General features: G+C 64.8%; 59 protein-coding genes and 1 pseudogene (1 of these 60 cut by a window edge). 37 read left to right on the top strand and 23 right to left on the bottom strand.

Annotated elements, in window-relative coordinates:
- The 7 genes from iolG to AC2EAL_RS14955 all read right to left on the bottom strand — a co-directional run.
- On the bottom strand, window positions 1–600 hold the 5' portion of the coding sequence (gene iolG / locus AC2EAL_RS14985; RefSeq protein WP_484725043.1) for an inositol 2-dehydrogenase. 402 nt of this gene lie to the left of the window's left edge; only the first 600 of its 1,002 coding nucleotides appear in the window; its start codon is at window positions 598–600; the stop codon falls past the left edge of the window.
- A 9-nt stretch (window positions 601–609) separates the two neighbouring features.
- Window positions 610–1,392, bottom strand: a complete 783-nt coding sequence (locus AC2EAL_RS14980; RefSeq protein WP_484725042.1) for an SDR family oxidoreductase — start codon at window positions 1,390–1,392, stop codon at window positions 610–612.
- Window positions 1,385–2,152 carry an ATP-binding cassette domain-containing protein gene (locus AC2EAL_RS14975; protein WP_484725041.1) on the bottom strand — a complete coding sequence of 256 codons (768 nt, stop codon included), beginning with the start codon at window positions 2,150–2,152 and terminating at the stop codon, window positions 1,385–1,387. The genes AC2EAL_RS14980 and AC2EAL_RS14975 overlap by 8 nt, the downstream gene beginning before the upstream one ends.
- Before the next feature lie 5 nt (window positions 2,153–2,157).
- Window positions 2,158–3,270, bottom strand: coding sequence for an ABC transporter permease (locus AC2EAL_RS14970; RefSeq protein ID WP_484725040.1), 1,113 nt, complete (start codon window positions 3,268–3,270; stop codon window positions 2,158–2,160).
- A gap of 111 nt (window positions 3,271–3,381) precedes the next feature.
- Window positions 3,382–4,323, bottom strand: coding sequence for a substrate-binding domain-containing protein (locus tag AC2EAL_RS14965; RefSeq protein ID WP_484725039.1), 942 nt, complete (start codon window positions 4,321–4,323; stop codon window positions 3,382–3,384).
- Window positions 4,324–4,399: 76 nt separating this feature from the next.
- Complete coding sequence (locus AC2EAL_RS14960; RefSeq protein ID WP_484725038.1) at window positions 4,400–5,218, bottom strand: TIM barrel protein; 819 nt, start codon at window positions 5,216–5,218, stop codon at window positions 4,400–4,402.
- 129 nt (window positions 5,219–5,347) lie between these two features.
- On the bottom strand, window positions 5,348–6,379 hold the full coding sequence (locus tag AC2EAL_RS14955; protein ID WP_484725037.1) for a LacI family DNA-binding transcriptional regulator: 1,032 nt from the start codon (window positions 6,377–6,379) through the stop codon (window positions 5,348–5,350).
- A gap of 151 nt (window positions 6,380–6,530) precedes the next feature.
- Here AC2EAL_RS14955 and AC2EAL_RS14950 point away from each other — a divergent pair, with 151 nt between their 5' ends.
- From AC2EAL_RS14950 to AC2EAL_RS14930, 5 genes are all read left to right on the top strand, one after another.
- The gene (locus AC2EAL_RS14950; protein WP_484725036.1) at window positions 6,531–7,622 is read left to right on the top strand and encodes a fatty acid desaturase family protein; all 1,092 of its coding nucleotides are present in this window, start codon (window positions 6,531–6,533) and stop codon (window positions 7,620–7,622) included.
- A 9-nt stretch (window positions 7,623–7,631) separates the two neighbouring features.
- The gene (locus AC2EAL_RS14945) at window positions 7,632–7,943 is read left to right on the top strand and encodes a MocE family 2Fe-2S type ferredoxin (protein ID WP_484725035.1); all 312 of its coding nucleotides are present in this window, start codon (window positions 7,632–7,634) and stop codon (window positions 7,941–7,943) included.
- The gene (locus tag AC2EAL_RS14940; protein WP_484725034.1) at window positions 7,943–8,740 is read left to right on the top strand and encodes a 3-methyl-2-oxobutanoate hydroxymethyltransferase; all 798 of its coding nucleotides are present in this window, start codon (window positions 7,943–7,945) and stop codon (window positions 8,738–8,740) included. Before AC2EAL_RS14945 ends, AC2EAL_RS14940 begins: the two co-directional genes overlap by 1 nt.
- A gap of 138 nt (window positions 8,741–8,878) precedes the next feature.
- A complete protein-coding gene (locus AC2EAL_RS14935; protein WP_484725033.1) occupies window positions 8,879–10,645 on the top strand; it encodes a sigma-54-dependent Fis family transcriptional regulator in 1,767 nt (588 codons plus the stop codon).
- Between the two features lie 137 nt (window positions 10,646–10,782).
- Window positions 10,783–12,582 (top strand): NAD(P)-binding domain-containing protein, encoded by a 1,800-nt coding sequence (locus AC2EAL_RS14930; protein WP_484725032.1) that lies wholly within the window; start codon window positions 10,783–10,785, stop codon window positions 12,580–12,582.
- 133 nt (window positions 12,583–12,715) lie between these two features.
- On the opposite strand, the gene AC2EAL_RS14925 is transcribed toward AC2EAL_RS14930, so the two are convergent.
- Genes AC2EAL_RS14925 through AC2EAL_RS14900 form a run of 6 tightly spaced genes read right to left on the bottom strand, consistent with a single transcriptional unit; the run spans window position 12,716 to window position 16,353 of the window.
- Window positions 12,716–13,378, bottom strand: a complete 663-nt coding sequence (locus AC2EAL_RS14925; protein ID WP_484725031.1) for an alpha/beta hydrolase — start codon at window positions 13,376–13,378, stop codon at window positions 12,716–12,718.
- An 8-nt stretch (window positions 13,379–13,386) separates the two neighbouring features.
- Window positions 13,387–13,794: a DoxX family protein gene (locus tag AC2EAL_RS14920; protein ID WP_484725030.1), complete on the bottom strand. Its 408-nt coding sequence runs from the start codon at window positions 13,792–13,794 to the stop codon at window positions 13,387–13,389.
- A 3-nt stretch (window positions 13,795–13,797) separates the two neighbouring features.
- Entirely contained in the window at window positions 13,798–14,301 is a 504-nt protein-coding gene (locus AC2EAL_RS14915; protein ID WP_484725029.1) for a cytochrome b, read from the bottom strand.
- Window positions 14,302–14,328: 27 nt separating this feature from the next.
- Window positions 14,329–14,973 carry a protein-methionine-sulfoxide reductase heme-binding subunit MsrQ gene (locus AC2EAL_RS14910; protein WP_484725028.1) on the bottom strand — a complete coding sequence of 215 codons (645 nt, stop codon included), beginning with the start codon at window positions 14,971–14,973 and terminating at the stop codon, window positions 14,329–14,331.
- Window positions 14,970–15,905, bottom strand: a complete 936-nt coding sequence (locus AC2EAL_RS14905; protein WP_484725027.1) for a VOC family protein — start codon at window positions 15,903–15,905, stop codon at window positions 14,970–14,972. The genes AC2EAL_RS14910 and AC2EAL_RS14905 overlap by 4 nt, the downstream gene beginning before the upstream one ends.
- Before the next feature lie 22 nt (window positions 15,906–15,927).
- On the bottom strand, window positions 15,928–16,353 hold the full coding sequence (locus AC2EAL_RS14900; RefSeq protein WP_484725026.1) for a DoxX family protein: 426 nt from the start codon (window positions 16,351–16,353) through the stop codon (window positions 15,928–15,930).
- Between the two features lie 234 nt (window positions 16,354–16,587).
- Here AC2EAL_RS14900 and AC2EAL_RS14895 point away from each other — a divergent pair, with 234 nt between their 5' ends.
- The 13 genes from AC2EAL_RS14895 to AC2EAL_RS14835 all read left to right on the top strand — a co-directional run bounded on the left by AC2EAL_RS14895 (window position 16,588) and on the right by AC2EAL_RS14835 (window position 28,524).
- A complete protein-coding gene (locus AC2EAL_RS14895; protein WP_484725025.1) occupies window positions 16,588–17,493 on the top strand; it encodes a LysR family transcriptional regulator in 906 nt (301 codons plus the stop codon).
- A gap of 253 nt (window positions 17,494–17,746) precedes the next feature.
- The gene (locus tag AC2EAL_RS14890; RefSeq protein ID WP_484725024.1) at window positions 17,747–18,268 is read left to right on the top strand and encodes a hypothetical protein; all 522 of its coding nucleotides are present in this window, start codon (window positions 17,747–17,749) and stop codon (window positions 18,266–18,268) included.
- 250 nt (window positions 18,269–18,518) lie between these two features.
- Window positions 18,519–19,373, top strand: coding sequence for a PhnD/SsuA/transferrin family substrate-binding protein (locus AC2EAL_RS14885; protein ID WP_484725023.1), 855 nt, complete (start codon window positions 18,519–18,521; stop codon window positions 19,371–19,373).
- A 7-nt stretch (window positions 19,374–19,380) separates the two neighbouring features.
- Window positions 19,381–20,181, top strand: coding sequence for a phosphonate ABC transporter ATP-binding protein (locus tag AC2EAL_RS14880; RefSeq protein WP_484725022.1), 801 nt, complete (start codon window positions 19,381–19,383; stop codon window positions 20,179–20,181).
- Entirely contained in the window at window positions 20,178–20,972 is a 795-nt protein-coding gene (gene phnE / locus AC2EAL_RS14875; RefSeq protein WP_484725021.1) for a phosphonate ABC transporter, permease protein PhnE, read from the top strand. Before AC2EAL_RS14880 ends, phnE (AC2EAL_RS14875) begins: the two co-directional genes overlap by 4 nt.
- Window positions 20,969–21,637, top strand: coding sequence for a class I SAM-dependent methyltransferase (locus tag AC2EAL_RS14870; RefSeq protein WP_484725020.1), 669 nt, complete (start codon window positions 20,969–20,971; stop codon window positions 21,635–21,637). Before phnE (AC2EAL_RS14875) ends, AC2EAL_RS14870 begins: the two co-directional genes overlap by 4 nt.
- Window positions 21,634–22,869, top strand: a complete 1,236-nt coding sequence (locus AC2EAL_RS14865; RefSeq protein ID WP_484725019.1) for an alpha-D-ribose 1-methylphosphonate 5-triphosphate diphosphatase — start codon at window positions 21,634–21,636, stop codon at window positions 22,867–22,869. Before AC2EAL_RS14870 ends, AC2EAL_RS14865 begins: the two co-directional genes overlap by 4 nt.
- A gap of 10 nt (window positions 22,870–22,879) precedes the next feature.
- The gene (locus AC2EAL_RS14860; RefSeq protein ID WP_484725018.1) at window positions 22,880–23,788 is read left to right on the top strand and encodes a lysophospholipid acyltransferase family protein; all 909 of its coding nucleotides are present in this window, start codon (window positions 22,880–22,882) and stop codon (window positions 23,786–23,788) included.
- 84 nt (window positions 23,789–23,872) lie between these two features.
- On the top strand, window positions 23,873–24,691 hold the full coding sequence (gene phnC / locus AC2EAL_RS14855; protein WP_484725017.1) for a phosphonate ABC transporter ATP-binding protein: 819 nt from the start codon (window positions 23,873–23,875) through the stop codon (window positions 24,689–24,691).
- A 52-nt stretch (window positions 24,692–24,743) separates the two neighbouring features.
- On the top strand, window positions 24,744–25,640 hold the full coding sequence (gene phnD, locus AC2EAL_RS14850; protein WP_484725016.1) for a phosphonate ABC transporter substrate-binding protein: 897 nt from the start codon (window positions 24,744–24,746) through the stop codon (window positions 25,638–25,640).
- A gap of 61 nt (window positions 25,641–25,701) precedes the next feature.
- A complete protein-coding gene (gene phnE, locus AC2EAL_RS14845) occupies window positions 25,702–26,580 on the top strand; it encodes a phosphonate ABC transporter, permease protein PhnE (protein ID WP_484725015.1) in 879 nt (292 codons plus the stop codon).
- 1 nt (window position 26,581) lies between these two features.
- On the top strand, window positions 26,582–27,907 hold the full coding sequence (gene phnE, locus AC2EAL_RS14840; protein ID WP_484725014.1) for a phosphonate ABC transporter, permease protein PhnE: 1,326 nt from the start codon (window positions 26,582–26,584) through the stop codon (window positions 27,905–27,907).
- Window positions 27,907–28,524 (top strand): LbetaH domain-containing protein, encoded by a 618-nt coding sequence (locus AC2EAL_RS14835; RefSeq protein WP_484725013.1) that lies wholly within the window; start codon window positions 27,907–27,909, stop codon window positions 28,522–28,524. The genes phnE (AC2EAL_RS14840) and AC2EAL_RS14835 overlap by 1 nt, the downstream gene beginning before the upstream one ends.
- Here the strand turns inward: AC2EAL_RS14835 and phnF are convergent.
- Window positions 28,515–29,225 (bottom strand): phosphonate metabolism transcriptional regulator PhnF, encoded by a 711-nt coding sequence (gene phnF, locus AC2EAL_RS14830; protein WP_484725012.1) that lies wholly within the window; start codon window positions 29,223–29,225, stop codon window positions 28,515–28,517. The genes AC2EAL_RS14835 and phnF overlap by 10 nt on opposite strands.
- A gap of 112 nt (window positions 29,226–29,337) precedes the next feature.
- On the opposite strand from phnF, the gene phnG reads away from it, so the two are divergent.
- Genes phnG through AC2EAL_RS14815 form a run of 3 tightly spaced genes read left to right on the top strand, consistent with a single transcriptional unit; the run spans window position 29,338 to window position 31,453 of the window.
- On the top strand, window positions 29,338–29,787 hold the full coding sequence (gene phnG, locus AC2EAL_RS14825) for a phosphonate C-P lyase system protein PhnG (RefSeq protein WP_484725011.1): 450 nt from the start codon (window positions 29,338–29,340) through the stop codon (window positions 29,785–29,787).
- Entirely contained in the window at window positions 29,784–30,365 is a 582-nt protein-coding gene (gene phnH, locus AC2EAL_RS14820; protein WP_484725010.1) for a phosphonate C-P lyase system protein PhnH, read from the top strand. Before phnG ends, phnH begins: the two co-directional genes overlap by 4 nt.
- Window positions 30,365–31,453, top strand: a complete 1,089-nt coding sequence (locus AC2EAL_RS14815) for a carbon-phosphorus lyase complex subunit (RefSeq protein WP_484725009.1) — start codon at window positions 30,365–30,367, stop codon at window positions 31,451–31,453. Before phnH ends, AC2EAL_RS14815 begins: the two co-directional genes overlap by 1 nt.
- 2 nt (window positions 31,454–31,455) lie before the next feature.
- On the opposite strand, the gene AC2EAL_RS14810 is transcribed toward AC2EAL_RS14815, so the two are convergent.
- Entirely contained in the window at window positions 31,456–31,683 is a 228-nt protein-coding gene (locus AC2EAL_RS14810; protein WP_484725008.1) for a hypothetical protein, read from the bottom strand.
- Between the two features lie 47 nt (window positions 31,684–31,730).
- Here AC2EAL_RS14810 and AC2EAL_RS14805 point away from each other — a divergent pair, with 47 nt between their 5' ends.
- The 4 genes from AC2EAL_RS14805 to phnN are packed head-to-tail and all read left to right on the top strand — an operon-like array spanning window position 31,731 to window position 34,600.
- Window positions 31,731–32,609, top strand: a complete 879-nt coding sequence (locus tag AC2EAL_RS14805) for an alpha-D-ribose 1-methylphosphonate 5-phosphate C-P-lyase PhnJ (RefSeq protein ID WP_484725007.1) — start codon at window positions 31,731–31,733, stop codon at window positions 32,607–32,609.
- Window positions 32,606–33,391 (top strand): phosphonate C-P lyase system protein PhnK, encoded by a 786-nt coding sequence (gene phnK / locus AC2EAL_RS14800; protein WP_484725006.1) that lies wholly within the window; start codon window positions 32,606–32,608, stop codon window positions 33,389–33,391. The genes AC2EAL_RS14805 and phnK overlap by 4 nt, the downstream gene beginning before the upstream one ends.
- Before the next feature lie 4 nt (window positions 33,392–33,395).
- Window positions 33,396–34,079, top strand: coding sequence for a phosphonate C-P lyase system protein PhnL (gene phnL, locus AC2EAL_RS14795; RefSeq protein ID WP_484725005.1), 684 nt, complete (start codon window positions 33,396–33,398; stop codon window positions 34,077–34,079).
- Entirely contained in the window at window positions 34,076–34,600 is a 525-nt protein-coding gene (gene phnN, locus AC2EAL_RS14790; RefSeq protein WP_484725004.1) for a phosphonate metabolism protein/1,5-bisphosphokinase (PRPP-forming) PhnN, read from the top strand. The genes phnL and phnN overlap by 4 nt, the downstream gene beginning before the upstream one ends.
- Here the strand turns inward: phnN and AC2EAL_RS14785 are convergent.
- The gene (locus AC2EAL_RS14785) at window positions 34,582–35,253 is read right to left on the bottom strand and encodes a DUF1045 domain-containing protein (RefSeq protein WP_484725003.1); all 672 of its coding nucleotides are present in this window, start codon (window positions 35,251–35,253) and stop codon (window positions 34,582–34,584) included. The two genes, phnN and AC2EAL_RS14785, sit on opposite strands and share 19 nt — an antisense overlap.
- 104 nt (window positions 35,254–35,357) lie before the next feature.
- Between AC2EAL_RS14785 and AC2EAL_RS14780 the strand changes: the two genes are divergently transcribed.
- The 7 genes from AC2EAL_RS14780 (at window position 35,358) to AC2EAL_RS14750 (ending at window position 43,118) form a co-directional block, all read left to right on the top strand.
- A complete protein-coding gene (locus AC2EAL_RS14780) occupies window positions 35,358–36,503 on the top strand; it encodes an alpha-D-ribose 1-methylphosphonate 5-triphosphate diphosphatase (RefSeq protein WP_484725002.1) in 1,146 nt (381 codons plus the stop codon).
- Between the two features lie 468 nt (window positions 36,504–36,971).
- Window positions 36,972–37,787, top strand: a complete 816-nt coding sequence (locus AC2EAL_RS14775) for a sugar phosphate isomerase/epimerase family protein (RefSeq protein WP_484725001.1) — start codon at window positions 36,972–36,974, stop codon at window positions 37,785–37,787.
- On the top strand, window positions 37,784–38,587 hold the full coding sequence (locus tag AC2EAL_RS14770) for a phosphodiesterase (RefSeq protein ID WP_484725000.1): 804 nt from the start codon (window positions 37,784–37,786) through the stop codon (window positions 38,585–38,587). Before AC2EAL_RS14775 ends, AC2EAL_RS14770 begins: the two co-directional genes overlap by 4 nt.
- A 188-nt stretch (window positions 38,588–38,775) precedes the next feature.
- On the top strand, window positions 38,776–40,101 hold the full coding sequence (locus AC2EAL_RS14765) for an extracellular solute-binding protein (protein ID WP_484724999.1): 1,326 nt from the start codon (window positions 38,776–38,778) through the stop codon (window positions 40,099–40,101).
- A 57-nt stretch (window positions 40,102–40,158) separates the two neighbouring features.
- Window positions 40,159–41,040 (top strand): ABC transporter permease subunit, encoded by an 882-nt coding sequence (locus AC2EAL_RS14760; protein ID WP_484724998.1) that lies wholly within the window; start codon window positions 40,159–40,161, stop codon window positions 41,038–41,040.
- Window positions 41,041–41,050: 10 nt separating this feature from the next.
- On the top strand, window positions 41,051–41,980 hold the full coding sequence (locus AC2EAL_RS14755; protein WP_484724997.1) for an ABC transporter permease subunit: 930 nt from the start codon (window positions 41,051–41,053) through the stop codon (window positions 41,978–41,980).
- A 7-nt stretch (window positions 41,981–41,987) separates the two neighbouring features.
- On the top strand, window positions 41,988–43,118 hold the full coding sequence (locus AC2EAL_RS14750) for an ABC transporter ATP-binding protein (protein ID WP_484724996.1): 1,131 nt from the start codon (window positions 41,988–41,990) through the stop codon (window positions 43,116–43,118).
- 117 nt (window positions 43,119–43,235) lie between these two features.
- On the opposite strand, the gene AC2EAL_RS14745 is transcribed toward AC2EAL_RS14750, so the two are convergent.
- Complete coding sequence (locus tag AC2EAL_RS14745; RefSeq protein WP_484724995.1) at window positions 43,236–44,600, bottom strand: LytTR family DNA-binding domain-containing protein; 1,365 nt, start codon at window positions 44,598–44,600, stop codon at window positions 43,236–43,238.
- Between AC2EAL_RS14745 and AC2EAL_RS14740 the strand changes: the two genes are divergently transcribed.
- Window positions 44,592–44,936 carry a phosphatase PAP2 family protein gene (locus AC2EAL_RS14740; RefSeq protein WP_484724994.1) on the top strand — a complete coding sequence of 115 codons (345 nt, stop codon included), beginning with the start codon at window positions 44,592–44,594 and terminating at the stop codon, window positions 44,934–44,936. The genes AC2EAL_RS14745 and AC2EAL_RS14740 overlap by 9 nt on opposite strands.
- A gap of 46 nt (window positions 44,937–44,982) precedes the next feature.
- Complete coding sequence (locus tag AC2EAL_RS14735) at window positions 44,983–45,753, top strand: phosphatase PAP2 family protein (RefSeq protein WP_484724993.1); 771 nt, start codon at window positions 44,983–44,985, stop codon at window positions 45,751–45,753.
- A 430-nt stretch (window positions 45,754–46,183) separates the two neighbouring features.
- On the opposite strand, the gene AC2EAL_RS14730 is transcribed toward AC2EAL_RS14735, so the two are convergent.
- The 5 genes from AC2EAL_RS14730 to AC2EAL_RS14710 all read right to left on the bottom strand — a co-directional run bounded on the left by AC2EAL_RS14730 (window position 46,184) and on the right by AC2EAL_RS14710 (window position 51,583).
- Window positions 46,184–47,014 (bottom strand): carbohydrate ABC transporter permease, encoded by an 831-nt coding sequence (locus tag AC2EAL_RS14730; RefSeq protein ID WP_484724992.1) that lies wholly within the window; start codon window positions 47,012–47,014, stop codon window positions 46,184–46,186.
- A complete protein-coding gene (locus AC2EAL_RS14725; protein ID WP_484724991.1) occupies window positions 47,011–47,877 on the bottom strand; it encodes a carbohydrate ABC transporter permease in 867 nt (288 codons plus the stop codon). Before AC2EAL_RS14725 ends, AC2EAL_RS14730 begins: the two co-directional genes overlap by 4 nt.
- A 52-nt stretch (window positions 47,878–47,929) precedes the next feature.
- A complete protein-coding gene (locus AC2EAL_RS14720; RefSeq protein ID WP_484724990.1) occupies window positions 47,930–49,234 on the bottom strand; it encodes an ABC transporter substrate-binding protein in 1,305 nt (434 codons plus the stop codon).
- Window positions 49,231–50,799 (bottom strand): putative N-acetylmannosamine-6-phosphate 2-epimerase, encoded by a 1,569-nt coding sequence (locus AC2EAL_RS14715; RefSeq protein ID WP_484724989.1) that lies wholly within the window; start codon window positions 50,797–50,799, stop codon window positions 49,231–49,233. Before AC2EAL_RS14715 ends, AC2EAL_RS14720 begins: the two co-directional genes overlap by 4 nt.
- Before the next feature lie 73 nt (window positions 50,800–50,872).
- Window positions 50,873–51,583 carry a GntR family transcriptional regulator gene (locus tag AC2EAL_RS14710; RefSeq protein ID WP_484724988.1) on the bottom strand — a complete coding sequence of 237 codons (711 nt, stop codon included), beginning with the start codon at window positions 51,581–51,583 and terminating at the stop codon, window positions 50,873–50,875.
- Between the two features lie 516 nt (window positions 51,584–52,099).
- On the opposite strand from AC2EAL_RS14710, the gene AC2EAL_RS14705 reads away from it, so the two are divergent.
- The 3 genes from AC2EAL_RS14705 (at window position 52,100) to AC2EAL_RS14695 (ending at window position 54,541) form a co-directional block, all read left to right on the top strand.
- Entirely contained in the window at window positions 52,100–53,179 is a 1,080-nt protein-coding gene (locus AC2EAL_RS14705; protein ID WP_484724987.1) for a tyrosine-type recombinase/integrase, read from the top strand.
- An 18-nt stretch (window positions 53,180–53,197) separates the two neighbouring features.
- The gene (locus AC2EAL_RS14700) at window positions 53,198–54,241 is read left to right on the top strand and encodes a hypothetical protein (RefSeq protein WP_484724986.1); all 1,044 of its coding nucleotides are present in this window, start codon (window positions 53,198–53,200) and stop codon (window positions 54,239–54,241) included.
- Window positions 54,242–54,343: 102 nt separating this feature from the next.
- Window positions 54,344–54,541, top strand: a complete 198-nt coding sequence (locus AC2EAL_RS14695; RefSeq protein WP_484724985.1) for a helix-turn-helix transcriptional regulator — start codon at window positions 54,344–54,346, stop codon at window positions 54,539–54,541.
- A gap of 159 nt (window positions 54,542–54,700) precedes the next feature.
- Here AC2EAL_RS14695 and AC2EAL_RS14690 read toward each other — a convergent pair.
- A pseudogene (locus AC2EAL_RS14690) lies at window positions 54,701–54,799 on the bottom strand (IS5/IS1182 family transposase); the annotation flags it as partial.

Here is a 54,799-nt window from a genome sequence, read left to right as displayed (position 1 = left end):
CGGGTCCACCAGAACCGCCGCCATTGCCGAGACCTCTGCCACTTCCTCTCCCAACAGGAACCGCGCCATGTCGAAGTCGTGGATCGTCATGTCCCGGAAGATCCCGCCCGACCGCTTGATATAGTCGACCGGAGGCGCGCCCGGGTCGCGGCTGGTGATGACCACCATCTCCACCGCGCCGATGGTGCCCTTGTCGATCTCGCCCCGCACCGCCTGGAAATGCGGGTCGAAGCGGCGGTTGAAGCCGACCATCAGCGTGCCCTTGTGGGCGCGGACGACCTCGAGGCACTGCTTCACGCGCGCCAGCGACAGGTCGATGGGCTTTTCGCAGAACACGGCCTTCCCGGCCTTCACGAACTGCTCGATCAGGTCGGCATGGGTATCCGTTGGCGTGCAGATCACCACCGCGTCGATGTCCTTTGCGCCCGCAATCGCGTCGATGGTGCGCACGTCGCAGCCATATTGGTCGGCAATCGCCTGCGCTGCCGCGGGCATCGCGTCGCTGACCGCCACGAGCTTCGCGGCCGGGTTGCCCGTCACCGCCTTCGCATGAACCTTCCCGATGCGCCCCGCACCCAGAAGCCCGAACCTGATCGTCATCTTCTCTCCTTACTCCGGGTAGGCCCCGGCGACGTTCTGATCGAAATCCACCAATGCGCCGGTCATCACGCCGGACGCGTCGGAAAGCAAGTAGCTGGCCAGCTCTGCCACATGGCCGGGCTTGACCAGCATCCCCATCGGCTGCCGCGCCTCGGCGGCCTGCAGCCAGCCATCCTGCGCGCCATGGAAGCGCCGCTGCGTCTCATCCTCGCCCGGGGTGTCCATCCAGCCGCAGTTGATGCCGTTGACCCGGATGCGATGCCCCCGCAGCGCCTGGGCAGCGTTCTTGGTGATGTTCGCCAGCGCCGCCTTCGAGGCCGAATAGGGCGCAAGGTAGGACTGCCCGCAATGCACCACCATCGACAGGATGTTCACGGCGCTGGCGGGATACTTCCCGGCGACTGCCAGCTGGGCGAACCGCTGCAGGGCAAAGAACGGCCCCCGGGTGTTCACCGCGATATGCTTGTCGAAGTCGGCGGGCGAGCAGTCGAGGATCGAGCCCCTCTCGGTCGTCGCCGCCGCGTTGACCAGCGCCGTGACCCGTCCGAAGCGCGACGCCGCGTCGTCGATCAGCGCCACAGCATCCTCGACGACCCCCATGTCGGCCCGCCGGAAATGCGCATCGGCCCCGAGGCTGCGCAGCCGGTGCACCGCTGCCTCGCCCTCGGCTACCCGGCGGCCGGCGACGACCAGGCGGGTGCAGCCATGCGCCACCAGAGCCTCGGCAATCGCCAGACCCAAGCCTTGCGTGCCGCCCGCGATGACGGCGACGGTGTCCTTGTGGTCAGGCATAGGCCACGTCCGATCCGCCTTTGACACCAGTGATGTAGCTGACGATGTCATTCCCGTCCGTCTCGTCCTTCCGCAGGCTCGCGACGATGCGACCCCGACGGAAGACGACGATCCGGTCCACCAGATCGAAGACCTGCCGCAGGTTGTGGCTGATCAGGATCATCGGGATGCCCCGGTCCTTCAGGCCCCGGATGATGTTCTCGACCTGAGCTGTCTCTTGCACCCCCAGCGCCGCTGTGGGTTCGTCCATGATGACGAGCTTGGACGCAAAGGCCGCCGTCCGCGCGATGGACACGCACTGGCGCTGCCCGCCCGACATGTTGCGGATCGGGTTGTCGACGTTGGGAATCTTCACGGCTGTGGTCTTCAGCGCCTCCAGCGTCCGGTCACGCATCGTCTTGCGGTCGAGCCACGAGAATGGCCCCAGCTTGAACTTCACCAGTTCTCGCCCAAGGAACAGGTTCGACGGCACGTCCAGATCGTCGGCGAGGGCCAGCGTCTGGAACACGGTTTCAATCCCTGCTTGCCGGGCCTCCAGCGGACCCGAGAAACTGACGGGCTGACCGTCAAAGATGATCTCTCCGCTCGTCCGCTGCTCCACCGCTGTAACCTGGCGCACGAAGGTGGATTTCCCTGCTCCGTTGTCGCCCACGACGGCCACATGTTCGCCGTCGTGCAGGATGAAATTCGCATCGTCCAAGGCGTGGACACCGCCGTAGTGCTTGGTCAGGCCGCGGGTTTCCAGAATGATCTTTGCCATTGCCCTTACCCCCGCGTCCGCTGACGTTGCCGCCACTGGTCCAGCACTACGGCGCCGACGATGATCGCGCCCTTGACCATCTCCTGGTAGTAGGCGTCGAGCTTGATCGACGTGAAGCCCGAGATGATGACGGAGAAGATCGCTGCGCCCAGGACCGTACCGATGATCGACCCGCGACCCCCGGCCAGCGAAACGCCCCCGATCACCGCCATCGCAATGGCGTCGAGTTCGTACATCACCCCCATCCCGGCCTGGGCCGTCAGGTTCTTCGAGGTCAGCAGCACCGCCGCCACCGCCGCCAGAAGGCCTGCAATGGCATAGACCAGCACCTTGTGGCGGTCGACGTTGATGCCGGACATCCGCGCGGCAGCCTCGTTCGACCCAATGGCATAGCAGCGCTTGCCGTAGAGCGTGTAGGTCATGATGACGTGGAACAGGATCGCCAGCAGGACGAAGACCACGGCGGGGTTCTGGCCTTGCCAGGACAGAAGCCCGAAGGTCATGCCGCCCAAAAGGTCGCCATTGGCGAGGCTGCCGTAGGTCTCGGTCGGAAAGCTGACCGGCTGGCCGTTCGACCACCAACGTGCGACGCCACGGGCGCTGACCATGACGCCAAGGGTCGCAATGAATGGCGGAATCTTGGTGTAGGCCACCAGCAAGCCGTTGATAAGCCCCGCGACCAACCCGCAGGCCAGGCCCACGACAATCGGCACGATCACCGGCAGGTCCATCGCCCATTCGCCGAAGATCGCCTTCGGGTTCGGGTTGCCGTTGACCATCGCGGTCTGCGCGAAACTCATCACGATCATTGCCGTCGCACCGACGACCGAGCCCGACGACAGGTCGATCCCGCCGATGATGATGACCTGCGTCACCCCCAGCGCGATGATCCCGATGATCGCGACCTGCAGGATCATGATGTCCAGCCGCTGCTGGTTGAAGATCGCGTCGACATTGTCGCGCATGTTGAACAGGAAGGACCCGCCCTGCAGGCGGTTCAGGATCTCGAAGATCAGGACGATCAGGACGAGGGCGCCGAACACGTTCCACTCCGGCGCGCGGGTGCGCTTTGCCGGATCATATTTCAGGCCGCCCAAACCATGCGTTGCTTCTGCCACGTCGCCCCTCCCCCAGTGCGCGATAACGGATTCCGGCCGATGTTATCTCATCCGCGCCAGAAAAGCGGGGCGACTGTTGCCAGCCGCCCCCCAAGGTGCCCGGAAGGGGCCTCAGTTCTTCGACAGGTAGCCGTCGATGTTCGCCGGGGTCACCAGTTCGAACGGGATGTAGACCTTCTGGTCGACAGCCTCGCCCGCCGCCAGCTTCACCGCCGCATCAAGCGCGCCGCCGCCCTGGGCCGCCGCGTTCTGGAACACGGTGATGTCCAGCTCACCGGCCTGCATCGAGGCCAGCGCATCCTGGGTCGCGTCGACGCCCGAGACGATGACAGAGCCCATGTCGATCCCGGCGGCCTTCATCGCCTGGATCGCACCCAGCGCCATCTCGTCGTTGTTGGCCAGAACGCCGTCGAAGGCCGCGCCGGTCGAGAGCCAGTTGGTCATCAGCGACTGTGCCTGATCGCGCGACCAGTTGGCGGTCTGCTGGTCGATCACATTGACCTTCACCGCGCATTCACCGGCTTCCATCACGTCATAGTAGTTCTGGGTGCGCTGCACGGCCGCCTGGTTCGACAGCTCGCCCTGCATGACATAGACGCTGACCTCGGTCTTGCCCGCAGCGGCCCACTGGTTGCACTGCTCGATGAAGCCCTGACGCGAGGATTCGCTTTCGTTCGAGGCGACGAAGGCCTGGTTGTCGGGCAGGCTGTCGACGTTGATCGGCTGGCGGTTCACATAGACCAGCGGCACGCCAGCGGCGGCGGCGGCATCCGACATCGCTTGCGTGGCCGAGGTATCGACCGGGTTCACGATGATCGCGTCAACGCCCGAGGCGATGAAGTTGTTGATCTGGTCCAGCTGCTTGGCCACGTCGTTCTGAGCGTCTTCGATCTGCACCGACAGGCCTGCCGCATCGGCCTGTTCCTGGATGCCGTTGCGCAGCACGGTCAGGAAGTTGTCGTCGAACAGCGCCATCGACACGCCGATCCCGTCCGCCATCGCGGTGGTGCCCATCAGCGAGGCGAAGCCTGCAGCAAGAAGCGTCTTTTTCATGTCTCTCTCCCTTGTCGGATGTCCGGCTGCATCCTGAATTGTGCCGGAAAGACCCGTTCTCTCCCCGGGTCGGATATCAGGCCGCGCGCGCTGCGAGGCCGGATCGGATGAATTCGAACGACTTCGCCAGTTCGGCGGCCGGATCGGCATAGGCATGCACCTCGGGCGAAAACGCCTCAAAGCTCACCGGCCCGTTCCAGCCCGCCGCCTGCAAGGCCGCGATCTGTTCCACATTGCCCAGCCGGTCGCCCTTGGTCACCAGCACCCGGTGCGGATCGCGCATTTCGCTGAGGCTAACCTCCTGGTCCACCACGCCCGAGACATGGACGATCCCGGTGTGTTCGGGGAACAGCGGCCCGCCATGGGCGAGCGTGTGGTGGAAGGTGTCATGCACCAGCTTGAACCGGCCCGTGCCGCCGACGGCCTCGATCCCCTCGACCGCTTCCGCCTTGTAGCGCAGGGCGCAGATCTCAAACCCTAGGGGTTCTACCATGCCGACCAGATTGTGATCCTCGAGCATCGGCTTGAGTGCCTTTAGTGCCACGCGCAGGTTTGCCTGGCGTTCGCCATTGCCCATGCCAAGGTTGTCGTTGCGCGGGATCAGGCTGACCGCCTCGGCCCCAGCGGCGCGAGCGATCTTCATCAGTGCCAGCGCTTCTGCCTCCTTGTCCGAAGACCAGTCGTTGAAGCGTTTGACTTCGGCCACAGCCAGCAGGCGCAGCCCGTGTTCGCGGGCGAAGGCCCCGCCCTCGACGGGGTCCATGCCGTCAAACAGCGGCTGGGGCAGGTCATTGCGGACCTCGATGCCCACGCAGCCCAGCTGTTTCGACAGCGCCACCAGGTCGCGGAACGAGAGGCGGGCCACCGTCATGTGATTGAGTGCGAAGTGGATCATTCCCGGCCTCCCAACCGTGACGATTGCTTGGGCCGGACCATCCCCGAGACTCTCCCATCGCGTCAATCCGCCGCGGGGCGATCCCATCATTTCTGACGAAATGCGGGTGATGGTCGTGATTGCTTTTCGTCAGACGCTTTCCGGCAGATACAGGTCGGGAGGCAGGAAATGCTGGCCCTGCACCGGAGTCAGCCCGTCGCTTACCGCCGCTGTTGCCAAGCGCACCAGGTCATCGCACAGCCTTTGCAGCGGCGTGGCGATCACCATTGTCACGTGCCGCCCGATCAGCGCGGCCCGGCTTTCCGGCGTCAGCTCATTGACCACCAGCGCCACTTCGCCCGGCGCCCGCGCCTCGCGGACGGCGGCAATGGCCCCCTCCATCCCGCCGCCGGCGCAGTAGATGCCGCGCAGGTCGGGATGGCGGGACAGCAGGTCCAGCGTCGCCTCATAGGTCAGCTGGCGCGTCTCAAGGTTGATCAGAGTGTCCAGCACCTGGAACTGCGGCGCGTGTTCGCGGAAGTAGCTGCGCACCCCGGTTTCGCGCAATTCGTGCCCGTGCCAGCGATAGCCGCCGACGAAGACCGCGATCTTCCCGGCGTGGTGCGAGGCCGTAGCGATCATGTGCGCCGCAATCCGCCCGACCTTCAAGTTGTTGAGACCCAAGTAATTTTGTCGCACGCCCTGGCCAAAATCATTAAGAAGCGAAAAGCAGGGAATACCCTTGGCGTTCAGCTGCATCACCGCTTCGGTCACCTCGGGATGGGTCACCGCAGTGGCCGCAATCGCATCAACGCGACCGACCATGCCCTCCATCAGCTCGGTGAAGTCCTTTGGGGACTGCGAGGCCGCGAAGGCCACCTGCAGGCTGGCACGGACACCCGTCGCCTGGGTCACCGCCCGTTCCGCCTCGGCCTTGAAGGCCTGGTAGAACGCCTGGCGTTCCTTGTGCAGCACCAGTCCCAGCCGGAGGCGCGGCAGGTCGGCCTGCACCCTTTGCCCAATCAGCGGGGCCGCGTGATACCCGATCAGCCGCGCGGCCTCGTACACCCTGCGCGCCGTCTCCTCGCGCACCTTCTCGCGGCCATTCAGCACGCGGTCCACCGTTGCGCTGGAAACGCCGGCCTCGCGCGCGACATCGTGGATCGTAGGTCGGTTGGCCATTGTTCTGACGAAAACCCATCAAGTTCTGACCCGATGATGATGTATCATGACGAAACCTGCAAGCCTGGCTATTGGCGATCCGATGAAGCCGGCCTTATCCACGACTCGAGGGAGGCACCCCCGCCGGGACGTGCGACAGAGGAGGTCGATGATGGGCAAACGCGACTACAGTCTCTTCGGACCGGACGCCCGGCGCGCGGTGGAGAGCGGACTGACGGCGGCAGAGTGGTATCACACCGAAGTGCCGCGCAAGGTGATGAAGGACCTGATGGCCCGCAGCGACGGCCCGGCGATCCGCGATACCGTCATCCTGTATGGCTGCATGATCCTGTTCGCGGGTATTGGCATCGCGCTATGGCCGTCCTGGTGGTCGGCGCCGTTCTGGCTGGCTTACGGCATCCTTTACGGCTCTGCCTCGGATTCGCGCTGGCACGAATGCGGCCATGGCACCGCCTTCAAGACGCCCTGGATGAACAACGCCGTCTACGAAATCGCCAGCTTCATGATCATGCGCAACTCGGCCACCTGGCGCTGGAGCCATGCGCGGCACCATTCCGAGACCTACTTTGTCGGTCGTGACCCGGAGATTGCGGTGATGCGCCCGCCGGAGGTGGCAAAACTGATCCTGAACTTCTTCGGCATCATTGATGTCCTGAAGTTTTTCCCCATCCTGATCCAGAACGCGCTTTCCGGACCAACTGCCGCTGAAAGGACCTTCGTCCCGCAAAGTGAGTGGGGCAAGGTGCAGCGCGTCGCCATAGTCCACGTGGCGATTTACGCGGCGACCATCGCACTTGCCGTCGGGATCGGCTCGATCCTGCCCCTTATGGTCATCGGCCTGCCCCGGTTGTACGGCGCCTGGCACCACGTCATGACCGGGCTTCTGCAGCATGGGGGGCTGGCCGACAATGTCGTCGACCACCGGCTGAACAGCCGCACGGTCTACATGAACAGGGTCAGCCGCTTCATCTACTGGAACATGAACTATCACGTGGAGCACCACATGTTCCCGATGGTCCCCTACCATGCGCTTCCGAAGCTGCATGAGGCCATCAAGGGCGACCTGCCGCTGCCCAACCGCTCTATCGCCGAGGCGTTCCGGGAAATGTGGCCCGCCATCAAGCGCCAGGTGATGAACGAGGACTACTTCATCAAGCGCGACCTGCCGCCCAGCGCGAAACCGTACCGCGAGGATTTCCACCAGTACGTGCCGGGCATGATGCCCCCCGCCGCCGCAGAATAAGGACTGACCATGCCCTGGATTGACGCCTGCAGTACCTCTGACATCGACGAAGAAGACCTGATCCGCTGGGATCATGCGGGCAAGACATTTGCCATCTATCACTCGCCGGAGGGGGAGTTCTTCGCGACCGCGGGTCTGTGCACGCACGAGAACGTTCACCTGTGCGACGGCCTTGTCATGGGTCACCTGATCGAATGCCCCAAGCACAACGGCCAGTTCGACTACCGGACGGGCGAGGCCAAGCGCACCCCGGTCTGCGTGAACCTGGCGACGTATCCAGTGAAGGTCGAAGGCGACCGCGTTTTCGTCGAGGTGTCGTGATGGCCCCGCCGACCGTCAAGGACCTGATGGACGCCCGCGGCACGCACCAGTTCGCGATGCTGCGGGTCGAGACGCTCGAGGAAGCCGAGGCAGCGGCCCGCGCGGGGGTGGAGCTTCTCTCTGTCCCGCCCGCGATGATCATGGACCGCCGCTTTCGCGAAGTGGCACCGGATGCCTTCGCCTTCCCGGGCGACAATTTCTATGAAATCGGCGGGACCGACGACTTTCTGCGCTGGGCCTTTCCCTTGTTCAAACATGGGGCTGATGGCTTCTATTGCTCGGGTTCACTGGCGACCGTGAAGGCGATGTCCGACCACGGCTTGCCGGTCTGCGGCCATGTCGGGCTGATCCCTTCGAAACGGACCTGGACCGGTGGATTCAAGGCGGTGGGCAAGACGCTGGAGACCGCAAAGCTGGTCTGGAACCAGTGCAAGGCGCTGGAAGAGGCCGGAGCCTTTGCGGTGGAGATCGAGGTCGTCCCGCATTCGATCACCCGGCTGATCGCGGAGCGGACCGGGCTGTTCCTGATCTCGATGGGGGCCGGGGCAGGGGGGCATGCCCAGTATCTTTTCTCGGACGACGTGCTGGGGCAGAACCGGGGGAAGGTCCCGCGTCATGCCAAGGTCTATGCCGACCTGGCCAGCGAATACGACCGCCTGCAGGCCATGCGGGTCGAGGCAATGGGTCGGTTCGTCCGGGACGTTCACGACGGCGATTACCCCGCGCCGCAGCATCTGGTGGACTGTGACAGCGCGGTCGTGGATGGCTTCCGCGATTGGCTAGACCTGGTCGCCTGAGCGAGTAGGGAAGTTAACTTGCAGGTGGACAGGGATAGACGTGGTATTCCTGCTGGCAGAGTGCTGCTTCCGCGACCACAAGAGAATTGAACGGATGGCCTGACAGACATAGCCTTTGCGGGCTTGAACGTGAGGAACATGTCCAACCTTTCGCATCTGCGTGAGATCGACCAGGTCCTGGCGGGGCATGGGATGGGGCGCGATGCGCTGGTCGAACAGTCATGGCGGCGCTGTGTCGAGGAGTATGGGATGGACCCGGCCAAGCCGAGCCCGGCCCATATCGTCACCGAGGCGCGTTTGCGCGAACACCGGGAACAGTCGGAGCGGCTGATTTCCATCGCGCGCAGCGGGCTGGAAATGCTGTTCCGACAGATTGCCGGGCAGAAGTATGTGCTGCTGCTGGCCGATGCCAAGGGTGTCACGGTCGACTACTTCGGTGATCCGAAGTTTGAAGAGGAACTGCGTCAGGCGGGGCTGTATCTGGGGTCGGACTGGTCCGAGGAACTGGCCGGGACCTGTGGCGTCGGGTCCTGCATCATCACGCGCGAGGCGATCACGATCCATCAGTCGGACCATTTCGACCTGACGCATACACCGTTGTCCTGCACGGCGGCCCCGATCTTCGATACGGACGGCAATCTGGCGGCGGTGCTGGACATCTCTCTCCTGCGCTCGCCACAGCCCAAGATCAGCCAGAGCCTGGCGCTGAACCTGGTCAAGGCCAGTGCGCGGCGGGTTGAGATGGCGAACCTGATGGCAATGAACCGTGGCGACTGGGTGCTGCGCTTTTCGACAAACCCGGAATTCCTGGATGTGGACCCCGAGGCGGCGGTCGCCCTGGATGGATCCGGTCGGATCATCGGCATGACGCACGGGGCCGAGCAAGTCCTTTCGCGGCAGATGGACGGGCGTATGGACGGTGTGGCGATCGGGCAAAGGATCGACCGTTTCTTCGATCTTTCAGTCGACAGCTTGCCCGACCTGATGCGCGGACGTCCGACCGAAGACCGCCTGATCCAGTTGCGTGACGGACAGGGCATGTTCGGCCATGCCATCGCGCCACAATCGGAACGGCGACCGGTGCCGGTGGGCGAAGCGGGGCCGTTGCAGGGCATTGGGGGGGGCGACCCGGCGATCCGACGGCTGCAGGCGGATGCCGCGCGGCTGGCCCCGACCGGGATCGCGCTTCTGGTGTCGGGCGAGACGGGGACCGGGAAAGAGCGGCTGGCCCGGGCGATCCATACCTGTCAGCCTGGGAGCCGTCCCTTCGTCACGCTGACCTGCGCCGCGCCGCTGCCTGACCTTGATGGTGTCGCGGCAGCGGCAATGGGTGGGACGCTCTTCATCGACGGACCAGGCGATCTGTCGCTGGCGGATCAGGGACGCCTGCTGCATCTGGTCGCGGGGTTCGCCTATCTGCCCACACGTCAGCGACCAAGGCTGATCACCGCCAACGTCGGCGATCTGGCTGCGATGGTGCAGGGCGGGACGTTCCGCGCAGATCTGTTCTTCCTGCTTGCCCCCGTGACCCTGTCCCTGCCACCCCTTCGGCTGCGGCAGGATTTCGACTGGTTGATCGACCGGATCCTGCGGCAACTGGGGCACCTGCGCCCGCAGAGCTTGCGAATTTCTCCGGCCGCGCGGGCCGAGTTGAAGGCGCGCGACTGGCCCGGCAACCTGCGGGAGCTCGCCAATACGCTGGAGGTCGCTGTAACTTTGGCCGAGGGCGCGGTGATCGACCTGCCCGACCTTCCGTCGGCGCCCTTGTCGCCGTTGAAGGCCACTGCGTCACTTGCCGACGTCCTGGCAGCCTGCCAGGGGAACATGGCACTGGCGGCGCGCAGGCTTGGGGTCAACCGCTCGACCATCCTTCGCCGGGCGCGGCGAGAGGGGCTTGTTGCCTGAACCGCGTTGCGAAGGCTGTTGCGCGTGCAACGGCAACGGCGGGAAAGTTCAGTGCGCGCCCGATCGGTACGGGAATTCCGGTGACAAGCCCGCTGCACGGCTCACCCTGCGGTTGGGAGCAAAAGGGAGGAACAGACATGCTCGACACAACTGCCGATGCCGAGGTGCAGGGGCTGCTGGACACGTTTGGGGCCGCGCTGGAGCGGGGCGACATCGCCGCTGCGACGGACTGCTTTCAGGACGATTGCTATTGGCGGGACCTGGTGACCTTCACCTGGAACATCCATACCTGCGAGGGAAAGGGACAGATCGCCGCGATGTTGGGCGCGCAGCTTGCCGCGACGCGACCCGCGGGCTGGAGGATCGCCGAAGGCGAAACGGCAAGTGCCGATGGCGGCGTGTCCACAGCATGGATCGAGTTCGAGACCGGCGTGGCGCGTGGCTACGGACTGGTGCGCCTGAAGGACGGCAAGATCTGGACGCTGCTGACCACGATGGTCGAACTGAAGGGGCACGAGGAACACAAGGGTTTTTCCCGTCCGCTTGGGGCAAAGCACGGCGCGGGCAAGCACCGCCCGACCTGGAAGGAAGAGCGCGAGGCCGAGGCGCGCGAACTGGGCTACACGAAACAGCCCTATGTGCTGATCATCGGTGGCGGACAGGGTGGGATCGCGCTTGGCGCGCGGCTGCGGCAACTGGGCGTGCCCGCGATCATCATCGAAAAGAACGAACGTCCCGGTGACAGCTGGCGCAACCGCTACAAATCGCTCTGCCTGCATGACCCGGTCTGGTACGACCATCTGCCCTACATCAAGTTCCCAGAAAACTGGCCCGTCTTCGCCCCCAAGGACAAGATCGGCGACTGGCTTGAGATGTACACCAAGGTCATGGAGCTGAACTACTGGGCCCGGACGACCTGCAAATCCGCGAAGTACGACGAGAAGGCCAAGGAATGGACGGTGGTGGTGGACCGCGACGGCCAGGAGGTCGTGCTGCGTCCCAAGCAGCTGGTTCTGGCCACCGGCATGTCGGGCAAGGCCAACATGCCGACCTATCCTGGAATGGAAAGCTTCAAGGGTGACCAGCACCATTCCTCGCGCCACCCCGGTCCGGATGCCTACAAGGGCAAGAAGGCCGTGGTGATCGGCTCGAACAACTCGGCGCACGACATCTGCGCGGCGCTGTGGGAGGGCGATGTCGACGTGACGATGGTGCAGCGGTCTTCGACCCATATCGTGCGGTCGGACACGCTCATGGATGTGGGACTTGGCGGGCTCTACTCGGAACAGGCGGTGCGATCGGGGATGACGACCGAGAAGGCCGACCTGATCTTCGCCAGCCTGCCCTACAAGATCCTGCATGAATTCCAGATCCCGCTCTATGAGAAGATGAAGGAGATCGACGCCGAGTTCTATGCGGGGCTGGAAAAGGCCGGGTTCTGGCTGGACTGGGGTCCCGACGGGTCGGGGCTGTTCATGAAGTACCTGCGGCGCGGATCGGGCTACTACATCGACGTGGGCGCCAGCCAGCTGATCATCGACGGCAAGATCAAGCTGGCGCATGGCAACGTGAAGGAGATTGTCGCGGATGGCGTGGTGCTGGAAGACGGCACCAAGCTTGAGGCGGACGTGATCGTTTATGCCACCGGCTATGGCTCGATGAACGGCTGGGCCGCCGACCTGATCGGCAAGGATGTGGCGGACAAGGTCGGCAAGTGCTGGGGATTGGGTTCGGATACGCCCAAGGATCCGGGCCCGTGGGTTGGCGAACAGCGCAACATGTGGAAGCCCACGCAGCAAGAGGCCCTCTGGTTCCACGGTGGCAACCTGCATCAGTCGCGGCACTACAGCCAGTTTCTGTCGCTGCAACTGAAGGCTCGGATGGAGGGTATCGATACGCCGGTCTATGGCGTGCCAAAGACCTACCATCTGGGGTGAGAAGGACCGGCAGGCACGGCGCAGTCGCGCCGTGCCTGCCTAAGGGTCAGCCGATTATCGGGACGGTGAAATCGCACCTGGCCCAAAGAAGGCGGTCGGCACCAAGCACCGCCGGCAGCCTGCAGAAGCCATCCTAGCCTGGAGTTGGCAGCACGCGCTTCAGGAAGTCACGCGCGGCGGCAAATCCGTCGCCAGAAATGTCGTGTCCGACACCTCCCATGGTGATCCGAATAGCCGGGACGCCGACTTGCGAAAGGGCGGTCATGGTCTGGCCGATTTCATCCGCGGACAGCAGATCATCCTCGGCGCCGGTCAGGATCAGGAAAGGTGGCTTGCTGCGGATCTCGGCGGCGAGGGCGTCCTTGCGCTTCATCCGGCCTGCGATGGCGACGACGCCGGCCAGTTGATCGCGGCGCCGGGGACCGACCTCGTAGGCCAGCCCCGCCCCTTGCGAGAAGCCGAGCAGCACCAGCGCCTGGGAGGGCAAGCCATGCGCCGCAAGCTGGTGGTCAAGGAAGGCGTCAAGCAGCCGGGCCGAGGCGTGCAGGCGCAGGTCGGCCTCATCGGCGCTGGAGCCGTCCAGTTCGGGGATGGTGTACCACATGCGCCCACCGGAGCGGCCCGGGGCGGGGTCAGGCGCGTCCGGAGCAAGGAAGGTGGTGTCGGACAGCGCGGACGAGAGGGTGTTGCCCAGTCCCAGCATGGCCGCCCCGTTCGCTCCGAAGCCATGCAGAAGGACGACGAGGCTGCGGGTCTGGCCGGAACGGGCGGGAAGAATGTGGTGGGTCAGGGTCATGGCGTCGGTCAGGCGATGCTCCTGCGGCGCAGTTGCGTCCAGAGGATGATGAGGGTCAGCACCAGGACAACCGCCTTGACCGGCAGATCGCCTAGGCTGCCTGCGGCAAGGTCAAGCCCAAGGGCGGCGATCTGGATGACCAGGAGGACGAGGGCTGCGACGGTGACGGTGGCGGGCGGCAGCCGCACAATACCCGGTAGGATCAGTCCCAGGGCTGCGAGCCCCTCGATCCCCGCCACCAGCCGCACCAGCCACAGCGGCGCGTCGGGAATCCAGACCAGATCCAGCGCTGCCAGAGTCTCGGGCGATGACATCCCTTCCAGCCAGGCCGCGATGAAGAACGGGATCGCCACAAGGACGCGGATGACCCAGAGGGCGATGGACCAGGCCATGGACTGCGTGACCGTGGCGGACATGCGTCACCCCTTTCGCAGCGCGGGGATCATCCGCGCAAGGGTGCCGTCCTTGCGGACGAACTGGTTGAAGATGGCGGCAAGGCCGTGGGCGATGGCCGCGAAGAAAAGCGCGGTAGACAGCGCGAAGTGTAGACCTCCCAGCGGGGCGATCTCGTTCCAGGTCAGCATGCCGGTGACGACCATCGCCAGGAGAAGGCCGTACAGCGCGTTGTGCATGATGCTGGCAACCATCGCCTGGCCGGGCGAGGTGCCGGGGGCATGGCCGGGCACACCGTGGCGGAAGCGCAGGTAAAGGCGGCCGATGACGGCCAGGAGGATGACGAAGCCGATCGACACGTGGAACCAGGCCCAGGTCATGTCGCCGTCCGCGGCGGGCTGGCCTGCTTCGCGGGCATCGACGACGGCGACGATCGCCTCGTTGAAGCCGATCTGCAGGATGACGCCGATCACGACGATCCAGTGCAGCCAGATCTGGGCGGGGCGATAGGCGGTGGGGGTGGCGGACATGGCGGGGCTCCGGGTTTGGGGAAAGGGTCAGGCGGCGGTGGCACGGGGGCGGAGGTACCAGTACCAGACGCGGTAGGCCTCCAGCGCGATCAGCGGGCCGAAGTGGACGAGCGCAGGCGCAACCCCACCCCAGTCGTTCAGCGCGGCCCAGTGGGCAAGCGTCAGAACGGCGGCGGCATAGGTCCAGCGCTGGAGCCATTTCCACCAGGGGCCCATCTTGCGGACAAACCAGTCATGCGAGGTGAGGGCCAGGGGCACGAAGATCAGGAAGGCGACCCAGCCGGTCCAGATGTAGAACTTGGGCAGGTCCGTGAGCACGGGGTCGAGTGCCGCCTTGTCGATCAGATAGAGGACGGTGTGCAGAAGCCCATAGCCGAAGGCCGCAACACCCAGGTAGCGGCGGTTCCGCTTCATCCACTGCGGCCCGCGCCAGCCGCGGAGTAGCATGGCCAGAGGCGTCGCCATCATCGCGACGATCAGGAACCGCGCCGAGAACTCGCCCGAGGGATGGATCATCTCGTGGATCATCGCCGCGGGGGTATCCGAGGTGAAAATCGCCACGGTCATTGCCACGCCGGGAGCCGCGAACAGCGCCCAGAGGCCGTAGGGGTACATGAGGCTTTTCAGTAGCGAGGGTGCCGGGGCGGTCTCGATGGGGCTTTGCAGGGTCATGCTGCGTTCTCCTTCCGGTGTTCGGTGGCGCGCAGGGCCAGGGTCAGGGTGACGCCTGCGGGGTCTGTCCCGGTGAGAACGCCCGAGCCTGACGATTCCGTCAGGTGAACCCTTGCGGCAGCGAAGGTGTCGGTGTCGGACGTCTCCAGCCGATAGGACAGAAGCCGGGCCGAGTTGGCAGGCGCAGGCCGCGCCCCGGGTCCGGCCCAGAGGTTCATCGCCAGACGATGGGTATAGGACGCGCCTGTTCCCATGTCGGCCATGCCGAAGTCGGGCAGGGTCAGGTTGCGGGCAAAGCCCAGGCGCTCGAACCAGGCGAGGGAAGGATCAAGCGTGGGCACATGCAGGTGCAGATGCGCGACCGTCGCGTCACGGTGCAGGGGAAGGGAGGGATCAGTGCCCTCGGCGGCCGGGAGTTCCGCGAGCAGGTCCAACCGCTCACGACCGCTGTGGGGGCGGCCGTCCGCGTCAAACATGGCGAAGCGGCCGCCGTCAAAGCTGAACCGGCCAAAGCGCTCGGGCGTCTCGAAGGCGATCTCGATGCCATGCCCATCGGGGTCGCTGATGTAGATCGCCTTGGACATCAGGTGATCGACCGGAGAGAACGGAAGGCGGAGGTCGATGAACCGCTGCATCCGGCGCGAGAATTCGGCCTGGCTCGGCATACGGAAGGCCACGTGGTACATGCCGGCGTGGCCCTTCGCGACCGGGCTGGTGGCGCCGGGTTGAAGCACTACAAGCGTCCGGTCAGGGGTGCCAAGGGCGACACCCGGTCCCGGCTCGGGGCGCCGGACGAAGCCTACGACTTCGGTCCAGAACACCTCGGCGCGGTCAAGGTCGGTGACCGACAGGGTCAGTGGGCCCCAGGTCAGCCGTTCGGGAAGGTTGTCGGCTGCGCGTTGCCGGGCAAGGGCGAGGGCGGGCGTGTCCATGTCGGTCTCCTGTTCTTGCGGGTCAGGCGCGGGGCGCGATCGGGGCCTTGCGGGCCCGGCCCCAGAGGACGAACACAGCGAGGACCACGTAGATCAGGTTGAAGGGCAGCGGCTCGAACTCGCCCCGGATGGCGTGGAACGGGATAGCCAGCGCCTGGATCGCCAGCAGGCCAGCGGCGGCCCAGACGGTCAGATGCGGCATGATGCGGGTCGCGGCGGGCAGGATCAGGCCAAGCACACCCAGCACTTCCATGATGCCGATGAAGCGCGGCAGAGCGATCGGGACTTCGGTCATCCAGACCGCGCCCATCTTGGCGGCCTCTTCCGGCGGCAGGAAGTGGAACCACGCCCCCATCGCGTAAAGGCCCGCAAGGGCGATCTGGCCCCCCCAGATGGCGATGTTCCAGCCGCGGCTGGGGGTGGCAGAGGCGGTCGAGGTCATGGTCATGGTCTGTCCCTTCGGGTTCTGGGGCATGGGCCCCGGTTTGTTGTGCCCCAAGAAATACCCGGTCCCCCGCCCCGGATCATTGGCGCGCGGGTGAAGGCTGCATTTCCTCTCAGTTGATGATCTTCGGCATTTCCGGGGGTATTGTGCGTTGATCAGCAATGTCGGCACCTATACGTTGCCTGCCGGAAAACTCGTCCCCACCCGTCGCGCGGCGTGGTTCATCAGGAGGAAATCATGGACAGCCTACTCAGCCTGCGGGTCTTTGCCGCCGTGGCCGAGGCGAAAAGCTTCGCTGCCGTTGCCGAGCGGATGGACCTGTCGGCGGCGATGACCAGCAAGCACGTCCAGCACATCGAGGCCGAGGTCGGCGCACGGCTTCTGAACCGCACCAGCCGCAGCGTCAGCCTGACCGAGGCGGGCGCGATCTATCTGCAGGCTGTGCGCCCCTTGCTGGACGGGCTGGACGAGGTGGGCGCGCGGCTGGCGCAATCGACCATCGACCCGCGCGGGACGCTGAAGATGTCTCTGCCGGTCTGGCTGGCCGAGCCCGGCTTTGTCCGTGTGCTCGCCGCCTATCGCGCGCGCTATCCCGAGGTGACCTTCGATCTCGACCTTTCCGGGCGGCAGGTGAACCTGGTCGAAGACGGCTATGACCTGGCCCTGCGGGTCAGCCCGTCGCTTGACGAGGGGCTGATCGCGCGACGGCTGGCCGATGTGACCTTCCATATCCTGGCGGCACCTGCGCTGCTGGACCGGATCGGACGCCCGCAGGAGGTCGAAGACCTGAACGGAAAACCGTTCCTCGCCTACAGTCCCATCAGCACCGGGGGGCGCGTCCGCTTTGGCCTTGGACCAAACGCCCCGGAAGTTCGCATGATCCCCGTCCTGCAGAGCGCAAACGAGACGGTGCTGTTCCAGGCGGCGCTTGAAGGCATGGGCATTGCCATCATGCCGCATCTTCCTGCCCGCGCGCATCTGGCCGCGGGTCGGCTGGAGCGGATACTGTCCGATCTGCCAGCCCCGACCGTGGCTTTGTCGGCGATCTACCCCGACCGCAGCTATCTGCCCGCCAAGACCCGCAGCTTCCTGGACTTCCTCGCCGGCCCCGAAGGCTTTGGCGGCCCGCTTGGGGCAAACTAGAGACATTCGTGGCCTGGTCGTGCCGGATCATCTCCTCGCGTGAAATCGATCATCAACGAAGCGCCTGATGATCTCCTGCAGATGAACGCCTAACTTCATCGCATCGGGACGCAAGACGCCGGAAGGCACCAGCGGAACCCGGGAAAGACTGAAACCCAACCTGATCCTCCGGTCCGCACTGCTGCGGCACCGACCGGGATCGCTCACTCGAAACCCGCCGTGCCCCGAGGGGCCGCAAAGAAAGGAAGACATCATGTTCAAGAAATCCATCCTCGCCCTGTCCCTGGTCGCCCTGACCGCTCCGTTCGCTGGCGTCGCCATGGCTGGCCAAGGTGCCGACCAGCTGGCTGCGCAGCTTGGCGTCCCCGCCGGTGCCTACAGCGTGGCCCAGATGATCCAGCTGCAGGATGCCCGCCGCGATGGCGACAAGGCTGCCGAGGCCTTCATCCTGAGCCAGGGCAATGACGGCGTCTCGCGCAGCGACAAGTCCGGTGACGCAGCGACCTCGAAAGGGGCCGAGCAGCTGGCCCGTCTGGTCGGCGTGACCCCCGGCGCCTATTCGGTCAACGAGATGATCCGCCTGCAGGACGCGATCAACGAGAACGACGTCGGCGCGATCGCTTTCATCCTGGGCGGCAGCAACGGCGGCGACACCGGAAGCGACATCGGCATCGTGACGCCCGCCAAGGCTCAGCTGGCCGCTTCGCTGGCGCTTGACCCTGCGGCGCACACCACCGCCGACCTCGTGGCCCGCTACCTCGACAGCATCAGCTGATCACCATCCCTGCAGCAGGAATAAGGGGCGCGCCGGGCAACCGACGCGCCCCAGGTCATTCCGGGATCAGGTCGTCCTTGTCCGCCGCTCGGCAAGAGCCTTGACAGTGTTCCGTTTCGCCACGCAACGCATTCGACGTTTGAAGATCGGCTCGGGGTGGACCCTGTCGCACTCCTGTAACCTTTCCGTCGCGCCACTGTAGTGATCGCCTGCTAGCCGTCCCTCAGCTCAACTGAAGGGACGTCTCTCCATGAAACCGCTTCTTGCCTCCGGTCTTTTGGCATTTGGCCTTGCTGCCGCCACGCCGCTTGTTGCCCAGGACACCATCCGTTTCGCCGTCACTGATATCGACGGCATGGAAGCGCTTCAGCGCGAGATGGGGCCGTTCGAGGCGGCCTCGGGCCTGACGGTCGAGTTCTTCCCGGTCTCGGGCCGCACGGTCGCGGTCGAGGCGATGGCGGCGGATCAGATCGACTTCGTGCTGACCGGCCCGGCGGAATATGTGGTGTTCAACGCGCGCCTTGATGCGCAACCGGTCGTGACCTGGGTCCGCCCCGACTATTATTCGACCGTCGTCGTGCTGGATTCGAGCCCGGTCAAGGCGCCTGCCGACCTGAAGGGCCAGAAGATCTCGTTCGGCGAGATCGGGTCGACCTCGCAGCACCTTGGTCCAGTCGATCTTCTTGCCCAGGCCGGCCTCACCTATGCCATGGATTACGAGCCGGTGTTCCTGAACCGCAACGTCGCGGTCGAGGCGCTGATCAAGGGCGAGATCGGCGGGATCGGCCTGAACCGCACCCATATCGACAGCATCACCGAGAAGTTCCCCGACCAGAAGTTCCGCGTCGTGGTCAAGGGCCCGCAACTGCCCGACGACATCCTCCTCGCCTCGGCCAAGGTGGCGCCCGAGGTGGTCGAGACCGTCCGGAAGACCTTCACCGACCATGGCGCCGAGATCCTGGCTGCAATCACCTCGACGGAGGAGAACGCCAAGTACATCGGCGGGACTTTCAACCCCACCGTCACCAACGCCGACTACGACGTGGTCCGCAAGATGTTCGAGAACATCGGCATCACCGAGTTCACCGAGTTCGTGGGCGAGTGACCTTCGGATGAACGCGCCTCTCCCCCCGCAGGCGCTGGCCGGTTCTGCCTTGGCAGAGCCGGTCTTGTCCGTTGCGGGTCTTGCCAAGGACTTCGCTGGTCGCAAGGTCCTGCAAGGCCTAGACTTCGCGCTGGCTCCCGGCCAGGCCACGGCGCTGATCGGGGCGAACGGGTCGGGTAAGTCGACGCTTCTGCGCTGCCTTGTCCGGCTGATCGAGCCGACCTCGGGCCAGATCCGGATGCTGGGCCGTGACGTGCCCGCCCTTGCTCCGCGCGCCTTGCGCCAGTTCCGGGCCGAGGTCGGGATCGTCTGGCAGCGCCACAACCTTGTTCCGCGCCTGTCCGCCCTGTCGAACGTCATCCACGGCGTGCAGGCCCGGATGTCCGGCCCGCGCGCCTGGGTGCAGTCCCTGGCCCCCGCCCCCGTCAGGGCCGAGGCGATGGCCTGCCTTGACCGAGTGGGCCTGGCCGACCGCGCGCTGGTCCGCGTCGACAGCCTGTCGGGCGGCCAGCAGCAGCGCGTGGCCATCGCGCGGATGCTGATGCAACGCCCGGCCTTCATCCTGGCCGACGAGCCCGACGCCAGCCTCGACCCGCAGACGGGCGAAGAGGTGATGTCGCTTCTCCTCAACCTCGTGCGCGACGATGGCCTCTCGCTCCTGGTGATCTCGCACCGGCTGGAGCACACGCTGCGCTATTCCGACCGCATCCTTGGCCTGGCTGACGGCCGCATCACCCTCGACCTGCCGACCGCCCGCGCCAATGCCGCCGGGCTGCGCCAGTTCTTCGACCACGCCGAGGCCGCATGACCACCCTTGCCCCCACCCGGTTCCAGCACCGCAGCATTGTCGAATACGCGGCGATCCTGGCCGTCCTTGCGCTGGTGGTGACGTCGGTTGCCGCCACAGCCCCGGCACCGGACAAGCTTGGTTCGGGCATCGCCCGGCTTTTCGCGCCATCGGGGATGCTGACTCAGATGTTCCCGCCGGACTTCACCCGCATTGTCCCCATCGGCTGGAAGCTTCTGGAGACCCTGCAGATGGCCGTCGCGGGCTGCTTCCTGGGGCTTCTCCTCGCGCTTCCCTTCGCGATCCTGGCAACTGACCGCCTGTCGCCGCACCCCATCGTCCGCCACGCCGCACGCGCGATCATTGCGCTGTTCCGCACCGTGCCGGACCTGGTCTGGGCGATCATCTTCATCATCATCGTGGGCCTTGGCCCCGCCGCCGGGGTCATGGCGATCATGGTCGACAAGATCGGCTTTGCCGGTCGCTTCTTCGCCGAGGCGATGGAGGAAACCGACCCCGGGCCCCAGGACGCGCTGCGGGCCATCGGGGCCAGCCGCCTTGGCATCATCGGGTCCGCCGTGATCCCGGCGTGCCTGCCGTCGTTCACCGCAACCTCCCTCTTCGCATTGGAGAAGTCGGTGCGCGGGTCCGCCGCCCTGGGCCTTGTCGGCGCGGGTGGGATTGGGGTCGACCTCAAGGTCGCCTTCGACCTTTTCAACTACGACGAAGCGCTGGCCATCATCCTGATGATGCTCGCGCTCGTCATCGCCGTGGAACAGGGGTCCGGCTGGATCCGAAGGAAGCTGATATGAACCACATGCTGACCGACACCGCGCATCTCTACTGGAACGCCGAATGGCAGAAGGCCGACGGCACCTCGCCCTGGGCGATGCCGGAACCCTGGGTGATCGACCATGCCAGCACCTTGCCCCACGGCTCGCGCATTCTGGACCTTGGTGCCGGGATCGGCCGCCATGCGCTCGCCTTTGCCGAAACGGGCCATCAGGTCACCGCGCTTGATGCGTCCGAGGCCGCGACCTCGGCGATCGCTGCCGCTGCCTTCGCCAAGGGTCTGACGATTGACACCGTGCAGGCCCCGATGACCGATCTGCCGTTTCCGACTGCAAGCTTCGACCACGTCCTCGCCTGGAACGTCATCTACCACGGGGACGAAAGCGTCGTCCGCCGCACGATGGCGGAAATCGCCCGCGTCCTGCGACCCGGCGGCACGTTCATGGCGACGATGCTTTCGGCCCGTCGCCTGCCCGTTGAACAGGCCAAGGCCAAGGGCCGCGAGATCAGCCGCAATACCTGGGTGTTCGAAGGCCCGGGTGACAAGATCCACCCGCACTACTTCTGCACCGCGCCTGACCTTCTGTCGCTGATGTGGGGGTTCGAGGTCTTTACCCTCTTCGACCGGCCGCATGAAAAGCCCGGCTCCTGGCACTGGCACCTTCTGGCCGAGCGTCTGGCATGACCGCCGAGCTTATCGAAGGCGCCCGCGTCATCCTGGAGGACCGGGTTGAGGTAACCTCGGTCCGGATCGAGGCTGGCCGCATCACTGGCATCGATGTCGCGCGTGACGGGGCTCTGGTCATTCCGGCAAAGGGCCGCACCCTTGCTGCGGCCTTTGTCGATGTCCACGGCGACGCGTTCGAGCGGCAGATCATGCCGCGCCCGGGCGTGATGATCCCGGTCGAGATCGCCCTTCTGGAGACCGACCGCCAGCTTGCGGCGAACGGGATCGCCACCGCCTACCATGCCCTGACCCTGTCGTGGGAGCCCGGCCTGCGCAGCGTAGACACCGGCTGGCAGGTTGTCCGCGCGTTGCAGGCTCTGCGCCCGCGCCTGACCGTCGAGAACCGACTGCAACTGCGGTGGGAGACCTTCTGTCACGAGGCGGAACCGCTGATCGCCCAGGTGTTGTCCGGCCCGGACCGCCCGGCGCTGGCGTTCAACGACCACACGACCTCGATGCTACTGCACTATGACATCCCAGTGCAGGGCCGGCCCTTCGATCAGGTCGCGGACTATCCTGTGACGGCCTTCGACGATCCCCGCTTCCTGAAGAAGATGGCCGACCAGGCCCGTCGCGCCCGTGTCTCGACCGAGGAGTATGTGGCGCTGCTGACCTCGGTCTGGCAGCGTCGGCCAGATGTCCCCGCACACATCGCCCGCATGGCTGCGCTGGCCCGGGCGCAACAGGCGCCGATGCTGTCCCACGACGACAGCCAGGCCGAGACCCGCGCCTACTACCGCGGACTTGGGGCGTCGGTCGCCGAGTTCCCGATGCATGAGCGCGTCTTCCTTGCCGCGCGAGAGGCGGGCGATCCCATCGTCCTTGGCGCGCCGAACGCGATGCGGGGCGGCAGCCATCTGGGTAGCCCGGGCGCGGCTGACATGATCGCGCGAGGTCTCTGCGATATCCTTGCGTCGGACTATTTCTACCCGGCGATGCTGGGGGCGATGGTCCGACTGCATGCCGACCGCGTGGCGCCCTTGTCCGCGCTCTGGAAGCTTGTCTCGCTCAACCCGGCCCGCGCCATGGGCCTGACCGACCGTGGCCGCATCGCCCCCGGCCAGCGCGCCGACCTGCTTCTGCTCGACTGGCCCGAAGGCCAGGCCCCGGCCGCCTTGCGCACCTGGGTCGCGGGCCGCGCTGGCTATTCCGCCCTGCCTTTCGCTCCCCAGCCCGAACCCGCCCTCTGAGGTACGCCACATGTTCGACGCACTCGCCAACTTCGACCAGCTTCCCGCCGCGCCGCAGGTCGATTTCACCTATGCCCATCCCGGACAGTCGCTGTTCCGCCGCAGCCTGATCCGCGCGGTCGAGGCGCTGACCGGCCAGCCCAAGCTCCGGCGGCTGTATCTGGACTGGGCCTGGGGCGACAACCTGCCCGGCGTGCCGGTCTTCGCGGCGGCGCTTCGGCAGCTGAACATCAGGCCGCATGTCGCCGCCGGACAGGCCAATCTGCAGAAGGTCGCATCCAGCGGCGGCCTGCTTCTGGTGGCGAACCATCCCTTCGGCGTGGTCGACGGGCTGACCATCGGCCATCTGGGGATGCAGCTGCGCGGCAACGTCCGCATCCTGACGAACAGCCTCCTCTGCCGGGTGCCCGAGGTCGACCCCTACCTTCTGCCGGTGGATTTCTCCGGCACGCCCGAAGCGCGCCGCCTGACCGCCGAAACCCGCCGCCGCGCGGCCGAGCTGCTTGCGGCCGGTAAGGTCGTCGCGGTCTTTCCGGCGGGAGGGGTGGCCACGGCGAACAAGCCCTTGACCGGGCGCGCGGTGGATTCGCCGTGGCATCCCTTTGTGGGGCGTCTGGCGACGATCCCCGGCGTCACCACCCTGCCGGTGCATTTCGCGGGCCAGAACTCGCGTCTGTTCCAGATCGCCAGCCACACCTCTTACCCCTTGCGCGTTGCGCTGATCTTCCATGAGACCCGGCGCAGGATGGGCCACCCGGTCGAGATGCGGATCGGCTCGCCCGTGTCCGCCGCAGACCTGGCCCACCTGGACCGCGACAAGATCGCCGCCGATCTGCGCCGCCGCTGCATGGAACTGGCCGGCCCGGCGCTGAAAAACCCGGATGAAACCTACGTCTGGCCTCGCCATGTGAAGTGGTAGCGTCACACAAGCTTCATTCAGCCTTGTGATGTCTGTCACAAAGGCCCGCTAGGACCGTCCCAGAGCAAGGCGAAGGGATGACCTATGCTGGATGTGCAGGGCGTGACGCGGATGTTCGGCCAGAAGGCCGCCGTCGACAACATCAGCTTCCAGATCGACCGCCCGGCCTTTATTGGCATCATCGGCCGCTCCGGCGCGGGGAAGTCCACCTTCCTGCGCATGATGAACCGGCTTCTCGACGCGACCTCGGGCGAGATTCGCGTCGATGGCCGCAACGTCCTTGCCCTGAAGGGTGCCGAGGCCCGCGCTTGGCAGTCGCACTGCGCGATGATCTTCCAGCAGTTCAACCTGGTGCCCCGCTTGGATGTCGCCTCGAACGTCCTCCACGGCATCCTGAACCGTCGCTCCACCCTGCAGACCATGTTCAACCTCTGGCCGCGGGCCGACATCCTGAAGGCGCTTGAGATCCTGGACCGTCTTGGCATCAGCGAACAGGCCACCAAACGGGCCGAGGCGCTGTCGGGCGGCCAGCAGCAGCGCGTGGCGATCGCCCGGGCGCTCATGCAGGACCCTAAGATCATCCTGGCGGACGAGCCCATCGCTTCGCTCGACCCGATGAACGCGCAGGTCGTGATGGACACGCTGAAGCGCATCAACGTGGAAGACGGCCGCATGGTCATCGCCAACCTCCACACGCTCGACACCGCGCGCCGTTACTGCGACCGCGTCATCGGCATGCGTGACGGCCGCATCGTCTTTGACGGCACCCCCGACCAGCTTTCGACCCAGGTCGCCCGCGACATCTATGGCGCGGACGAATCCTTCAACGAGGCCGCTACTTCGACCTCGATCCCCGCCGACACCACAGCAGACCGCTCCTACGCGGACCTCATGCTGTCGTGACCCGCCCACAAGTTTTCACGGCCATCCCGGCCACAACCTTCATGGAGCTCCCATGCAAAAGCTGCTGACTGCAACCGCCCTCGTCGCGCTGACGGCCACCTCGGCCCTCGCGCAAGAGATCACCGAATTCAACATCGGCATCCTCGGCGGCGAAAACGCCCAGGACCGCCTCGCCTCGACCGAGTGCCTGCGCGTCAAGACCGAGGAACTGCTTGGCGTTCCGGTCAAGCTCTTCACCCCGGCCGACTATGACGGCGTGATCCAGGGCCTCCTCGGCGGCACGCTCGACTATGCCTGGCTTGGCGCATCCGCCTACGCCAAGGTCTACCTGACCAACCCGGAAGCGGTCGACGTGGTCCTGACCAAGCAGAACACCGACGGCACCACCGGCTACTTCTCTATCGGCTTCGCCAAGGCCGATTCGGGCATCAACTCGATGGACGACGTCAAGGGCAAGGTCTTCGCCTTCGCCGACCCGAACTCGGCCTCGGGCTATCTGATCCCGGCCGCCGAGCTGACCGAAAAGTATGGCAAGCTGGAAGACTACTTCGGCGAAGTGAAGATGTCCGGCGGGCACGAGCAGACCATCGTCGGCGTTGCCAACGGCGACTTCGAAGCGGGCGTGTCCTGGGCCGATGGCCTTGGCAACTGGGAAGACGGCTTCACTTCGGGTGCCTTCCGCAAGGCGGTTGATGCCGGCCTTGTCGACATGAGCACGATGAAGGAAATCTGGCGGTCCAAGCCGATCCCGGAAGGCCCGATGGTGCTGCGCCGCGAACTGCCGCAGGACGTCAAGGACAAGATGGTCGCGATGCTCGACACGATGTGGGCCGATGATCCGGAGTGCGCCTACAACGTCGCTGCGGGCGAGGCCAAGGACTTTGTCCCGGTCACGCACGACCAGTACCTCGGCGTGATCGCCGCCCGTAAGCTGCAGGAAGGCATGTAAGCCATCCTCCGCCGGACCCCGCACTCGCCGGGGTCCGGCCTTTTCATATCCGGAACACCCCATGGTCGATGTCGCCTTCGGACCAGAGCAGGGCCAACGCCCCGATCGGTCCAATCCCCGTGAAGCCTACCTCGACATGGTCCGCCGCAAGCGGATGTACGGGGGCATTCTGCTGGTGCTCTTCATCGCGCTCATGTCTTCGGGCTGGTGGCTGGCGGACGAACGCAACGCCGGCGGCTTCTGGGGTGGGTTGCACCAGACCTTCGACTTTCCCTCTGAAGTTCTTTCCGAAGCGTGGGAAAAGCGTGCCAACCTGCCATCCGTCTTTATCGAGCATGTTCCGGCGCTGATCGAAACGCTGAACATCGCCGCCGTGGCCACGCTTTTGGGTGCGCTGGCTGCCATGTCGCTGTCGCTGCTGGCCACCCGCGGCCTCGCCCGCTGGCCCCGCCTGATCCCTGTCTTCCGCCGCACGATGGACGGCCTGCGTGCCATCCCCGAAATCGTCATAGCACTGGTCCTGATCTACATCCTCGGCGGTGGCCCGGTCCCCGCCGTCATCGCCATCGCGCTCCACACCGGCGGCGCCTTGGGCAAGCTCTTCTCGGAAGTCGCCGAAAACGCCGACCTTAAGCCGATCGAAGGCCTGCAGTCCGTCGGCGCCAACTGGTCGCAGCGCATGTGGCTGGGCGTGATCCCGCAGGTGGCCCCCAACTGGCTGTCCTATGCGCTATTGCGGTTCGAGATCAACGTCCGTGCCAGCGCGATCCTCGGCTTCGTCGGCGAAGGTGGCATCGGCCATGACCTGAAGCTGGCGATGCAATGGGGTCAGGGCAGCTATGACAAGGTCGTGGCGATCTTTGCCCTCCTGTTCCTCGCCATCGTGGTGATTGACCGCATCTCGGACCACTACCGCCACAAGCTGGTGAAGGGCCACTGACATGACCGCTGCAATGCTTTCGCCCGCGCCTGTCGATACCGTGACCCAAAGCTTCGCCCGGCGCACCCGGCTGGCCTTCGCGATCCCGGCGGCGATCCTGGCCTACCTGATCTACGCCGCGATCAGCTTTGACCTTGCGGGACTTGCCCAACGCGCCCGCTTTGACAATGCCGCGATCCTTCTCGGCGACTTCTGGTCGCACAAGACCCATGTCACCCGCGACAACCGGACCGGCACCCTTGAAGTTGCCATCGAAGGCGAGACCAAGGGCACCTACCCCGAGGGCATGTTGCCCGACTGGGTCAAGACCGATGGCAGCACCACGACGATCGACCTCGGCACCGGCCATGTCGTCACTTATGACGATCAGGGCGCGCGCATGGTCGTTCCCGGCTACGGCACCATCGATATCCGCCCTGAAGGCGGCAAGCCGGTGATCACTGCGCCCGAGCCGATCCCCGACTGGATTGCGGTGTCTGAGAACCGGGTGTCCGTGACCACCGACGCCGGGCGTTTCAACTACTCGCGCGCCAAGGTCGAAACCTTCCGCTACCAGGCCGGCTGGGAGCTGTGGTTCTTCACCCTCGACAGCCCGTTCTACGGCAAGGGTTTCGGCGAACTGATCTCGCTTGCCACCGCTGGCGACCGGATCGATCCGGACCGCTCGAACCTTGGGTACATGGTCTCCGAATTCTGGACCAACAAGATGTGGCGGCACGGCGATGTGGCCTGGGCGATCTTCGAGACGATCCTGATGGCCTTCCTTGGCACGATGACGGCGGCGATCGTGGCCCTGCCCCTGGGCTTCCTTGCGGCGCGGAACTTCATGCCGCTTGGCCCCCTGCGTTTCGCCGTGCGTCGGTTCTTCGACTTCATCCGCGGGGTGGACGGCCTGATCTGGACCATCATCCTGAGCCGCGCCTTTGGCCCCGGCCCGATGACCGGCGCCATCGCGATTGCCATCACGGACGCAGGCACCTTCGGCAAGACCTTCTCCGAGGCGCTGGAGAACATCGACGAGAAACAGGTCGAGGGCGTCCAGTCGACCGGCGCAAACTCTCTGCAACGCGCCCGCTTTGGCGTCATCCCGCAGATCACGCCGGTTCTCCTGTCCCAGATCCTTTATTACCTTGAATCAAACACCCGCAGCGCCACCGTCATCGGTGCCATTGTCGGCGGCGGGATCGGCCTCCTCTTGACCCAGGCGATCATCACCCAGAAGGACTGGGAGGAAGTCGCCTACTACATGGTCCTGATCGTTCTCATGGTGATGCTGATGGACAGCCTGTCGGGCTGGCTGCGCCGCAAGCTTATCAAGGGCGACTGATGCCGAAGCTTTCCCCGACCGAGCCTTACGTCCATCCCGGCTGCCAGATCGTCAATTCCACCTTCGGCGCTTACTGTGAAGTCGGCGAAGGCAGTCGCGTGCTGAACTCGACCTTCGAGGACTACGCCTATTGCGACCGGCTTTCGGACATCGCAAACACGACTGTGGGCAAGTTCGCCAACATCGCCGCGATGACCCGCATCGGGCCGACAGATCACCCGATGGACCATGCCAGTCTGCACCATTTCCTCTATCGGTCGGCCTACTATTGGGACGATGTCGCGGATGACGCAGACTTCATGGCCCACCGCGCCAGCCGTCGCACCGTGATCGGGCCGGATACCTGGCTGGGTCACGGCGTCATCGTGAAGCCCGAGGTGACCATCGGCGCCGGGGCCGTCATCGCGTCTGGCGCCGTCGTGACCAAGGACGTGCCACCCTACATGATCGTGGCGGGACTTCCGGCCCAGCCCATGCGCCCCCGCTTTGCTCCGGGCATCGCCGACCGCCTGATGGCGCTGGCCTGGTGGGACTGGAGCCACGACCGGCTGCGGGCAGCACTGCTCGACTTCCGGTCCCTGAAGGCCGAGGCGTTCCTGGAGAAGTATCACGGCTGATCGGCGACGGTCAGCGTCACCCTTTCGCCCGCGAACCAGGTCGTACCAAGTTCCACCGGCACGCCCTTGGGGTCCACGTTCACCGCCACCGTCCGCATCACCGGCGCGCCCGGCCGCACCATCAGCGATACGGCCAGCACCGGGTCAGCCAGCTCTGCCGTCAGCCGCGTCTCGGCGCGGGTGTAGTCCGTCAGCCCCATGGCCGCGAGTGCCCGGGTGATCGATCCAGTCTCGCGGACCTTTTCCAGCAGCCCCGGAAACCGCGCTGCCGGGAAGATCGACCGAAAGGCGGCAACCGGCTGTCCATCGGCCAAAGACACGCCTTCAACCACCAGAACCGGCTCTCCAGCCTTCAGTCGCAAGCCACGCGCCTCGGACGCATCGCTGGCCCGGGTCTCGGACCGGCTGATCCGGCGCGAGGGTGTCTGCCCGGCAGCCAGCACATTCTGGTGGAACCGCACCCGACGGCCGAGCGGATAGTCGGTCGGCCGCGGCGCCACGAAGACCCCCGCCCCTTGCCGGGAATGGACCAGTCCCTGCTCGGCCAACGCTGCAAGGGCATGGCGCACCGTGTGCCGGTTCACCCCGAACCGCGCGGCCAACGCAGCCTCAGTCGGCAGCCGTGCACCGGGCCGGTAGTGGCCCGCCGCGATCTCCTCGGTCAGGGTGGCCGCGATGGCGGACCAGATGGCTTCCTTCAAGCGCTTCTCCTGTCATGAAAAATTCACAACTCTCCGGTTGGCCGCCGGCCTTCCGTCGCGTATGATTTGTATAGTTGTATAGGATACTAGACAACCCCTTGAACCTGTCGAGATGCCGATGACCGACGCCACCCCGATTGATCGCAAGTCCTGGATGGCCACCCTGGCCAAGGCCCCACCCGCGCGCCTTGCAGCGCTGTTCCCCGACTTGCCGCCGCATCACATCCTTCGCCAGCCCGAGATCGGTGCGGTCATGGTTCGGGGTCGGGTCGGGGCGACAGGGGCCGCGTTCAACCTGGGCGAGATGACGGTGACCCGCGCCTCGGTCCGTCTGGAAACCGGCGAGGTCGGCCATGCTTGGGTGCAGGGTCGCGACAAGGCCCATGCGCTACGGGCGGCGGCGTTGGATGCGCTGATGCAGACCGCCCGGGCCGACGACCTGACAGCGCAAGTCCTTCACCCCCTGCAAGCCGAGGCCGAGGCCTCGCGCTCTGCCCGCGCCGCCAAGGCCGCGGCCACCAAGGTCGACTTCTTCACCATGGTCCGGGGAGAGGACAAATGATCGCTACCCAACCGAACGACGCCCTTGAAGGCGGCTTCACGGAAGGACCCGTCCAGTCCGCCCGCGCCTTCCGCGAAATCCTGGAGGCGATGGCGCGTCCCGGCACGATCCGCCGCGTTCAGGGGGCAAGGCCGCCCGAGCCGCTGTCCAAGGCCGCAGGCACCGCACTCCTCGTCCTGACCGACCCGACGACGCGCCTGCACCTCGCGGGCCGCGCCGATTGCGCGTCCGTCCGCGACTGGGTGGCCTTCCACATCGGCGCGCCACTGACCACGGCCGAGGACGCTGACTTTGCAGTGGGTACCTGGGATGCGCTGCAGCCCGTCACCCGCTTCAGGATCGGCCAGCCGGACTATCCCGACCGCTCGGCCACGCTGATCGTCGAATGCGACCGGCTGGTGAACCACGGCCCGGCCCTGACCGGCCCGGGAGTCGAGACGGCAACGTGGCTGAACCTGCCGGAAACCGCCGCCTTCCGCGCCAACCGGGCGCTGTTCCCCTTGGGCTTCGACACGCTTTTCACCGCCGGCGACCGCATCGCCGGTCTGCCAAGGTCCACCCGCGTGGAGGCAATCTGATGTATGTGGCCGTCAAGGGTGGCGAACGCGCCATCGACAATGCGCACCAGTGGCTCGCCGAGGAGCGGCGGGGCGACACGACCGTCCCCGAACTGACCATCCCGCAGATCCGTGAACAGATGGCTCTGGCCGTCAACCGCGTCATGGCCGAAGGCTCGCTCTACGACCCCGACCTTGCGGCGCTTGCGATCAAGCAGGCGCGGGGTGACCTGATCGAGGCGGTATTTCTGATCCGCGCCTACCGGACCACGCTCCCGCGCCTTGCAGGCTCTCGGCCTGTGGATACTGGGGCGATGGCGGTCGACCGGCGCATATCGGCGACGTTCAAGGATTTGCCCGGTGGCCAGGTGCTGGGACCGACCTTCGATTACACCCACCGCCTTCTGGACTTCACCCTGATGGCGGACGGCGGGGCCCCGGTCGCCCGCGACCTGCCCGTCGAGACGCCGCTGCCCCGCGTCCCCCATGTCACCAGCTTCCTCAATCGAGACGGTCTGATCGAGACCGCCGAGGCGTCCGACGCCACGCCCCCCGACCTGACCCGCGAACCGATGGAGCTGCCCGCCGACCGGACGCTCCGCCTGCAAGCTCTGACCCGGGGGGACGAGGGCTTTGTCCTTTCGATGGCCTACTCCACCCAGCGCGGCTATGGTCGGACCCACGCCTTCGTGGGCGAACTGCGCATCGGCACTGTTGCGGTCGAGGTGGACATCCCCGAGCTTGGCTTCGCCGTCGAGATCGGCGAGGTCGAGCTGACGGAATGCGAGACGGTCAACCAGTTCAAGGGCTCGAAGACCGAGCCCCCGCAGTTCACCCGGGGCTATGGCCTGGTCATGGGCCAGTCCGAACGCAAGGCCATCGCGATGTCCCTCGTCGACCGCGCCCTGCGCTGGCAGGAACTGGGCGAGGATTTCACCGGTGCCCCCGCGCAGGACGAGGAATTTGTCCTGATGCACTGCGACAACATCCAGGCGACCGGGTTCTTGGAGCATATCAAGCTGCCGCACTACGTCGACTTCCAGGCCGAACTGGAACTGGTCCGCAAGCTGCGGAGTGAGGCCATGGCGATGCAGGAGGCGGCAGAATGAGGCTAGTCGCCCCCGCCTCCGCCGCCGTCACCTCCATCGCCGGACCAGCTGTCATTTGCATCGGGTCGGCGACCATCACCCTTCTGCGCTGCACCGGCATCAACAGAAGGCACAATGCCGGCGGAGTCGTCGCGCCTCTTTCGATCAGGTTTGGACACCCATGCCGCAATCAGCATGACCAGAACCAGAAGGACCGTGGCGACAAGAGCAACCGTGGCGAAGCTGGGCATGACAGCTCCGCAGCGTGTGACCTTTTCCTAGAATTGGGGCGACTGAAGTGACCGATCAAGCCTACAACTTCGCCTATCTCGACGAACAGACCAAGCGGATGATCCGCCGCGCGATCCTGAAGGGCATCGCCGTGCCGGGATACCAGGTCCCCTTCGCCAGCCGCGAGATGCCGATGCCCTATGGCTGGGGCACGGGCGGGGTGCAGGTGACGGCGGCCTGCCTTGTCCCCGAGGACCGGCTGAAGGTCATCGACCAGGGCGCGGACGATACCACCAACGCGGTCAGCATCCGCCGCTTCTTCCAGCGCACTGCCGGTGTGGACGTGACCGAAGCCACACCCGAGGCGACCGTCATCCAGACCCGCCACCGAATCCCCGAGACGCCGCTCAAGGCGGGACAGATCCTCGTCTATCAGGTCCCGATCCCCGAACCCCTGCGCTTCCTCGAACCGCGTGAGACGGAGACGCGGAAGATGCATGAGCTGGAAGAATACGGCCTCATGCATGTGAAACTGTACGAGGACATCGCCCGCCACGGCCAGATCGCGACCTCGTACGCCTATCCGGTCAAGGTCGAGGGCCGCTATGTGATGGACCCCTCGCCGATCCCCAAGTTCGACAACCCCAAGCTCTCGGGCAACCCGGCGATCCAGCTGTTCGGCGCGGGGCGAGAGCAGCGGATTTACGCCCTGCCGCCCTGGACCGATGCCGTCAGCCTCGACTTCGACGACCACCCGTTCGTGACCTCGAAGGCCCCGCACGACTGCGATCTCTGCGGCGCCAAGGACAGCTACCTGGACGAGGTGATCACCGACGATCAGGGCGGGCGGATGTTCGTCTGTTCCGACACGGATTTCTGCGCCGGACGGCGGGCGCGGGGCATGAAGGGGCGGCTCTGGGCGCCCGAACCGGAGGGGGCGGAATGACGCTGCTGGAAAAGCTTGTGGCCACCGACCAGCCGCTCCTTAAGGTCGAGGGGCTGACCAAACGCTATGGCCCCCGTATCGGCTGCCTTGATGTCAGCTTCGACCTTTACCCCGGTGAGGTCCTGGGGATCGTCGGCGAAAGCGGCTCGGGCAAGTCTACGTTGCTGTCCTGCCTTGCCGGCCACCAGCGGCCCGATCTGGGCCGGATCGCCTATGATGGGCGCGACGTGCTGGCGATGTCGGAAACCGAGCGCCGCCGCCTTGGCCGTACCGACTGGGCCTATGTTCACCAGAACCCGCGCGATGGCTTGCGGATGGGCGTCTCGGCGGGCGGGAACGTGGGCGAGCGCCTGATGGCCGTCGGCGCGCGGCACTACGGCGAGATTCGCGGCAAGGCCACCGACTGGCTGGGCCGGGTCGAGATCGCGGCGGACCGGATCGACGACCGGCCCTCTGCCTTCTCCGGCGGGATGCAGCAGCGCCTGCAGATCGCGCGGAACCTCGTAACCTCGCCCCGACTTGTGTTCATGGACGAACCCACGGGAGGCCTTGATGTCAGCGTGCAGGCACGGCTTCTGGACCTGCTCCGCGGGCTGGCCCGCGACCTTGGCCTGTCGGTCATCATCGTCACCCACGACCTGGCCGTCGTCCGCCTGCTCGCGCACCGACTGATGGTGATGAAATCGGGCCGCGTGGTGGAACAGGGCCTGACCGACCAAGTGCTGGACGATCCGCAGCACGCCTACACGCAACTCCTCGTCTCGTCCGTCCTTCAGGTGTAACCCCATGATCCGCATCGAGAACCTGTCGAAGTCCTTCACGCTTCACAACCAGGGCGGCACGGTGATACCGGTCATGGGCGGCGCGGCCCTGAGCGTCAGTCCCGGGGAGTGTGTCGGCCTCACCGGCCAGTCGGGCGCGGGGAAATCCACCCTCATGCGGATGGTCTACGGCAACTATCTGACCGCCGGCGGCCGCCTGATGGTCGGCGACACCGACGTCGCCACGGCCGAGCCGCGCGAGATCATTGCGCTGCGCCGCCAAACGCTGGGCTACGTCAGCCAATTCCTGCGCGTCGTCCCCCGCGTCCCCACGCTTGACGTCGTTGCCGAGCCGCTCCTCGCCTTGGGCGCTCCGGCAGACGAAGCCCGCGACCGCGCGGCCCAACTCCTTCAGCGCCTGAACATCCCGGAACGCCTCTGGACCCTGTCGCCCACCACCTTCTCGGGCGGGGAGCAGCAGCGGGTCAACATCGCCCGCGGCTTCGCCCATGCCTATCCCGCGCTCCTTCTGGATGAACCCACAGCCAGCCTTGATGCCGCCAACCGCGAGGTCGTCCTGACCCTGATCGAGGAAGCCAAGGCGCGCGGCGCGGCAATCCTGGGCATCTTCCACGACGAAGGCGCGCGGACGCGGGTCTGCGACCGGCTGGTCGACGTGACCGGTTTCACGCCGAGGGTTGCGGCATGATCTTCGCCATTGTCGGCCCATCTGGTGCCGGGAAGGACACGCTGATCCGGGGGGCACTTGCGTCCCGACCCGACTTGCGCCTGGTCCGCCGCGTCATCACCCGCCCGACCGAGGCCGGGGGCGAGGACTTCGACGGTGTCACGCCCGACGCCTTTGCTGCCCGCAAGGCTCGGGGCGACTTCGCCTTGGCCTGGGAGGCGCACGGCCTGTCCTACGGCATTCCGATCGATCAGGTTACCGGCCCCGGCGACCTGATCTTCAACGGCAGCCGCGCTGCCCTGCCTGTCGCTGTCCGGGTCTTCCCGGGTCTGCGCGTGATCCTGGTCACGGCCCCCGACATCATCCTTGCCGCCCGCCTGGCCGCGCGCGGCCGCGAAACCGCGACGGACATCCGCGACCGTCTGTCCCGCGCCAGTTTCGAGATGCCAAAGGGCATTGCCTTCCAGACCGTGATCAACGACGCCAGCCTGCAATTGGGCGTCGCCCGCTTTCTGGCCGCTCTTCAGCCGGTCAGCGCATAGCGGTGCAGAAGATGGAACCGGCCCGCTGCATCCTCGCCGAACAGGCACAGGTCCTCGATTGCGAAGGGGCGCGGCAGGACCGGGGCAAAATACGCCTCCAGCGCCGCGCGGACCGGGTCGGGTTGCTCCAGCCGGTCGGTCAGCGTCAGGTGGAAGCGAAACTCTTCCATCACATGCGGATAGCCCCAGCGGTCCAGAAGCTCACGCTGGCGGGGCGACAGCCGGTCGGGGCGGCGGCGCGCGATCTCGGCTTCGGTCAGGGGCGCGCGGAGGTCGTTCGTGCCCTCGACCACTGCCGCGCCAAGCGCGAGAAGTGCTGCCTCGCAGCCCGTGGGCGTCAGCGCGATGAAACCGTCCAGAACCTCCAGCCGCAGACCATCGCATGTGACAGGAGCGAGGCGACCAGCCAAGTCGGCAACCGTGTCGCGGATCATCGCCTCATCCACCCCTTCCGCCGGACGAAACGGCGCGCGGATCGTGCCGTGAAAGCCGTAACGGCGTGGTTCTGCCGTGATGTCGCGCGGATCGCCGATCCCGGGAAGCACCGGCTGCGGCAGGTCGCGGTCGTTACCCGGCTCGCGACCCAGCCATTCATTGGCGCGGAAGGCAAAGGCCCCTTCGCGGGGCGCGTAATAGACGGCGTAGCGTTTCATCTGGTCCATGCGCGGCGGGGTAGCCGGGATTTGTCACACGCACGTGACGGTCAGATGTCACCAGAGGCCAGCACGAATTCGCCTGCAAGACCCAAGAGGACGACATGCCCCGCGACACCATTCTAGCCAACGCCACCCTGGTCCTGCCGAATGAGACCCTGCGCGGGCAGGTGCGCGTCGTCGACGGACGCATTGCGGACATCGCCGAGGGGTCCGAGGTGCCGCCAGGGGCCGAGGATTGCGGCGGCGACCTTCTGGTGCCGGGTCTGATCGAGCTGCACACCGACAACCTGGAACGTCATATCGAGCCGCGCCCCAAGGTCGACTGGCCCCATGCCGCCGCGATCATCGCGCATGACGCGGAACTCGCCAGCGTTGGCATCACCACCGTCTTCGATGCGCTGCGGGTTGGGTCGGTCGTTTCCAACGCCAAGGCGAACTACGGCGAATATGCGCGTGTCCTTGCCGATGAAATCCTGGGCCTGCGGGCCGAAGGCGCGCTGAAGATCAGCCATTTCCTGCACCTGCGCGCCGAGGTCTGTTCCGAAACCCTGATCCAGGAGCTGGACAAGTTCGGCCCCGAGGACCGGATCGGCATCGTCAGCCTGATGGACCACACCCCCGGCGCGCGGCAGTTCCGCGATCTGTCCAAGCTGAAGGATTACTATGTCGGCAAGCACGGCATCTCGGATGCGGACTGGGAGACCCACGTCGCCAGTCAACGCGCGCTGAAGGACCGGTTCGGCGAGGTGCATGAAGCCGCCGCCGTCGCCGCCGCGCGCCGCTATGGCGCGGTGCTGGCCAGCCACGACGACACCGAGGCCAGTCATGTCGCCCGCTCGGCCGAACACGGCGCGCAGTTTGCCGAGTTCCCCACGACGGTCGAAGCGGCGCAGGCCTGCACCGACCACGGCATCAAGGTGATGATGGGCGCTCCGAACCTGATCCGGGGCGGCAGCCATTCCGGCAACGTCGCGGCGCGCGAGCTGGCTGAGGCCGACCTTTTGGACATCGTGTCGTCGGACTACGTGCCGTCATCGCTCCTGTCCGCCGCGCTGATGCTGGGGGACCTGTGGGGTGACGTCTCGCGCGGGATCGCCACGGTTACCATTGCCCCAGCAGAAGCCGTTGGGCTTTCAGACAGGGGAAGGATTGAACTGGAAGCACGGGCAGACCTGGTCAGGGTTGCACGGATCGGGACCGCGGGAGCCCTGCGCGGTGTCTGGGTTCAGGGGCAAAGGGTGGCGTAGGGCGACAATTCGAGAACGCGCCCTTTCGCGACAGCTTTCAATCCTGCTGCTGCCGGCGGCAAGCCGGACGGCCCTGCCGGGCGAAGATGGGCCTGACATCCAACCGTCTGAAATCGATTGATCACCAGCGCTTCGTTCTTCGGTGGCAAAACGATTGGCAACCGGGGCGGCGCTATCGGCGGTTCGATCAGCATCGGATTGAAAGCCGCTCTTGGATTTCCTCGGAATGCGCCCGCGCATCAAAACATCCCCTGCGGGCCGTTTGCTGTTTGTGAGGTCTCTTCGGCAGCTGCGGTCGGACCACCTGTCAGAAGGACGAAGGCGCGCAGCACTGGGCGTGTCGCACCAGTTTCTGGATTGTCCAACGACAGCCGTCGTCGAACCGTCGTGAATCTTTCACCTAAACGGAACGGTTCTGTCGCCTGCACCCTTCAGCATCCCGCCGAAACCAAAATGGGATGCCGACCAATGACCCTTCCGATCCTGGGCGCAGCTTTGTGCCGCAACAGCCTTGCCTCGCATGTCGATTGGCTGCGCGAAGCCCCGCGTGATCTTGAACTGCAGCATTTCGTCGATGCCGAAGTGCTGGACAGCGACTGGTCGGGCCTTGCGGCCGAGGTGAACCATTTGCTTGACGGCCACCAGGGACGCCGGGGCATACACGGGCCGTTCTGGGGCTTTACCATCGCATCATACGATCCCGAAGTGCGCCGGATCGTGGCGCGTCGGATGGATCAGGCACTGGATGTCTGCGCGGCGGTGCGCGGGACCCACGTCGTCATCCATTCGCCCTTCACCACCTGGGGCTACAACCATCGCGGCCTCTACCCTACCGACACCGACCGGATGCTGTCTGCTGCGCGCGACACGCTGGGTGCGGCGCTGAAACGGGCCAGCGACATGGGCGTGACCTTTGTCCTAGAGAACATCGAGGACATCGAGCCCAGCGACCGCGCGATGCTGTGCGAGGCGCTGGACTGGCAGGCGCTGGAGCTGTCGGTCGACACGGGGCACGCGCATTACGCCCATGTCTCGACCGGGGCACCGCCGGTGGATTTCTACATCCGCGCCGCCGGGTCTCGGCTTGGCCATATCCACCTGCAGGACGCCGATGGCTTCGCCGACCGGCACTGGCAGATCGGGCATGGCACGATCCTCTGGCAGTCGGTCTTTGCCGCCATCGCCCAGACCGGCGCCAATCCCCGCCTGATCCTGGAACTGCGCGACAAGGCAGGCGTCCTGCCCTCGGCTGCCTACCTCAAGGCGCTGGGGGTCGCGGAATGAGCCTGCTGAAATTCGTGGTCCTGTCGGATCTGCACCTTGGCCCGCCCGGAGTGCCGGTCAACGGTCTCGACACTGGTGCGCGCTTGGCCGAGGCGATCGAGGTCATCACTCGCGACCATGCCGATGCGGCTTTTGTGCTTCTGGCAGGGGACCTTGCCGACCGGGGCGAGATCGGCGCCTACCACCACTTGCGTGACCGTCTCGCGGCCCTGCCGATGTCCGTGTACATCACGCTTGGCAACCACGACGACCGGACGGCCTTCTTGTCGGTCTTCGGGTCCGAGCGCGACGATCCGCTTGGCCGCGTGTCGACCGTGGTCGATGCGGGGGGCCACAGGATCATCCTTCTAGACACGACCGAGCCGGGTCTCGTCGGAGGGCGGCTCTGCGACGGGCGGCTGAACTGGCTTGCGGAACGGCTGGACGAGGCGCGGGGCCGACCGGTCATCGTGGTTCAGCACCATCACGCCAATCCGCTGTCGCTTCCAGTGGACGAGATCATCCTGGAGAACGCCGAGGACTATCTTGCGGTCCTCCAGCGCCACCCGGAAGTCCGCCAGGTGATCGCAGGGCATGTCCATCTTCCGACAACGGCGGTTTGGCGCGGCATTCCGATGACAACGCTGGCCGGATCGCATTACTCGGTGAGCCCGCATGTGCCGGGCGTTCCGGGGCGGCAGCGGCAGCTGGAGGGACCGGCGCAGATGGCGGTGGTCCTTTTGTCCGACGACGGGGTGACAGTCCACTTCCAGGACCACTCAGATCGCCACCTGACCCTTGCGCCGGGCCTCTTCCACTAGGCCTGGGTGAAAACAGTTCCGGACGTCATTTCCGCGCGGGACAGCTGTTCTGCGCGGCTTTGGAATTTGCGATTAAGATACTGAAATATATATATTTTGTGGAAATTACTGTCGCCAATTCGTCACCGAATCGCCGCATAAGGGCGCGGCGCTGCATCTGACGCAGCCCAATCACGGAGACAGGGAAGATGACCCAGAAGCTCGCTGCCGCCGCGCTGGTGCTCGCCGCCACCGCAGGCATTGCCCATGCCGAGAAGATCAAGTTCGAATACTGGTACGGTCTGACTGGCGATCTTGGCGCCGTCGTGGCCGAGACCTGCAACCGCTTCAACGCATCCCAGGATCAGTTCGAGGCCGTCTGCATCGGCCAGGACGGCTATGAAAAGGCCGTGCAGAACACCATCGCCGCTTTCCGGGCGCAAAAGCACCCGACGCTGCTGCAGTCCTTCGACGCAGGCACCGCCGACCTGATGCTGTCGGGCGAGTTCTATCCTGTCACGAAGCTGATGGCCGACACCGGCGTCACCGTCGACTGGGCCGACTATTTCCCCGGGATCGCCAACTACTATTCGTCGTCCAAGGGCGAATTCTTCTCGATGCCCTGGAACTCGTCGACCCCGGTCTACTACTTCAACAAGGACATCTTCGCGAAGGCCGGGATCACCGAAGCCCCGCTGACCTGGGAAGGCATGGAAGCCGCCCTCGTGAAGGTCAAGGAGTCGGGCGCTGCCTGCGGTCTGGCCTATGCGCCGTCGTCCTGGATCGACCTCGAGCAGTTCTCGATGGCGCACAACGTGCCGGTCGCGTCGAACAACAACGGCTATGACGGGCTGGACACCGAACTGCTGTTCAACACCACGCTGCACGTCAAGCACATGGAAAACATCCAGCGCTGGATCGAAGGCGGCTACGCCACCATCCGCACCCAGGCCGCCGGCAAGACTGCGCGCGACAGCTTTGTCGAGGGCGAATGCGCGGTGTTCTTCTCGTCGATCGCGGACCACAACACGATCCACAAGCTGAAGCCGGCCTTTGGCTGGGACGTCCAGATCATCCCGACCTACGAAGGGGTTGAACGTCACAACACCGTCGTCGGCGGGGCCTCGCTGTGGGTTCTGTCGGGCAAGACGGATGACGAATACAAGGCCGCGGCGTCCTACCTTGCCTTCCTGGCCACCAAGCCGGAACAGCAGTTCCTTCTGGAAAACACCGGCTACATCCCGGTGACCAAGTCGACCTACGATGCACTGCTGGCCGAAGGCTTCTACGCGAAAGAGCCCTTCATCAACCGTGACATCGCGATGAAGTCGCTGACCTACACCGAGCCGGGCCCGCTGACCCGCGGCATCCGTCTGGGTGGCATGATCCAGATCCGTGCCGAATGGACCGCCGAAGTCGAGGCTGCACTGGCTGGCCAGAAGACGATGAAAGAGGCGCTGGATACCGCTGCCGCCCGTGGCAACGAGATCCTGGGCCGCTTTGCCCAGACCTATGCGGGCAAGTCCTTCCCCTGACCTGAACATCGGGGCGCGGCCAATCCGGTCGCGCCCCAGCTTTTCCAAGGGGGTCCCATGCGCCGCGCCCATTTCAAGTTCAGCTGGATCGTGCCGCTTCTGCTGGCCCCCCAGCTTCTCGTGATCTTCACCTTCTTCTACTGGCCTTCGGCGCAAGCCCTTTACTGGGCCTTCACGCTGGAACAGCCCTGGGGCGGCGGCAATACCTGGGTCGGGTTTGAAAACTTCAAGAAGGTTCTAAGCGACCCCTACTACTGGGGCTCGGTCCGGGTCTCGGTGATCTACGCACTGGCGACCACGGTGCTGGCGATGGGCATGGCCCTGACGCTGGCGCTCTTCGTCGACCGCCAGCTGGCAGGCTATCGCGCCTGGCGGATCGGGATCATCTGGCCCTATGCCGTGGCCGCCCCCGCCGTGGGCCTTGCCTTCCAGTTCGTCTTCAACCCGGGCGCGGGCATCTTCAGCTTCATCAACACGCTGTCGCCCGGCTGGTGGGACCTGTCGAAATACCCATGGCAGGCCGTCACCGCCATCGTCATCGCCGGGGCCTGGAAGCAGGTGGCCTACAGCTTCATCTTCTTCCTCGCCGCGCTGCAATCCATCCCGCGCAGCCTGACCGAGGCCGCAGCGATGGACGGTGCGCGCCCCCTGCGCCGGATGATGGACCTGCAACTGCCACTCCTCACGCCGACCTTCTTCTTCCTTCTGGTCATCAACATCACCGACAGCTTCACCGACAGTTTCGGCATCGTTGACACGCTGACCGGCGGCGGGCCGTTCCGGGCCACGGACCTGATGGTCTACAAGATCTATTCCGACGGGTTCCGGGGTTTCGACTACTCGGGTGCCGCCGCGCAATCCATCATCCTGATGTGCCTCGTCATGGCGCTGACCTTCGTCCAGTTCCGCTATGTCGAGCGGCGCGTGCACTACACCTGAGGGCTGACCCATGATCGAACGCACCCCCGTCCTGAACATCGCCACGCATCTGATCCTGGCCGTTGGGCTGGTCCTGATCCTGGTGCCGATCTGGCTGGCCTTCGTCGCGGCCACGCATGACCTGCTGGCCGTCAACACCGCCCCGGTGGAGTTCTGGCCCGGCGACCAGCTGTGGCCGAACCTGAAGGAGGCCTGGGCGCAGTCGGACTTCGGGCAGAAGTTCGTGAACACCTTCATCGTCGCCATCGGGGTCGTGGTGGGCAAGATCACGCTGGCCTGCATCACCGCATTTGCCCTCGTGTTCTTCCAGTTCCGCGGCCGGATGGTGATCTTCTGGGCGATCTTCATCACCCTGATGCTGCCCTTGGAGGTCCGCATCGTCCCCACCTACGCGGTCGCCGCCAACGCGCTGTCGCCGTTCCAGACGATCCTGGATGCCACGGGCATTTCCTGGCTGCTGAACACGCTCTCCGGCATCGAAGTCACGCTGGAGTGGAACCTCCTCAACTCCTACACCGGCCTCATCCTGCCCCTGGTCGCCACGGCCACCGGCACGTTCCTCTATCGCCAGTTCTTCCTGACCATTCCCGATGAACTGGTCGAGGCCGCGCGGATGGACGGCGCGGGGCCGCTTCGGTTCCTGTGGGACATCCTGATCCCACTCTCAAAGACCAACATCGCGGCCTTGGCGACGATCATGTTCGTCTATGCCTGGAACCAATATCTCTGGCCGCTTCTCGTGATTACCGACCGGGAAAACTTCGGCATGGTCGTCGTCCAGCTGTCCGACCTTGTCCCCGACCAACAGACCACCGGCGGCGGGACGCCCACCTGGCACCTGGCAATGGCCGCGACATTGGTCGTCATGCTGCCCCCCATCGCCATCGTCATCTTCATGCAGCGCTGGTTCGTGCGCGGCCTGATCAACACCGACAAGTGAGGCACCCATGGCCGAGATCGCCATTCGCAACGTCAGCAAGACCTATGGCAAGACCACGATCATGGAGGGGGTGTCGCTGGACATCCACAACGGCGAGTTCGTGGTGATCCTTGGCCCCTCGGGCTGCGGCAAGTCCACGCTCCTGCGCTTGATCGCCGGTCTGGAAGAGATCACCGCAGGCGAGGTCGCCATTGCCGGGCAGGTCGTGAACGATCTGGAGCCGCGCGAGCGCGGCTGCGCGATGGTCTTCCAAAACTACGCGCTTTATCCGCACATGACGGTGGCCGAGAACATCGGCTATGCGCTGAAGGTGGCGGGGGTGCCGAAGGCCGAACGGCAAGCCCGCGTGGCCGACACCGCGATGTCCGTTGGTCTTGCTGACTTCCTTGACCGCAAGCCCGGCCAGCTGTCCGGCGGCCAGCGCCAGCGGGTCGCCATGGCCCGCGCCATCATCCGCTCGCCCAAGGTCTTCCTCTTCGACGAGCCGCTGTCGAACCTCGACGCGAAGCTCCGCGTGCAGATGCGCCACGAGATCCGTCGCATCCACAACCAGATCAAGGCGACCTCGGTCTTCGTGACCCATGACCAGCACGAGGGCATGACGCTGGCCGACCGGCTGGTGGTGATGAACAAGGGCACCATCGAACAGGTCGGCACGCCGGCGGAAATCTATGACCACCCCGCCTCGACCTATGTGGCAGGCTTCATCGGCAGCCCCGCGATGAACTTCCTGCCGGGGCAATACAGCACGGCGCGTCGTGCGGTGGTCCTTGAAAGCGGAGCGGTCATAGGCCTGCCAGCAGATTTCGAGGCGGCAGACGGCCAGTTCGTGCAATTGGGAATACGGCCTGAACATGTCTCGGTCCGCGCGCCCGGCCAAGGGATGATCGATGCCCGGCTGGAGATCATCGAGGATCTGGGGGCAAATCGGCTGTGGAACCTTCAGGTCGAGGATATTCCGTTCAGCCTGATCACCGAAGCCCGCACGCAGATGGCTCCAGGCGCGTTCACCGGCCTTGCCCTTGACCTGCGACATGCGCATCTTTTCGACAGCGACAGCGACAGCGACAGCGACAGCGGGAAACGCATCAACGCCAGAACCCCGGCCGTTAGCAGGAACCCAGTCCCTGCAGTGTGAATGGGCGGTAGACGGTCCGGGACGCCAACTCTGGCAATCGGCTCCTGAAGCCAGGTGCGTGGTCTGGCTTTGCAGGCGGACGTTGTTTGCCAGATATCCGCGAACACGGGTCCTTGGTCACTTGATGCCATTCGGCCCCAGAGCCATCCTTTCGGCCGCTTCCGTCACCCGTCTTTCGTCACGTCCTGCGAGGGCGGCACGCAAGCTTGGACGTTGGGTGCGGCTCACCGGGAGTTCCAACCCCGTATCCAGCCGGCAGATCACCCGACTGCCGTCACTTTCAAGGGTCACAACATGCGCCAGCGCAACCCAATGCGAGCGGTGAACCGCTTGCCCCGGGATCACGCCAAGCGCGTCGACGGCGCGGCCGAAGGACATCAGGATCAAGGCCTCTCCGCCGCGCGTATAGACGCGCAGGTAGTGCAGTTCGGCCGAAATCGCGACGATGTCCGTCCCGATGCGGCGGGGCAAGCGCGAAAGCAGATCATGCAGCGGCTGGCTTGTCCCGGACTGTGGATTGGTGCTGTCGGCTGCGGTCGAGGCAACCTCGCTTGACGATGCATCCGCGTCATTCTGCCGAGCGATCATGATCAGGCGCGGACTGTTCAGAAGCACCCAGAACAGGACGGACGTGGCACCGCTGTCGCGCAGTTCCTGCATCAGACCGGGAACAGTGATCGGTTCAATATCCGTTGGATCGCCGACCAGAAAGGAGATCCGGTCCAAAAGCAGAAGATTGAAGACTGCAAACAGCGTGGCGCCCACCAACCCGACCGCCAATACCAGCAACAGGGGCGGTAGCCGCTCGAACACCGCTATTCGCCCGAGTGTGATCTGCGCCAACTCGAACAGGACCAATGCCGAAGCGACATGCGCCAGCCAGAAGATGAGCCGTGCAGGCAGGCCAAGCCCACTGGATGCAGAAGGTTCGCTGAGGGCAAGACCGACGGACAGAACGACGCCCGCTGCAATCAGGTAGCCCGTCCAGGAATTGCGGGGATCGATGTGCGCAACAAGGCCATCGAGCAACGAGGTGGTCGGTCTGCTGGACAATGTATTCTGCTCGCACGCTTCAGTTTTCCGAAAGCTAGCTGAGCAACGACCGGTTTCAAACCGCCACATGAGCCATTCATGCAGTGATGCTGTTCGTTCGTGCAGATCGGCTGGCACGGATAGGCGAACGAGGGCAGCACCGGTCGGACCGGTCGCAGGACCGCGCTCGTTCAAGCAGGTGCCCGACCGATGAAGCCGACGAATCCGCTGCGAACTGCCGTGCAGACGGCTGCGCCACCGGTGCGCCGTCTTGCGGGGCGTACCGACGCAGTGATCATCGTCCTTCTTGTCCTGACGGTTCTGGCTACCGCCCCAGACAACCGGCGGACCGGAAGCACATTGCAGGTCGTTCTGCCACTGATCGCTCTTGGCTGCGCGGCAACAGGCGGAAAAACGCTCGATAGTCTCGGTCGGTTTGCCGTGCTGCAAGTTGGCGTCAAGGGATCGAAGCAGCTGTTCGGTGATAGTCCGATCAGTGTTCGTCCGGATGGCGGAGACGGGGGCTTTCCATCAGGGCATACGGCGGTGGCGACCTTTGGTGCGGTGCAGGTGATCAGACACTGCGCCCCGCTTCATCCGGTCACAAACGCAGCTGCGGTTGCGGCCGCGGCGTTTACCGGTGGCTCAAGGATCGAATCCGGGCGCCATAGCCTTTGGCAGACCATGGCTGGCGCCATCTGGGGCTGGGCGATTGCCTGTCTTCCCCTGCGCGGCTTGCGCGGTCTGGGCCGCTGGATCAGGCGGGTCCGGGGCCGTCATGTCTGATCTGGATATGCGGCCGTCCTCTGCCTCTGTCTTGGCGAGCAATAGCATGGGCGCAACCGATGCCGTTCCCAGCTTTCGCAGCGATGCAATTGAACGCCAGACGTCACGGGTCCTTGGGTCCATTCTTCTCAGCTTCGCAGTCTTTGCGATCTGGCCGGAACTCGACCTGCGCGTTTCAGAAGCCTTCTTTGCTCCGGTGACCGGCTTTGTCATCGACGGCAATCCGGTGACCGAAGCGCTGCGCATGGCCATCTGGTACGGTGCAATCGTGCTTTGCCTTGGTGCCGCCCTCGGCGCTGCCTTCGGAATGGCCGGTCATCAGATCATCCTGCCAACCCGAGCCTGGGGCTATATCGTGGCTCTCTACGTTCTTGGCCCAGGTCTTATGGTCGAGATGCTGACGAAGCCGCTCTGGGGTCGGGCACGACCGGCGCATATTGCCGACTTCGGTGGATCGCTGCCCTTCAGCCCGCCGAATGTCCTGGTCGATGTCTGTGCGCGGAACTGTTCCTTTGTTTCGGGAGAAGTCTCAGGTGCTACGGTGACGGCAGTGACCCTCCTGCTCCTTCGCCTTCACTTGAAGCCCAGGCTGAGCAACGGGATATCGATCCTGCTGCTGGCGGCTGCCGCGTGCCTGCCGCTTGCGGTCGCCTTGCAGCGCGTTGCTGCTGGTCGACACTACTTGTCGGACACCGTCTTTGCGGTGCTGTTCACCCTTCTCCTTGCTTTGTCGCTGTCGTTCCTTCTGCGTCCCTTGTCGCACAGACCGCTTCGGCCGAAACGGAAACCAGCCGCGGTTCGGGCAAAACCGTCCTGAAGAACACACGCCGTGGCCTATTGGGCCACTTCCTTTCTCTTTGATGGCGATCAGCCCCTTTTCAGCGGCGACTAAGCTGTAACTTGCCGCTCCCGGTGCTCCAGCGCCCGCTCCTGGGCCACCAGCCGCTGTCCGGTCGCCATCTTTGCCACCTGGTCACAACTGCCCAAGGTTGGTTAGGCAGTTGTGGGCCAATTGGCGGCGCGTTGGTGAATGTCCGGCGCTGGTCATATGGCCGCCTCATTGGGAACGGATCGCTGGCGCGCACTGTTTGGCTTGGACCTCGTAGCTTTGAAGGACCATGCCAGGATTCGGGTCATTGGCCGCGGGCTGGTCACTTCGCGCGCCCTTCACCTGAAGGATCTCCGCGAAGCTATCGCGTCCTTTACGAAATGCTCTCTCGACTTCTCGATGCGCAGTTGCGTCTTGCCTACCCCTTGACCGCCCCGGTGACCATTGAGCCGGTAATGCGGCGATACATCACCAACCCCAGAACCAACGGCGGCAAGGCGGCGACGATCATGACAGCGGCTGCCGCCGCCCATTGCACGCCGCCGCCCGACGTCGCGAAGAAGAACGAAGCCCCGACGGTCATCGGCACCGCATCCCGCGTGGTCAGCATGAGGCCGAACAGGAACTCGTTCCAGGCGGTGATGAAACCGAAGACGAAGGTCGTTATCAGCGCAGGCCGACACAGCGGCAGCACGACCTTGAAAAGAAGCCGCGGCAGGCGGGCGCCGTCCACGTAAGCGGCCTCTTCGATCTCGGCCGGGATGTCGGCCACGGCGTTCACCAGAAGCATCAGGGCAAGCGGCAGGTTCACCACCGCCAGGATCAGCCCCAATCCAAGCCGGGTGTCCAAAAGCCCCGCGACCGAGAACATCATGTACAATGGTATGGCAAAGATGATCAGCGGCAGTGCCCGCAGGTTCACGACCAGCGGGAACAGCACGCCTCGGCCAATATTGCGCCGCACCATGGCCCAGGCGATCGGAAAGGCCACGATCATCGGCAGCACCGCTCCGATCAGCGCCGCGACGGTCGAGTTCCAGAGGTAGTGATAGACATTCAGCCGGTCGCTGACGGTCAGGACTGTCGCAAAGTTCTCCAGCGTCGGAGCCTCGATCCAAAGCGAGGGGTTGCGATTGACTTCGGCGGGGGACTTGAAGGCCGTGACCAGCGTGGCAAGGACCGGAAAGTTCATCACGAAGGCCGCCAGGACGAAGACGATCCAGCGCAGGGTCAGGCGGGGAGGCCTCATGTCGTGGCCTTTCGGGTCAGTCGCTGGGCGACAGCCAGCATGAGGAAGGCCGTCAGGAACAGAAGGATCGCCGCCGCCATCGCCTTGCCGATCTCGCCCCGTCGCAGGAAGCTTTCGTAGATGTAGATCGACATTGACGTCGTCGCGCCGCCCGGCCCGGCGCCGACCAGAGTGTAGATGTTGTCGAAGACGCGGAACCCGTCGATGAAGCGGACGAAGAGCGCGACGTAGAGGGTCGGCATCATCAGCGGCAGTTCGATCTTGCGGAACCTCAGCCAGGGTCTGGCGCCGTCAACCGCCGCCGCCTCGCGGATATCTTCGGGGATCGCCTGGTAGGCGGTCAGGAACAGCAGGAAGGCGAAAGGAGTCCACTGCAGGGTTTCTGCCAGGACCACGGTCGCAAAGACATTGGCTGGGCCAAGGAACGACGGGGACCAGCCAAACCACTGGTACAGATAGTAGGGCAGGGGGCCTGCGAATTCATGCAGGACCAACCGGTACATCAGCCCCATCATCGCCGGAGCCACGATCATCGGGATGATCAGGACGGCGACTGTCCAGCCATGCTGGCGGACCAGAGGCGCAAGGTAGATGGCAAGCGCGAGCCCAATTGCGCATTGCAGGACAGCTGTAATCACCCCGAAGCGCAGCGAAAACCACGCCGCCTGCCAGAACGTCGGATCGGCCAGCACATCGCGGAAGTTTGTCAGCCCAGAGAATTGAGGGCTTGTCAGCGTCTCGAACGAGGTTTCCGAAAAGCCGTAAACCAGGCTCAGCACGGTCGGGAACCCAAGGATCGCCAGCAGGAACAGCACGATCGGCGCTGCAAGGATGGCGTTTTCGGTGGACCGGCGGGGCGTCATTCTCTCTCCCAAGGGTGGATGCGGGCGATCATGCCGCCCGCACCCGCTTCTGTCACTTCAAGAGATCGGTCATCGCCGCCGTGGTGTTCTTCAGCGCCGTGTCCAAGTCCTGCGTCCCGGCCCAGAAGCCGGTGAACTCTTTCGCCTGGGCCTCGTAGACCGACAGCGCCTTTTCCGACGTGCCGCCGTTCATAACGAAGCCGTAGGTCGAAGCGTATTCGCCGACCTGCACCAGATCGGGCCGGTCTGCCGCCAGCTTGGCCGCCGTTTCCGCCGCAAGGCCCGGTGCACCGCCCGCCTTGGCATAGGCGAGCGCGGCTTCCTCGGTCGAGAGCCACTGCAGGAAGGCAATCGCCCCTTCCTTGTTCTCGGCCGCCTTGTTCAGGCCAAGGCCAAGGCCGTGGATGTGGGTGAACTTGCCGTCCGGTCCTGCGGGCGGCGCCGTGGTGCCGGTAGCGGCCTGGGCCGCCGTCAACTCGCTGGCTGCCGCGTTCCATTGCACCATCGCCGCGACCTGGCCCGACGCGTAGGCCGCGTTGGCCTCGGCATATTCATAGCTGGTCGAGTCGGGCGGGGTGGCACCCAGGTCGAACAGCAATTTCGCCTGGGACAGCGCGGTGCGGAAGGCTTCGCTGTCAACGGTGATGTTCCCGGCATCATCCATCCAGTTGCCGCCGTAGCTACGCGGCCAGGAATGGAAGACCATCATGTTGAACAGAAGGTTCTTGGCCTGGATCACCGTGCCATAGCGCGTCGGGCTGTCGGGGTTGACCGACTGGCTGAAGTAGAGCGCGTTGGCGACGAAATCCTCCCAGGTCCATTCTGCCGGCGCCTTCGGCTCCATCGCCTTGCCGAGGTGCTGCTGGCTGATTTCGGCATACTTCGCCTTGGCCGCGTCATCGGCCAGAAGGGCGTCGATCAGGTCCTGGCGGAAGTAAAGGAAATGCAGCGACAGGTCGGTCGGCACACCGTACTGTTGGCCATCGAACTGCATGGTCTTCAGGACAGTGTCGCCGAACACCGCGCCTGCCTGATCCGAAAGAGTGATGGGTTCCATGAAGGGCGCATAGCGGCCGATCGAGTAGGTCGCGATCAGGTTCACGTCGAAGGCCGTGCTGCCTGCCGCAAGGTCCACCTGCAGCTTGTCGAAGAAGCCATCGCGCGAGGTGAACAGAAGCTCGACCTTGTTCTCCTCGGCGACGTCGGCCTTGGCGTTGTAGATCTCGGTCACGGCACGCAACGCGGCTTCCTCGGGGCCGCCGGGCCAGCCCAGAACGGTGACTTCGGCCTCTGCCACCGTCCCGGCCAGAAGTGCCAGCGCCGCTGTCCCGGCGCGGAGTATTGTCTTGCAGGTCATGGGGTCTCCTCTCTGTTTGGTTGTTTTCGTTTTGCGAGATCGGCAATCCCGATGACGCCGGCATCCCTGCCCAACGCCGCGGGAACAAGTGTCGGGCGCACCAGGGGCTGGAAATGCGCCACCGCCCGGGCCACACGGTCAATGTAGCCGGAAGCCAACCCGACGCCACCGCCGATCACGGTATAGCGCGGGTCGAACATCAGTTGCAGATCGTGACAGAGCCGCGCCACGCGGGCGGCCGAGGTCTCGATCACCGCATCGGCCTCGGCATTCCCCGCGGCCGCGGCGGCAAAGACGGCGCGCGCATCGGGTGCAAGTCCAAGCCGCGCGCCTTCGGTCGCGATCCAGCGGCCCGAGGCCTGGTCCTCGAACCGGGTCTCGGGGCCTTCGGGCAGGGGCAGGATCTGCCCGAAATGCCCCGCGACGCCGCCCCGACCCTGCAGAAGACGCCCATCCGCCACGACACCGCCGCCAACACCGGTAGACACCGTCAGAAAGACGATGTCCTTGCCCTGGCCCGCACCATGGGCGTACTCGCCCCAGGCCGCAGCCTGCGCGTCATTGGCCAGAACCACGGGTACGCCAAGGGCGGCCTGAGCCTCATCCTGCAACGGGAAACGGCCTTCGAAGGCCAGCGTGCCTGGGTTCAGTGCGCGCCAATGGTTGTCCTTGATCAGCCCGGTCACGGTGATGCCCGCCCTGTCGAACTGGCCGTCCCAGCGTCGGGCCAGGTCTGCCATCTGCGCCACCCAGGACCTTGGCCCCGCCTCACGGTCGGTCGCAGCCTCGATCCGGTCAAGCACCGTGGTGCCCTCGACCAGCGCAACAAGAAGCTTGGTGCCGCCGAGGTCCACCGCCAGCGTGCGTTTCTCGGTGGCAGCGGCTGCCGGTACTGCCTGCGCCTCGGCCATGGCCGCGACGAACCAGCCGGTCACATGCTCGGTCCGGGTGATGGCCGATCCCGCGACCACCGCATCCGCCCCCGCAGCCAATGCCTGCGCCGCCAGTGCCGGGCTGTGATACCGCCCCTCGGCGACAACGAAACCGCCAGTCCGGCGCAAGGCCGATACGAGGTGCAGGTCGGGTGTGTCCGGCACCGGCCCGCCAGTATACCCCGACATGGTCGAGCCCAGGACCTCAACGCCCAACGCCCGCGCTGCCACCCCGTCTTCGGGAAAGGCGCAGTCGGCCATGGCGAGCCGTCCCGCTGCATGGATCGCTGCCACAAGATCGGCGCGCGGCACCGGACGCTGAAAATCGGTTGCGTCGAAGGCGATGATGTCGGCACCGGCCGCGGCAAGCGCTGCGACATCTTCAAGTAACGGGGTGATCCGAACCGGTGAGCCCGGCAAGTCGCGCTTGATCAGACCGATCACTGGCGCCTGCGTCAACCGACGGACGGCACGCAGGTTCTCGACGCCCTCGATGCGCAGGCCGCGCGCCCCGCCCGAAAGCGCTGCTAGAGCAAAGGCCGCAACGATGTCGGGGCGATCCATTGGCCCGCCCGGGACAGGCTGACAAGAAACAACAAGCCCTCCGCGCAACTTGTCCAGAAGACCAGGCATGATTCCCTCCGCTTCGGCAAGCCTGTGAATTCAGCCACTGGTATGCAACTTGAATTCGACTGGTATGCACCGTTTAGCGGTGGATATCCGTCAGGAATTCATACAGTGCGCCATTGTAGCGGGTTTCGGTAAATTCAACCGCGCGCCCATCCGCCAGGCAGCACCGCCGTTCGATGATCAGAAGCGGCGCCCCGGCTTCCGCCTCAAGGAACTCCGCTTCGATCTCTGTCATCACGCCTGCCCGGATGCGCTGTGTTCCCTGAACCGGGCCACAGCCCCGGGCGCGAAGCGTGTCGTACAAGGAATCTTCGACCAGATCTCCCGACGGCAGGATGGCCTGTGGAACTGTCGCTCTTTCGATCGCAAGCGGACGTCCATCTGCAGTGCGGACCCTGACTAGCCGGACCACCCGATCGTTGGTGGAAAGGCCCAAAGACATGGCTTCGGTGGGCGTTGGCAAAACGGTCTGACGCGAAATCCAACGATGGCCAGGCACGTTGCCGCGTGCGATCAACTCCTCGGAAAAGCCCGTGACTGCGGAAAGCGCCTTTTGAACGCGGTCGGCCACGCGCGTCTGCGACCCCTGCTGGCGCCGTACGCGACCTTCCCGGGCAATCAGTTCAAGGCCCCGACGCACAGTGACGCGACTGATCCCCAGTTCTGCTGCCAGACGACGCTCGCTGGGCAAGACCTGCCCCCCGGCAGCTTCCGTGACTGCCATTGCTTCAATGAGGGCATCCGCGAGCCTCTGGTAGATCGGCTTGTCGGCCGGAGACGTGGACATGACCGTCCGCAAGTGATTGACGAGTGTTGATGTGTCGGGCACGGATCGAACCACCTGCAATTTGGTAGCTACCAGTTAGAATGCCACTCTCCACCGGTCAAGTTGGTACTGACTTCGCAAGCCAACCCATCGAACTGATGTGGAAGAAGGTCATCGTGACCAAGTCGCGGCTTCCTGACCCGCAGTCGAGCGATACCGGATGAGGAACTGTCTACACTCCTGCCTTAGCGGTCGCGTGGTCAGAGGTTGACCTTTGTGGTTATCGCGAACTTGTCTGCAGGAAACCACCTGCGACCGCTTCGTGTCCCGCCTTGACGAGCCGTTCGGCTCCGCTTACCTACCAAAGACAGCGCGGGCGTTGTGTAATGGTAAGACCTTAGCCTTCCAAGCAAGTGTGTTGAGTTGCATGGAGTAGCATAGAACCACTAATAGTTTCATCTAGTTCATTTTTATCTTGCATCTTGTCGCGTGGAGTTGCGCCCTGTAGCGTGGCGTTACCTACAAAAGGCCGACAAAATGCGCAAGCTCACAGAGACCTTTGTCAGCAAGCTTCCACTCGCAAAAGAGGGTACCACGAAGCACTGGGACCCTGAGATCAAGGGCCTGGTTCTGTTCGTCGGGAAGGCCTCGAAGACCTGGTATTTCCAGAAGGACGTGGGTGGCCAAACCCGACGCGTGATGATCGGGCGCTACCCGGCAATCTCTGCTGCGGCGGCCCGGGAAACGGCGCTGGAGTTCATGCTGGAATGGGGCAGGGGGGCCGGCAAGTCGATCCAGATCGGTGCGCCGACTTTGGGCAAGGCGCTGGACGCCTATCTCGCTAGGCCGAAGCTCAGATCGGACGTGCACAAGAACCTTCTGCGACAGCAGTTCGGTTTGCATTTAAAGGACTGGCTGAAGCTACCGCTGACCGAGATCACGAGGGCCATGGTGGTCGAGCGGCACCGCTCGCTTGCTGCGACCCCCTCAGGCGCCAACCACCTTCTCAAGTATGTCCGGACAGTCTGGAATCATGCTCGGCGCACCCATGACCTACCAGAAAGCCCGACCATGGCCATCGAGTGGTTCGAGGAGCAGCCGAACGGCGACGTGATCGAGGACCTCAAGGCCTGGCGCAGGACCATCGATGCCCTGCCCAATCCGATCCACCAGGTGTTCTACGAGTTCATCCTTGCGACGGGGCTCCGCAAGACGGAGGCCTTCACGCTGGAGTGGAAGCACGTTCACGACGACCGCATCTATCTCCCGATGACGAAGAACGGGAGGGCCTTCGACTTGCCCATCGTTCCTAGGCATCTCGAGATCCTTGAGCCTGTCCGCGGCCTCAACAAGAAGTGGGTCTTCCCTTCGAACAAGTCCGAGACGGGATACATCGGGCGACCAGTGCGCCTTCGTTGGAGCCCGCATGCGCATCGCAGGACCTTCGCAACTGTCGCAATGGAAGCAGGGGTTCTCGAGGAGATCGTTGGGCGGTTGTTGAACCACACACCGAAGTCCATTACCGGACAGCGCTACACCAAGCCTTCTCTCGACGCGCTCAGGCCCGCGATGCAGACTGTCATTCAGGAATTGATCACGCGGGGGGCGCTCCGCTGACTATCTTGGACCGCGTACATGCCTGACGATCCGGAAAACGACATACTGTCCGCAGAGATGCTGGAGCAGCTGCTCGGCGGAGTCGATCGGGATGTGCAACAGCAGCGCCTAAACTCCTTTGGGTTCGTCGCCGACATCGTTGAGGAGTACAGTTCGTTCAAGAGTTCAACTCAAGGTATCGACCTTTCTCGCATTCCAGAGGTCCTGGCGGTCATTTGTCCTGAAGGGCAGCCGGCGCGCTTAGTCGAGAAGAGTGAGGTGGCGTGGCGCCAAGGGCTTGTCAGCTTCTGTATGCCGGACGCAGAAGACGTCTTCGGCGAGATTGCCTCGGCCCATTTAGCCGCACTGACGGCGATCTTTGCCCGTTGGTCAGATCACGAGATGGACCTTGTCCACGATCGAACTCTGGAACCTGCTCACGCGGTGCATCGCGGCGCGTTTCTGGCACCGTCTCTGCCCATTCATGAACGTGAGTTCCTCGCCCAGAGCGGGATCGACGCAGTCCTCAAGCCGATCCATCTCGCGCAGATGGGATGTCGGCAAGTTCTTTATCGGGCCATCCGGGAGACACACATGGCCGGGAGGTGGGTTGGGTTTCGCCCAACACACACCGGCAGCTATGCGCTGATTGCCACGGGCTCTGGCTTCGATGGCAGTGGCGACTACTCTGTCGATCGGAGCACCTATCTGAGTGGGTTTGGGTACGAAGAAGACGAAGTCGATGCCGGATTTAGACACCGACCTCAATACATGGATCAGCATAACTGGCTGTTTTTCGATGCGGCGCAGCTTCGGATTTTTGCTCCCAGCCTTCTGAAAACGAACGCGCCACTGAAGGCCAACGGGCGTGGACGAAAATCGCTCAACGCTCTTGATCTTAGGTTTGTCAGGGAGGCAGAGCAGCTTCTGGTATCTGGTTACGCTTCCAAGAAAACCCAAGCAGCACAGCAAGTGGTCGATAAGTGGGGACGCGCTATTCAAGGCAACAGCCGAAAAGCAAGGGTTCGTCGCATTGCCCGGAAGATGGGCAAGCTTGTTCCCAACGGCGATGAGATGAACTGAGTTCAGCGCACCCATTTAAGTCCATTTTCGTCAATTGTGTTCAAAGCCTCCCCGGCCAACGCGTGGCATCACTGCGCCACAACCATGAACACGGAGGCACGCATGGCCCAGGATAACTCGGAGCGACTGCTCAGTAGAACGGAAGTGGAAGAGCGCTTTGGCGTCAAAAAGCGTTTTCTGGAGGTCGTCGCATCACGCGGCGTTGGACCTCGGGTGGTACGGTTCGGCCGGTCAGTCCGGTATCGCGTCAAAGACATTGAGGACTGGATCGAGGCTTGTGCACGCGAAGGTGGCAAGTGATGGCGCCCGTGAAAATGGACCTCAAGAGAGCAGCCGAGCAAAAGGCAATCGAGGAGAAGCTGGTTTCCCCGGTGGCGATCGTGGTACTGAGCCGCCTTCTGCATCATCACAACCTGAAGACTGGCAGGTGCTACCCTAGGGTCAGGACTCGTTCTTGCTTCATAGCCAGAACATGACAGTTGCAGCGAGAGCGACGGCGGAGAGGAAGACCTTGTGGCACCTGTCGTATCGGGTAGCAACACGTCGCCAGTCCTTCAG

It is taken from the genome of Tabrizicola sp. T74 (assembly GCF_057219935.1).
Note: the sequence above shows the minus strand (reverse complement) of the source record. Positions and strands in the feature narration are given on the sequence as shown.

Coding starts and splice junctions, on each gene's coding strand:
- AC2EAL_RS14950 (WP_484725036.1), top strand. CDS start 6,531: ATGGGCAAACGCGACTACAGTCTCTTCGGACCGGACGCCCGGCGCGCG.
- AC2EAL_RS14870 (WP_484725020.1), top strand. CDS start 20,969: ATGAACCACATGCTGACCGACACCGCGCATCTCTACTGGAACGCCGAA.
- phnE (WP_484725015.1), top strand. CDS start 25,702: ATGGTCGATGTCGCCTTCGGACCAGAGCAGGGCCAACGCCCCGATCGG.
- phnL (WP_484725005.1), top strand. CDS start 33,396: ATGATCCGCATCGAGAACCTGTCGAAGTCCTTCACGCTTCACAACCAG.
- AC2EAL_RS14835 (WP_484725013.1), top strand. CDS start 27,907: ATGCCGAAGCTTTCCCCGACCGAGCCTTACGTCCATCCCGGCTGCCAG.
- AC2EAL_RS14885 (WP_484725023.1), top strand. CDS start 18,519: ATGAAACCGCTTCTTGCCTCCGGTCTTTTGGCATTTGGCCTTGCTGCC.
- phnE (WP_484725014.1), top strand. CDS start 26,582: ATGACCGCTGCAATGCTTTCGCCCGCGCCTGTCGATACCGTGACCCAA.
- AC2EAL_RS14750 (WP_484724996.1), top strand. CDS start 41,988: ATGGCCGAGATCGCCATTCGCAACGTCAGCAAGACCTATGGCAAGACC.
- AC2EAL_RS14720 (WP_484724990.1), bottom strand. CDS start 49,234: ATGACCTGCAAGACAATACTCCGCGCCGGGACAGCGGCGCTGGCACTT.
- AC2EAL_RS14865 (WP_484725019.1), top strand. CDS start 21,634: ATGACCGCCGAGCTTATCGAAGGCGCCCGCGTCATCCTGGAGGACCGG.
- AC2EAL_RS14730 (WP_484724992.1), bottom strand. CDS start 47,014: ATGAGGCCTCCCCGCCTGACCCTGCGCTGGATCGTCTTCGTCCTGGCG.
- AC2EAL_RS14765 (WP_484724999.1), top strand. CDS start 38,776: ATGACCCAGAAGCTCGCTGCCGCCGCGCTGGTGCTCGCCGCCACCGCA.
- AC2EAL_RS14930 (WP_484725032.1), top strand. CDS start 10,783: ATGCTCGACACAACTGCCGATGCCGAGGTGCAGGGGCTGCTGGACACG.
- AC2EAL_RS14705 (WP_484724987.1), top strand. CDS start 52,100: ATGCGCAAGCTCACAGAGACCTTTGTCAGCAAGCTTCCACTCGCAAAA.
- AC2EAL_RS14775 (WP_484725001.1), top strand. CDS start 36,972: ATGACCCTTCCGATCCTGGGCGCAGCTTTGTGCCGCAACAGCCTTGCC.
- AC2EAL_RS14975 (WP_484725041.1), bottom strand. CDS start 2,152: ATGGCAAAGATCATTCTGGAAACCCGCGGCCTGACCAAGCACTACGGC.
- AC2EAL_RS14880 (WP_484725022.1), top strand. CDS start 19,381: ATGAACGCGCCTCTCCCCCCGCAGGCGCTGGCCGGTTCTGCCTTGGCA.
- AC2EAL_RS14735 (WP_484724993.1), top strand. CDS start 44,983: ATGGGCGCAACCGATGCCGTTCCCAGCTTTCGCAGCGATGCAATTGAA.
- AC2EAL_RS14770 (WP_484725000.1), top strand. CDS start 37,784: ATGAGCCTGCTGAAATTCGTGGTCCTGTCGGATCTGCACCTTGGCCCG.
- AC2EAL_RS14860 (WP_484725018.1), top strand. CDS start 22,880: ATGTTCGACGCACTCGCCAACTTCGACCAGCTTCCCGCCGCGCCGCAG.
- AC2EAL_RS14940 (WP_484725034.1), top strand. CDS start 7,943: ATGGCCCCGCCGACCGTCAAGGACCTGATGGACGCCCGCGGCACGCAC.
- AC2EAL_RS14780 (WP_484725002.1), top strand. CDS start 35,358: ATGCCCCGCGACACCATTCTAGCCAACGCCACCCTGGTCCTGCCGAAT.
- AC2EAL_RS14710 (WP_484724988.1), bottom strand. CDS start 51,583: ATGTCCACGTCTCCGGCCGACAAGCCGATCTACCAGAGGCTCGCGGAT.
- phnD (WP_484725016.1), top strand. CDS start 24,744: ATGCAAAAGCTGCTGACTGCAACCGCCCTCGTCGCGCTGACGGCCACC.
- phnG (WP_484725011.1), top strand. CDS start 29,338: ATGCCGATGACCGACGCCACCCCGATTGATCGCAAGTCCTGGATGGCC.
- AC2EAL_RS14910 (WP_484725028.1), bottom strand. CDS start 14,973: ATGACCCTGCAAAGCCCCATCGAGACCGCCCCGGCACCCTCGCTACTG.
- AC2EAL_RS14890 (WP_484725024.1), top strand. CDS start 17,747: ATGTTCAAGAAATCCATCCTCGCCCTGTCCCTGGTCGCCCTGACCGCT.
- AC2EAL_RS14925 (WP_484725031.1), bottom strand. CDS start 13,378: ATGACCCTGACCCACCACATTCTTCCCGCCCGTTCCGGCCAGACCCGC.
- AC2EAL_RS14955 (WP_484725037.1), bottom strand. CDS start 6,379: ATGGCCAACCGACCTACGATCCACGATGTCGCGCGCGAGGCCGGCGTT.
- AC2EAL_RS14815 (WP_484725009.1), top strand. CDS start 30,365: ATGTATGTGGCCGTCAAGGGTGGCGAACGCGCCATCGACAATGCGCAC.
- AC2EAL_RS14895 (WP_484725025.1), top strand. CDS start 16,588: ATGGACAGCCTACTCAGCCTGCGGGTCTTTGCCGCCGTGGCCGAGGCG.
- AC2EAL_RS14905 (WP_484725027.1), bottom strand. CDS start 15,905: ATGGACACGCCCGCCCTCGCCCTTGCCCGGCAACGCGCAGCCGACAAC.
- AC2EAL_RS14695 (WP_484724985.1), top strand. CDS start 54,344: ATGGCCCAGGATAACTCGGAGCGACTGCTCAGTAGAACGGAAGTGGAA.
- AC2EAL_RS14960 (WP_484725038.1), bottom strand. CDS start 5,218: ATGATCCACTTCGCACTCAATCACATGACGGTGGCCCGCCTCTCGTTC.
- AC2EAL_RS14915 (WP_484725029.1), bottom strand. CDS start 14,301: ATGTCCGCCACCCCCACCGCCTATCGCCCCGCCCAGATCTGGCTGCAC.
- AC2EAL_RS14700 (WP_484724986.1), top strand. CDS start 53,198: ATGCCTGACGATCCGGAAAACGACATACTGTCCGCAGAGATGCTGGAG.
- AC2EAL_RS14760 (WP_484724998.1), top strand. CDS start 40,159: ATGCGCCGCGCCCATTTCAAGTTCAGCTGGATCGTGCCGCTTCTGCTG.
- phnE (WP_484725021.1), top strand. CDS start 20,178: ATGACCACCCTTGCCCCCACCCGGTTCCAGCACCGCAGCATTGTCGAA.
- AC2EAL_RS14980 (WP_484725042.1), bottom strand. CDS start 1,392: ATGCCTGACCACAAGGACACCGTCGCCGTCATCGCGGGCGGCACGCAA.
- AC2EAL_RS14785 (WP_484725003.1), bottom strand. CDS start 35,253: ATGAAACGCTACGCCGTCTATTACGCGCCCCGCGAAGGGGCCTTTGCC.
- AC2EAL_RS14900 (WP_484725026.1), bottom strand. CDS start 16,353: ATGACCATGACCTCGACCGCCTCTGCCACCCCCAGCCGCGGCTGGAAC.
- phnK (WP_484725006.1), top strand. CDS start 32,606: ATGACGCTGCTGGAAAAGCTTGTGGCCACCGACCAGCCGCTCCTTAAG.
- AC2EAL_RS14945 (WP_484725035.1), top strand. CDS start 7,632: ATGCCCTGGATTGACGCCTGCAGTACCTCTGACATCGACGAAGAAGAC.
- AC2EAL_RS14965 (WP_484725039.1), bottom strand. CDS start 4,323: ATGAAAAAGACGCTTCTTGCTGCAGGCTTCGCCTCGCTGATGGGCACC.
- AC2EAL_RS14715 (WP_484724989.1), bottom strand. CDS start 50,799: ATGCCTGGTCTTCTGGACAAGTTGCGCGGAGGGCTTGTTGTTTCTTGT.
- phnN (WP_484725004.1), top strand. CDS start 34,076: ATGATCTTCGCCATTGTCGGCCCATCTGGTGCCGGGAAGGACACGCTG.
- AC2EAL_RS14725 (WP_484724991.1), bottom strand. CDS start 47,877: ATGACGCCCCGCCGGTCCACCGAAAACGCCATCCTTGCAGCGCCGATC.
- phnC (WP_484725017.1), top strand. CDS start 23,873: ATGCTGGATGTGCAGGGCGTGACGCGGATGTTCGGCCAGAAGGCCGCC.
- AC2EAL_RS14935 (WP_484725033.1), top strand. CDS start 8,879: ATGTCCAACCTTTCGCATCTGCGTGAGATCGACCAGGTCCTGGCGGGG.
- phnH (WP_484725010.1), top strand. CDS start 29,784: ATGATCGCTACCCAACCGAACGACGCCCTTGAAGGCGGCTTCACGGAA.
- AC2EAL_RS14755 (WP_484724997.1), top strand. CDS start 41,051: ATGATCGAACGCACCCCCGTCCTGAACATCGCCACGCATCTGATCCTG.
- AC2EAL_RS14810 (WP_484725008.1), bottom strand. CDS start 31,683: ATGCCCAGCTTCGCCACGGTTGCTCTTGTCGCCACGGTCCTTCTGGTT.
- AC2EAL_RS14920 (WP_484725030.1), bottom strand. CDS start 13,794: ATGTCCGCCACGGTCACGCAGTCCATGGCCTGGTCCATCGCCCTCTGG.